The sequence below is a fragment of the Cysteiniphilum sp. 19S12-1 genome, from assembly GCF_052030685.1.
Classification (GTDB): domain Bacteria; phylum Pseudomonadota; class Gammaproteobacteria; order Francisellales; family Francisellaceae; genus Caedibacter.
Window position 1 is genome coordinate 1 of the sequence record NZ_JBQAJM010000022.1, and the last position, 41,153, is coordinate 41,153.

The following is a 41,153-nucleotide window of genomic DNA, read 5'->3' on the forward strand; positions in this document are numbered from 1 at the left end:
ACAGTAGATTCCTTTGCTAACAACTTCAAAGATAAATTTAGCAAAAGTCAACATATTTTAGATGGGACAGCCGTGAACAAATGGTAGACAAATGGTAACACTTTCATCTTAATGTTTAAAATAACTCAGTGCGTTTATTGCAGCTTTTAAATAGCTGGCGCATAATGCCATACAATTAATATTGAGCCATTTAAACACTATGACGATAGAGCAAAGCAAAGCCAAACAGCATATTATTGAAAATGAACTTGAAATGCTTAAGCTTGGCAAACAAATTAGTCAAGGTTTAAACAAGGGCGATGTAATCTATCTTCATGGCGACTTAGGTGCAGGCAAGACGACTTTAACCAAAGGCATTTTACAAGGATTGGGTTTTACTGGAAGTGTCAAGAGCCCGACTTATACACTTGTTGAAACCTACCCCATTAACGGCATCACGCTCCAGCACTTTGACTTATATCGTTTGAGTGACCCTGAGGAGCTTGAGTGGATTGGCATTCGTGATTACTTCACTAATGACACGATATCACTGATCGAATGGCCGCAAAAAGGGGGAGATTTCTTGCCACGCCCAACAAAAGAGATTCACATTCAATATACCAATACTGGACGCGCTATCACCATTTCAGGTTAATATTCTACATTGCAGGGGACGCTATTTTATAACATCCGCTAGCGTATGTTGATTTAACTCATTAAAGAATGCTTGAAGCGCATTACCTAAAACGCCCTTTAACTTACAGTCAGGTAATAAAACACAGTTTTTAAGTGACTGATTAAAACACTCCGCCATATAAAAATTTGGTTCCAATTTAGCGATTAATTCACCAATATTAATCTCTTTAGGTGCCTGAGCTAAGGCAATGCCTCCACCTTTACCTTTTGATGAGTTTATAACACGCAGTTTTGCTAGATTATGTACGATCTTAACCATATGGTTTTGTGAGATCTGGTAAAATTCAGCGACTTCTTTTGCTGTACATAGCCGTTGTTGGTGCATAGCTAAGTAAACCAAAGTGCGTAATGAATAATCCGTAAAGCTCGTTAATTGCATATTATTGATCTTTCTCAACTTTTATTAAACTTTTGCTAATATGCTTTTGACATGCATATTTGTAAATATGTATATTTATCACATATTTAATTTCACACGTCAAAGAAGGAGCATATATGCTATCTCAACAAACTATTAACATCGTTAAATCAACCGCGCCAATCTTAGCTGAGAAAGGTATTGAAATCACTCAAACCATGTATAAAAATCTCTTTGCCAATGAACCTAAGATCAAAATGCTCTTTAATCAATCACATCAACGCTCAGGTGCACAACCTAAAGCTTTAGCTAATGCGGTTTATGCCTATGCACAGAATATCGACAATCTTACTGTCTTGTCACAAGCCGTTGATATAATGGTTACCAAGCATGTTGCCAACCATGTTAAGCCAGAACACTACCCAATCATTGCCAAATACCTTATTGCAGCGATCACTGAAGTTTTAAATCCGAGGGATGAAGTACTAAATGCATGGGCTGAAGCTTATGGCTTTTTAGCTGATTTATTGATACAAAAAGAAAGTGAATTATATGCCAAGCAAGCAAATCAAACAGGTACATGGCAAGGGTTCAAGTCTTTTATTATTGATCAAAAAGTTGCTGAAACTAGTGAGGTAACTTCTTTTTATCTTAAGCCTCAAGATGGCAAGCACCTATCTCCCGCCTTAGCTGGGCAATATATCACAGTAAAAATCAACCATCCGCTGCATGGTCAGATGATGCGTCAATACAGCTTATCTGCTGCCGATGAATACGCTTATCGGATAACTGTTAAAAAAGAACAACGCAACGCCTCACATCCGGGGATTGTATCGAATTTCCTACATCAGCATATCAATGAACAGGATGAAATTGCCATCAGTGCACCAACGGGCAGTTTTCTACTAAAGCCACAAGAAACAGCTAAACCCATTGTGTTAATTTCAGCAGGTGTTGGCATTACGCCTATGCTTAATATGCTTAATTTTCTACATCAATCTGGTACAACACAGCCAGTGTACTTTATCCATGCAACTCAAAACAGTCAGTCGCAGATTTTAGCCCATGAAATTGACGACATTGCCAATAAAATGCCTAACTTAGCTGTTTTTTACTGCTATAGCTTACCGCAAAATGAGGACATACAACATATGCGAGTACATCGCCATGGCTATGTAACACAAGATTGGTTAGATGAGATATTACCAACCAAAGAGTGCGATTATTACTTCTGTGGACCACATGGCTTTATGCAACACACCTATCAGATTCTAAAAAACTGGAAAATAAAACCTGAGCATATTAACTATGAGTTTTTTGGTCCAGAAGAGGTCTTAGAAAACACCTAAAACAAAGCTTTTAATATCTCATCTTGAAAGTGATATGCTTGTTTTTTCTGTGACTCCAATAAATTAGTAATCAATATTGAAAATATATACTGCTGACCATCCTGCGCTTTGATATAACCAGATAACGCTGAAGACGTTGTTCCTGAGCCTGTTTTAGCAAAAACATTGCCTATTAATGTTTTATCACTACGCCATTTTAAAGTGCCTGACTGACCATACACTGGAAGTGACCCTTTGAAAATATTAAAGCTTTTTTGCGACTGCATTTTATAAAGCATATCGACGATAAAATCAGCATTTAATAAATCATTTTCTGACATGCCTGCGCCATCTTCCAATTGAATGTTATCCGTATTGAGTGCAAGCTGTTTATGCAAAATCTCAAGCATTGCATTTTTACCACTGACAATACTGCCTGCTTGAAAAACCTTATACCCCAATGTTCGTAACAGACTTTGCGCATAAAGGTTATCAGAAAGCTCAAGCATATGTTTCAGCAAAGCAGATAAATTAGGCGAGTTATGCAAACTGATCAGTTTAAGTTTAGTAGGCTTACCATTAAGCTCTTTAATGCTACCTTTAAAGCCGATACCTAGTTCTTTAAGTTGCTGTTGCAATACTTCTTTAAAGAACTTTTTAGGGTTAGCAATGGCAAATTTAAAGGTAAAATCCCCTTTTGGTAAACAACCCGCTAACATAAGCTTGTTTTGTTGAGTCATGCTTGCATCAAATTGGCATGTTTTTAGCATACTATCGCTAGCGGCTAACAGCTTATTGTCATAACTAATTCTCTCACCACCTAGTTCGTGCACCTTGAAATGATTATCTTTTGCTTCAAGTTTTAAAACTACTTGATTTTCATTTAACGTATATGCCGAGCTTTGCGCACCAAAGCCAAACACACTGTCACTTTGACTTTGGTTAATTGGATAATTGCGTCCTTGAAATTGTTGATTAATGAGATAAATATTTCCTGCTATGGATTTAATATTATGCTGCACAAGACCCTGAAGCAATATTTTCAATGCTTCAGATGTCAAACTTGGATCACCTGATAAATCAATATACAAATTTTCAATGGCTTTTTTATCTTTTTGACCTTTGCAATCATAATAAAGCTTCGTTTTATATTGATACTCTCGCCCCAACTTAAGCAATGTAGCTGCCGCTGTCAAAAGCTTGATGTTACTGGCAGGCATCATGTTTTTTTGATTATTGAATGCTAACAACGTCTTACCATCTTTTGCATTAACCACTTTCACTGCAACCAGTGCACTTTCTAAATGGTTAGCGTTAATCGCTGCAGTTAGTGCTTTATCAAGTTGTGCATTAGCAAAACTTAAACTTATTACTGCAACTGATAAAATCGTTGTTAATATCACACGCATACGCATGCTCCTTATGCTTTTATAATAATCTATGCCAATGAATCTGACTTCAACCAAACATTTAGGCGCTCGTAAATTGACTCAGCAGAGATTGCCACCTCACATGGCGCGAAAACATCTTTAGTAATAGGGCAAACCTTCTTTAAGCAAGGTGAGCAGGTTAACTTAGATGACACGTGTGTCACTTGTTTGCCAATAGCACCCGTTAACTTGGCTGAGGTTGAACCATACATACCAATCACAGGCGCATCACAAGCCGCTGCCAAATGAGACAATCCGGTGTCAACAGAGACAACGGCATCACTTTGACTAAAAAGCTCAGCTAATTGTGTTAAACTCATTTTATCAAGAACCACTGCATTTTGATGATTCTGCGCTATCTCATGCGCTTGATGTTTTTCATTATCATTGCCCCATGGTAAGAGCACTTTGATACCATCATCTGCTAATAGCTTTACCAGTTGCTGCCAATGCGCAAGCGACCAATGTTTACTAGACCATGTTGTCGCATGTAAGAAGACCACTTGCTTATGTTTTTTTTGCGTATTTTGCTTATGCCATTGATAAGACATACCATAATTGATTTCATCGGAAACAGCATAGTTAAAGACCTTGGCAAACAATGCTTTAACGCGCAAAATCGCGTGCTGTCCCTTGGCTATCGATATCTTATGTTGATAAAAGAAGCTTGCAGCAGGTTCGCGCGCTGAGTGCTTATCTAAGCCATATTTGACACCTTTAGCCCCTTTGGTAATCCATGCACTCTTTAACAAGCCTTGTGCATCGATAACATAGTCATATCGCTTTGATTTTAATTTCTTTTTAAACGCACGAATTTCAGCAAAGTGCTTAAATATATTCTTACGCCATTTACGCACTTCCACTTCTAGCACTTCATTCACAGCTGGATGCCACTTAGGAATCTCAGCAAAAGCCTTTTCAACCACCCAGCCAAACTCAATCTCAGGCATTTGCTTTTTGGCTTCTGTTAACGCTGGTAGCGTATGCAGCACATCACCTAACGATGATGTTTTCACAATTAAACATCTTTTCATTAACTTTTATCAATCATCATCTGTTTTATTATTGACGCCGATATTCTAATGATTTTTAAACGACAATGCTATGGGCACAAGTTAAAACATTTTCCATCGAATTGAATCAAACTAAAAGTTACCAAAATAAAAATTGTATTGCCTAATCCATTATTTTGTCTCGCGGAAAGTCAAATTTAGCTAAGACTTTTTTAACTTCATTAACCGGCAAACCAACAACATTGTCAAAGTCACCTTTTATCTCTTTTACAAAACGCTGCCCAAGGTCTTGAATGGCATAACCGCCAGCTTTATCTTGCGGCTCATTCGTCTGCCAATAAGCTTTTATCTGTGCATCAGTTAATTGCGCAAACAGCACATCGGTTATTCTATACTCATAGTATACTGACTCGCCATCACCTACAGCAAAGCCAGTAATGACCTGATGCCAACGCCCACTCAACTTATGCATATAGTCACAAAAAACATTAAAATTTATCGGTTTTTGCAGTATTTCTTCATCAATGACGACAATGGTATCAGCAACTAAAACAGGTATATCTAATGATTTCACCTTTAACGCGGCTTTAAGCTTGGTCTTAACAATTCGCTCCAAATATACCTGTGGTTTCTCACCGACTAAAGAGGACTCATCAATATCTACAGCAAACTGGCTAAACTCGATGGACTCACGCTGCAGCAATTCTGCCCGCCTTGGTGATTGGGATGCTAAATAAATCATCTAGTTACTCGATTGATCAAGGATATCTAAAACCTCTGCATCACTATCAAAAGCTTGAGTTTTTGCATTGCTTTTTGCTTTAATCTGCAAAGTTTTATCCAAGTTATAATCATAGTTTTGTAAATAAGCATTGCGTGCCGCAACATACGGGTCAATTGAGCTATTCATTAATTTTTCATATAAAGATAAGTATTGAACACCCTCATTGGCCTTATACACACCGTAAGCACTCCAGCTTACAATTGGAGGTGTCACAGCGCTATAACTTAGCGGGTTAAAGACAGTATCAACAAGATCCCCTGCTGAACCACCGAAGGTATTAGGTCCTAAAATTGGCACAACGAAATAAGGTGAGTAACGATAGCCCCATTTCGCCATAGTGAAACCAAAGTTTTGTACTCGACGTGGCAACCCCATATTTTTAGCAACATCAAACAAACCAAACACGCCAAAAATGGTATTAGCAACAAAACGCGCAGTATCGCGCCATACGTAGTCAAAATTCCATTGCAACAAGTCATTTGCAATGCGTCCAGGCTCTAGAATATTATTGTAAGTATTATCAATGCCAAGTTGGACAGGATCAGGAACCACATAGTCATAACCTTTTGCAATGGGAATGAGTGCATAATCATAAGTCACTTGGTTAAATTTAAAAATCGCACGGTTATAACCCTCCCAAGGATCTCGATTCTGCTGAGTAGCACAACCGCTTAAAGCGGCGACTGCCAAAAGAACAATTACTTTATATTTCATTTTTCATATAGTTTTTTCCTGTTGCAGGCAAGTATATACTGATCACAAACTATCTTACAATATTTCTGTCATCGAATTTCCCGCTATACAATAGATTTAAAGCACTTTACAATAAAGTCTGATTTTTGACTTAAGCTAGTACCAATGACGCAAACCACACAACAAACAATCTCCCCTACAGCCAAATGGTTAATTACGATTACCGTAATGCTCGCGGCAATGATTGAGATTATTGACACAACCATTGTCAACGTCGCGCTACCTGATATGGCGGGCTCTCTTGGCGCAAGCACTGAAGAAATTTCCTGGGTGGTTACTTCTTATATCGTATCTTCTGCGATTTGCATGCCACTGACCGGTTTTTTCGTGCGCACCATTGGTCGCAGGCGACTACTTTTAATTAATATCATTGGCTTCTTGATATTCTCTATGCTATGCGGTTTATCAAGTTCTCTTAGCGAGATGGTGTTTTTTAGGATTATGCAAGGAATCTTTGGCGCCTCTTTAGTCCCTTTATCACAATATGTCTTACGTGACACCTTTCCGCCAAAGGAACAAGTCAAAGCCATGGCAGTCTGGGGCGTTGGCATTATGGCAGCGCCTGTATTGGGACCCACGTTAGGTGGCTATATTACGGACTGGATTAACTGGCGTTGGATCTTTTATATCAACGTCCCTGTGTGCCTTATTGCAATTGTCATGGCGTTCATGTTTATTCGTGAGACAAAACGCGAAAAACTTAATATCGACTGGGTTGGACTTGGGCTTATGGCATTAACCATTGCCACCTTACAAATCTTTCTTGATCGCGGCAATAACGATGGTTGGCTGTCATCACACTTCATTCTTGCGATGCTAATATTTTGGGTTGTCAATGGCCTAATTTTTATTATTCGCGGTTGGTTTAACCCTAAGAATATTTTAAATCTTCATTTATTTAAAGATCGTAATTATGCGGCTTCCTGTATTTTATTAGTCCTATACACTGCAGGCATATTTGGACTGATGACCGTCCAACCCCTTATTATGCAAGGCTTTATGCATTACTCAGCTGCTCTGTCTGGAGAGCTTATGATGCCTCGCGGTATTGCCGCCGCCGCGGCGATGATGTTAATCGCTCCCTTAGCAAAACGTATTGATTTACGTATTATCATTTTATTGGGTATTATTTTTACCGCTTATGGAAACTATCTATATGCTCAGATTCCACTAATGAGTGATCAGTGGAATTTAACTTACCCTGGTATTATCCAAGGTATTGGCATGGGTTTTTTCTTCGTACCAGTGTCAACAATGGCGTTACAAACTTTGCGACCTCAAGATCTTGCAGAAGGCAGTGGAATGTTTAGCTTTTTTAGAAATTTAGGCACATCTGTTGGCACATCTGTGATGATTACCGTACTAAGCCAACAAGCACAAGTCGCTTGGCATAGTATGATAAAGCACATCAACCCTGCTAACCCAAATTATCAAACTTGGCTACAAAGCACCGGCTGGCATGCACAAGACCCAACAGCACTAGGTGTAATCGCGCAGACGATCAACACGCAGGCAAACATTATTGCCTTTAACGATGTCGCTTACTTGTCTTATTTATTGCTTGCGATTTCAGTCCCTTTTATTTTACTACTAAGCAAGCCGGCTAATACAGGCCTTAGCATGGATCATTAAAGAATAGTAATCGACACTTGGGCGAAGTCAAAGGGAACTTTAGTGGCAGAAAATGGCTTCGACTAATGCTCAGCCAACGCTCACTCAGTAAAGCTTGAATAAAACACAATCATCGCTTATTTTTTCAAAGGAAACATTACAAATCCGGCCTTAACATTAGTCAATATCAATAAAAGCAAACTTAAACAAAGTGGCAACAGAAGCACAAGAAAAGCACCGCTAAAAACACTTGGGTTATGAATTTCTTTTAAATCACCACCATTTATCCACATACTAACATAATCAACCAAATGCTGAAAAAGAGCCGCTGATAGACCAATGGTCATATTGACCACTGCCAACACAGTACCATGCACTTTATTTGGGAAAATATCATCAACAACAGCAAATGCTAAAAGCATACTTGAGACAAAAAAGCCCAGTAAAAAATAAAGCACATAGAGCATGCTAATCGTAAACACGTTTGGCAATAACACGATAAGACTAAAGACAACAATCGTCATGATGTTAGTCACAATCATCCATGCTTTCTTTGCGTTAGTCAGGCGAGCAACAATACCATGTGTCGGACCGCCTACAGCTATGCCAATAAAAATCATCGCACTAATCGACGCTGCAGTCGTTGCATCAAACTGATAAGTGTACTGTAAGAACACCACATCATAAAGCTCTGAAAAAGCATTAACGACAGTACCGACCATAATGCCAGCATAAATAGCAATCAACCACAGATCTTTAGACTTTAGTACATACAAATGCGCTTTTGAGAGCTTCCTTGAGATTGTCTTGTGTGTCACAAACTCACGTGGCCGCACACAAAGATAAATCACCAATGAAAAGATCACGCCAATATAGCCAATTAACCATAACGCGCCCTCCCAAGTGAGCTTTTCAATCCAATAAGCTAATAATACTTGGCCAAAAATACCGCCTAATACACCAATTGTATTTGTTAATCCTACTGCAATTGGGAAAACATTGTTGGGCAGTACATCGGATGCCACTTTAAGCGCACCTAAGAAAGCAAACGCTGAACCAATCGCAATAAGTATGCGTCCGATCCACATCATGCTGAGGGATTGATCCCAGATAAATACCAAAATTCCAACACTCATCACAAGACAGGATAATGATAATGTCCACTTACAGCCAAATCGATCAAGCATAAGTCCCGCCGGTATTTGAGCAATCGCATAAATCGGAAAATAAATTGCCATCACTGAAACCACTTGATTAATATCCAAATTAAGCGAATGCGCAATTGGTGCCAATAGTACACTCGGCGCCGTATGTTGAAAATAATCCAACGCATAGAATATTGCTGCAACCAACCACACAAGCCACGCAATGGTTAATGTTCTTGCTTTCATTATTGCTCCATTTTAAATGGTTATCTTAACAGGTCTAATACTTTATGCTTTGCCGCACTAAAGTCAGTTTTGCCCGAACCTAATTTTGGAATAGCATCAACCTGAAAATAGTTTTGTGGCTTTAATAAATTATTTATCTTAGCACTATTTACTCGTTGTTTGATATCGCTAGCATCCATTGCCATGGTATATAAAAGCGATATACATTCGCCTTTTTTCTGATCTGGTGTTGCCACAGCTAATATTTCATTCTCTTCGTTATCGGCACCCAAAAGCGTCATGATCTCCTCTTCAACCGCAGATAGACTAACCATCTCACCACCTAGCTTTGCAAAGCGTGAGTAGCGATCCAAAATCGTTAAATAACCGTCTTCATCAAGTCTTCCTTTATCTCCTGTTTGATACCAACGAATGCGATTGCGTTTAAAGATCACTTCAGCTGTTTTCTGCGGATTATGTAAGTAACCTTCCATGACATTGACTCCACCAAAGGTGATCATGCCAGCCTCACCAATCGATAATTCTTCTTTAGATTCAGGATCAATGATCATAAAACGCCCGCCAGGAACCGAACTGCCGACAGTACCAATCTTATTATTAATTTTATCGTCTTCATTTGGTTGATTGACACTTGCCACAGGACTCAATTCAGTTGTGCCATAACCTTCATAAATAATCTTATCAAACTTCTTCTCAAACATGGCTCTGACTTCAGGCAAAAGCTTCTCAGCACCGGCAACAACGAAGTTTAATGATGAGAATTGTTCGGCTGTCAACTGACGTGCCTTTGAGTAAATTCTAAAGAAAGTTGATGTGCCACATAAAATGGTTGGTTTATATTTATCTGCTAACTCACCCAACATCGCCGCATCAGTAGGGTCCGGGTGACAGACCATAAATACACCTTCAAGCAACGGTAAAATGGTTGTTGCTGTCAAACCAAAGGCATGAAAAATTGGCAAGATACTTAAAATAGAATCGTCTGATTTAGCACCCAATATAATCATTGACTGTTTGACATTTCCTAGGATGTTTTTGTGACTTAATACGACACCTTTAGGTTTACCTTCGCTACCACTACTAAATAGAATAGCCGCCGTATGATCGGTGGAAACTCGTGTGACATAATGTCTAATCAAATGTTCAGCTGATGATAACTTCACGTGCAATAAAGTTTTCAATAAAGTAAATTTATCCAACTGCTGACGCAGATCTTCTAGCAGAATAATTTTTGAGTTACTAAATACTTCCTCTAAGAAAAATCCTTTTTTCTTTAACTGCTCAATAAAGCGACCTGAAGTAATAATCGTTTTGATGTCAGATTCAGAAATAGCCGCATCAAGCGCTGATTTCGATGCTGTATAGTTTAAATTAACCAGTGTTTTACCCAACACAAAACCACTCATCATTGCCATTGCACCACCTACACTAGGGGGCAAACAAATACCAATGCGTTCCTGTTCACGTAAGATCGGCTCAAGTAATTTTGATAGTGCAAGCGTTGCAACAAGCAGACGCTCAGAGCTTAGCTCAACACCGGTTGAGTCAGCAATCACTTTTTTGCCCTTACGTGCTTTTGCTTGCTTGATCCATACCTCCGGAATTGATGGCATCAGTGAAATATAACGCTCCCAAGCATAAATATTCTTCTCTGCTAACAGATCTGACAGCGCTTTCTTATCAAGTGCAATGCCAATTGGCTCAAAGAAGCTTAGATGCAACCACTGTGGCACATTACGCCCACGGGTATATTTAATGCATTCAAAGCCACAAACCTGCATAGGGATAATTTCATTATTGAGCTTTACCACATCATCATAAAGCGCTTGAGGCACTAGCAAAACACCCTGTTTATCCCATGACGTCAGAAAAGACTGTGGAATAATCTTAACACCTGTTCTCTTTAGTAAATAATCCACTAGTTTCGACGGCGGACTTTGGCACTCCATGACTACTGTGACTGTTTGACGTGCAATGCGCTGTAACAGTACAGCTAGAAATAAATTAACATTATTACTAATAACCACTGCCGGTTTGAAATTCGGCACATAGTTGACATGATGAAAGTTACACATATAACGTTGGCGCTCTTTCAACTGCATAACGGCAATTAAGGTTTTATTTGGCCAAATATATAATGAACCCAAAACAACTATAACAAACAGGGTAAATACCCCTAACAATATTGACATTAATGCCACCTCATCATCGGCAATTTTATTTATCTGATCAAAGTATATAACGCTTACACACCATTTTACAGTGTTTCTGTTATTGAATCTATCATACGTAAATACTCATTAAAACTCATCGTATTATCATGTACAATGCTCATCATTGATATTTTTAGATAACTACGCCATGTTGATTGAAAGCACACACACCCCAATGATGCAGCAATATTTAACGATCAAATCTCAATACCCTGAGACGCTTTTGTTTTATCGCATGGGTGATTTTTATGAGTTATTTTATGATGATGCACAAAAAGCCGCTAAGCTTCTTGATATCAGCCTTACAACGCGCGGCAAATCCAATGGTGAACCCATTGCCATGGCAGGTGTGCCCTATCATGCCGCTGAGAACTATCTATCGCGCCTGATAAAACAAGGCTTAAGTGTCGCCATTTGTGAACAAGTAGGCGATGTTAATAACAAAGGCCCTGTCGCACGCGAAGTCGTACGTGTTATCACGCCGGCAACTGTTGCTGAAGAGAGCTTTACTGAGAGTAATGATAGCAATATTTTAATGGCAGTTTTTGAGAATAAAACACGTATGGGCATTGCCTATTTAGAGTTTACGCAGGGTGAACTAAAGGTGCTTGAAATCAAGCGTGAGACTAACACACTTCATAATCAGGTGCATCGCTTAAAGGCTAAAGAATTACTGACTTGCGAGACTAACTCCGATGAAGTTCAGTCTCATCTGAGAAATGAACAAATCTCTATTCAAAAGCGTCCTGAATGGGAATTTCAGCTCATGGGTGCTAAAAAATTAATTCAACAGTATTTTGGTCAAAATGTCTTAACTGATGAGCTCAATAAAAAACCTTTAGCGATATCAGCTGCTGGCGCTTTACTCAATTATCTGGAGAATACGCAAAAGACAGCACCAAAACATTTACACAACATCACCATCGAATCTGATGAGAGTTTATTAGATATTGATACTTCAAGTCGACGTAATCTTGAGCTTGAGACAAGTCTTTCTGGCAAAGGTAATCACACACTTTTTGCCATCATCAACAAATGCCAAACAGCGCTTGGCAATCGCCTATTAAAACAATGGTTTAAGTCACCGATAAAAGATCATCATGTTTTAAAGAGCCGCCAAGATGCGATACAAGATCTCATTCAGCAAGCCGCCATCGATGACGTCCAAATTTTGCTTAAGCAAACACAAGATATCGAGCGTATTGCCTCACGTATCGCTTTAAATAGCGCCAAACCCAAAGATTTAATCGCACTGCGACACACTTTGGGTATTTTGCCTAGTCTAAAAACAACGATTGAAAATCGTCAGCATGATCCACTGCTGATCACACATGCCAAGCATTTAACGCTATTACCACAAATTCTAGGTCTTTTAAGCGAATCATTAGTTGATGAACCACCAATTACCATTCGTGACGGAGGGGTTATCAAAGAAGGTTTTGATCAACATCTTGATGAATTGAGAAATATTAGTCAGCATGCAGGTGATTATTTAATTCAACTGGAGCAACAAGAGCGTGAACGCACTGGCATTAATACGTTAAAAGTTAGCTTTAACAAAGTGCATGGTTACTATATTGAAATATCTAAGGCACATAAAGTAGAGCTGCCTGTTGATTACACACGCCGGCAAACGCTTAAAAACGCTGAACGTTATATCACTCCTGAACTAAAATCCTTTGAAGATAAGATTCTAAGCAGTGCAGAGAAAGCACTCACCTATGAGAAAAGTCTATATCAGAATATTTTAGAGCAAATTCTTGTGGTGTACCAAGATTTGCAACAAACGGCAAAAGCAATTGCTGAAATTGACGTTTTAACGAATTTGGCAGAGCGCGCCATCACCTTAAAGTTAAATCGCCCCCAATTATCAAAAGATAAGATTTTGGATATTAGAGATGGTCGACATTTAGTGATTGAAGCTTTATCTAAATCACCCTTTATTGCTAATAGTAATCGTTTAGATGAACAAAAGCACTTACAAATCATTACAGGTCCTAACATGGGTGGTAAATCGACCTATATGCGTCAAATTGCACATATCGTATTTCTTGCGCATATAGGCGCCTTTGTTCCCGCACAAAGTGCGTTAATTGGTGATATTGATGCGATTTATACACGCATTGGCGCATCTGATGATATCAGCTCAGGACGCTCAACTTTTATGGTGGAGATGACAGAATGCGCGCATATTTTGCGTCATGCCACAGATAAAAGCCTCGTATTAATGGATGAAATTGGACGTGGCACTAGTACTTTTGATGGCTTAGCATTGGCAATGGCGTGCGCTGAAAAGCTGTTAAAAATCGAAGCTTATACACTCTTTGCCACACATTATTTTGAACTGACTCACTTGGCTGCACAGTACCCTACTTTAGAGAATATTCATTTTGAAGCGACGGAATACAAAGATACGATTATTTTCTTACACCAAGCTAAGCAGGGAGCCGCACTTAAAAGCTATGGCATTCAAGTGGCGAAGCTTGCGGGTGTGCCTCATGATGTCTTAAAAAATGCCAAAAAAATTTTATCACGCTTGGAAATGCGCGATAGTGATCCTTACGCGCCTATTCAGCAAAGCTTAGATTTTAGTTTCACTAATCATCATGAGCATAATAATAGCAATGATACAAATCATGATCTAATAATCGAAAAACTCAAAGCACTTGATCCTAATAAACTGACACCGATTGAAGCGATGACCACACTTTTTGACCTAAAATCCGCACTTGAGGCTGAAGAAAAACAACTGATTTAAAGTCGTTATTTTGGTCAATAGCTCAGTACATTAAAAACAAGTATTAGGTGATAATTAGCTGATCTAAATTATAGCCATTTTCATCACTCTACTTCCTTATAATACTGCCTTAAACTGTTCACCACTTCTTCCATCTTATTGGCACGTGATCCCTTCACTAAGATGCGTGAGCGTGTATTTTGATTTTTACTAAGGTCATCCTGTAGTGCTTTAATTAAGGGACTCTTTTGCTCAAAATAGTGTGCATGATTTCCTGCCGCTTTGGCAAGCAATGTCATCCACGCTTTATTGCCATACAAATAGACATAGTCAATGCGTGATTGTTTTATCATACACCCAATCTGTTGATGATAATACTCAGCATGCTCACCAAGCTCGCCCATATTGCTCAGCACCAGATACTTATTACCCTTAAATTTCGCTAAATCTTCAATGGCTGCTTTCACAGACTGAACACTGGCGTTATAAGTATCATCAATTATGGTTATATAATCATTTAAAGAGGTTAAAGAGAATCGTCCTTTATAGGGTTGATAATGCGCTAATGCTTTAAGCGCTGTATCAATATCTAATTGCAATGCATAAATAAAAGAAAGTGCTGTTAATGTATTTTGGATATTATGCGCCCCAACGACATTAAGCTGTGCCTCATATTGTTTTTTTGCCACACTCACTGTAAAGCTCAGTGCTGTTGTTGACTCTGTTTGCTCACATAGATAAATATTTGCATTAGTATTATTCATTGAGAATGTGACTTGATTAACCGCTAAATCGTTAGCAAAAGCATTAATTCTTGCGTCATCCAAATTAATCATTGCTTTACCCTGCGCCTTTATCCCTTGCAGTAAGGCACCCTTTTCAATCATCACACCATCAAGTGATTTTAGCTTTTCCAAGTGTGATGCTGAAACATTGGTAATACCGGCATAATCGGGCTTAATTAACTGTGTTAAATGCGGGATCTCACCTGGGGCGTTAGTTCCGGCTTCAATCACCAAGAAATCAGCATTATGCGGGGTTGACAACACCGTCATTGGTACACCAAGATCATTATTGAAATTACCATGACTGTAATGCACCTTACCGAATGTTTTAAGCATACACACTAGCATTTCCTTGGTCGTTGTTTTGCCGCAACTTCCCGTTATTGATAATACTGGCATACTAAGTGTTTGCCGATATAAAAAAGCTAAATCAAACAGTGCTTGACGAGTATCTTTGACGATGATTTGTGGCACATCAAGATTGTCTTGTTTTTGTGTCACCAAAACGGCAACGGCACCATTTTGTATGGCATTATTGATAAAGTCATGCCCATCGCGTGCGCCTTTTAATGCCACAAATAACTGACCTTCATTAATCTCTTTGGAATTAATATGTGCACCAGCAATTGCCACATCTTGTCCAATGTACTGACAGTCATTTAACTGCAAAGCCAATGACTTTAATGACTTAATCATTTTTTCTCCAAAAATCCAATACCACATCTCGCTCATCAAAATATATTTTTTGATGATTTTTATCTAAATAAGTTTCATGCCCTTTGCCAGCGAGCAAAATAACATCGTCAACATCAGCCTTACTTAAGGCATATTCTATCGCCTGTTTGCGATCTTCAATGACAATAAATTCTGCAAATTTATCATCAAATCCCGAAATAATATCTTTAACAATATCTTTAATCTCATCCGTGCGACTATTATCCTCTGTAACGATCACAAAGTCCGCCATATCTTGGGCTGCTTTTGCCATTAATGGACGCTTACTATGCTCGCGCGAACCACCACAACCAAACACGCAATATAGTTTGCCTTTTGTTTGCACACGCACGGCTTGTAAGGCGTTAGCTAAAGCATCCGCAGTATGCGCGTAATCGATAACAACAAGTGCGTTTCCATTGTGTATCAGTTTTTCAAGACGTCCTTTAGGGTTATGTAAAGAAGGTAAAGTTTTCAATACGTCGGCAAAGAGGTAATTGTTTACCAACAATGCACAAACCACTGCGGCAATATTGCTGACATTATACTCACCAATAATCGGTATCGTAATAGCTAATGCCTTGTTATTTTTAAAAAACACATCAACCACAAAGCCGCCTGAAGATATCGATTGTATTGGCATATAACAATCGGCTTGGCTATTAACAAGACTAAAACTAAAAACCTGTTTCTCTTGTTCTTCAATCAACTCATAATACAAGCGTCTGCCATAGTGATTATCAATATTAATGACGCATTTCTTAACACTTGGTAATAAGAATAATTTTCTCTTGGCTTGAAAATATGCTTCCATCGTCTGATGGTAATCCAAATGATCAACATCAAGATTACTAAATATCGCCGTTTGAATATTGACATTGACAATACGCTTTTGATCGATCGCGTGCGAAGATGCCTCCATAGCAACTGTATTAACAACCTGAGAATGGAATGTCCTAAGCATTCTTTGAAGACTTAAATTATCCAATGTTGTTAAATTAGAATCTGTTAATGTCGGAAATATCCCGTTACCAATGGTGCCTAACACACCGACCTTGCAATTAAGTGTCGATAAACTTTGTGCCAAAAAATGACAAATTGAACTCTTACCATTAGTACCTGTCACTGCAAAGATACTTTGTTGCTCAGATGGATAATCATAAAACCAGCTTGCCAAACTTGAAAGAATTGATTTTAAATTCTGAATCTCGATAACAAAGGGGCTATCCGCTGAATCAACTAAGCTAAGATCTTCGACTAATATCAGCTTAACACCTTTAGCCCGTAAGTCTTTGACATAATGATGCCCATCATGCACTTGACCTTTCAACGCAATAAAGCCATCGTTTTTTGTGACTAAGCGGTGATCTTGATAGAGGTTTTCAATTAAACAATATAGATCAGCTACAGTATCGGTTGTTTGATAATCAGTTGCTTTTAATGTATTAATTTCAGTTAGAAAGGTTCTGATTTGAGCAATAGTTTTCACGATTATTGATGATATTATTTAGCTTGACGTTTTTCTTTAACAGCAGCGGCGAGCTTATCAAGCATTTCAATTGTTTCATCCCAACCAACACAAGCATCAGTAATACTCTTGCCATACTCTAAAGGAGTCACAAAAATGGATTGATTACCCTCTTTTAAGTTGCTCTCAATCATAACACCTAAGATATCTTCACTGCCTGCTTTGTATTGCTCACAAATATCATCAATCACCAAAGATTGCTTCTTATAATCTTTGCTACTATTGCCGTGACTGCAATCAATCATCACCTTGTGAGGTAAATGATGCTCTTTTAAACCGTCAGCAGTTTGATCAACATATTCTTTGGCATAATTTGGTCCATCATTGCCGCCACGCAAAATAATATGCGCATCAGCATTACCGGTTGTTTCAAAAATCGCCGTTGTACCTTGTTTGGTAACACCTAAGAAATGGTGCTTTGATTTCGCCGCTCTTACTGCGTCAACGGCAATACCAATGCTACCTTTGGTACCATTTTTAAAGCCTATTGGACAAGATAAGCCTGAAGCTAACTCACGATGCACCTGACTTTCAGTGGTGCGCGCACCAATGGCTCCCCAAGCAATAAGATCGGAGATATACTGTGGACTAATCACATCTAGAAACTCGGTCGCACATGGCAAGCCCATATCTGAGATGTCCAATAATAACTGGCGCGCCATACGCAAGCCTTTGTTGATTTTAAAGCTATTATCTAAATCAGGGTCATTAATTAATCCCTTCCAACCCACCGTTGTTCTTGGTTTTTCAAAATAGACACGCATGATCACAACGAGCTCATCGGCATGTTTTCTCGCTTCACTCAATAAAAGTCCAGCATACTCTTTCGCAGCCTTAATATCATGCACTGAACAAGGTCCAACAACGACAACCAAGCGATCGTCTTTGTTTTGTAGCACATTGGATACTGCTTTACGCGCAGCAATCACGGTTGCCGTAGCTTCTTTGGTCATCGGATGCTCTTCATGGATGACCCCAGATGGCACTAAGGTGCGTTTGTCTTTGATACGTGTATTATCTGTTTTATCGTGTATGTCTATCACCCTCTCTACTCCACTTTATACTGTTTTTTTATTTTATACTTTTTTATTTTTTGAAATTCTATCCACTATAACATGAATTATAAACATGCCAACATGTCCTGCTAAATAATACCAAACAATTTGCGCAAAGAATTCATGTAGCTCCTTGATATCATGTAGCAATGATGCACCAATATAATTGGCAGGAATTACAAGCCAGAGAGTCCCCAAGAAAGCAACCAAAAGCAATAGTAGAAACCCTAAACCTTGAATTAACCCTGCTAGACCACCAAAATCACGATCAGGTAAACGGCAACGACACAGTAGTTTTACATCATCTATGACGAGGCTAAAACCTTTTTTATTGTAAGGAAAAAGATGCCCAAATTTATCTTTTTCTACTAAACTTGCCGCACGCAATAAATACCCTAATAATAAGAAAAAAACGGTGACACCAAAAATCTCATGAAATAGAAATAATTTTAATGTCCACGGCTCAACGCCTGGCTTTATTTTATGATGCATCCATTGTGCTGATAATAGTTGAAAGATAATGGCTAATGCAAATAACCAATGAATGACATGTGCCAATACATCATAATGTGTTTGTTTTTTCATAAATGCCTCACTCTTTAAGATATTTTTTTATAGATATAACGCGGCATAACCTCATCCGCTGTAACCTTATTTTCAAAGTCAATTCTCAACAAAATTCCCAAGGCAAAACACATAATAAGCAAGCTACTTCCACCATAGCTAATCAATGGCAATGTCAAGCCTTTGGTCGGTAGCACACCGATGTTCACACCAATATTAACAATCACCTGAAAAGCCACCCAAAAGCTTATACCATAAGCAACATAGCTTTGAAAATGGCGATTAAGCACATAAGCAAGACTGGCAATCCGCATCCCCTTCCAGATCAAATAAGCATAAACCATTAACAGCGTGATCACACCTACTGCACCCAACTCCTCAGCGACTACTGATACAATAAAGTCGGTATGTGCTTCAGGTAAGAAAAATTGCTTTTGAATACCACTACCCAAGCCATCACCAAACCAGCCGCCTCTTCCATATGAGATCAATGCTTGCACTAGCTGATAACCGGTATTATTGGGGTCTGCCCACGGATCTAAAAAACCATTTAAGCGTGCTAAACGATAGGGTTCAAAAAGCACTAGAAACGTTGCAGCAACTGCTCCTAATACAATCAAAATAATAAACCATCTTAATTTAACACCTGCCATAAACATAATGCCAAAAACACAGGTAAACATCACAACAGAAGCACCAAAGTCAGGCTCTTTAAGTAGCAATCCTGCCATTGCTGCAAGGATAATCAATGGCTTGACGACACCTTTGAATGTTTCTCTGGCAACATCACCAAAACGCACTAAGTAGGATGAGAAATACATAATCGCACATAGTTTCACGACTTCTGAAACTTGAACATTAATCACAAGCAAAGGTATCCAACGTCTTGAACCATTAACCTCGCGCCCAATATGTGGAATCAATACAGCAATAAGTAAAACAAAGGCAATGATAAGCCACAGTTTATAGACTTTCTGATAGTTATCCGTTGGCACTAATAGCGCACATATCATCGCTCCTATACCAAGTACGGCAAAGAAGCCTTGACGCATGCAATAAAAATAAGGATTACCATAGTCATAGTTTGCATCAACCATTGACGCCGAGGTTACCATGATCCAACCAAACGCTAATAGTCCCAGCACTAAAAAAACAAACGCCATATCAAGCTCAATGGTCGCTCGAACGCGCACCTTTTTGCTATTGCGCTGACTCAATAAATTACGAATAAAAAAAAGCACTCTGTTACCTTAGCTTATTAACCAATTCTTCAAAATATTCACCACGATGAGCATAGCTTAAAAAACCATCGAAGCTTGCACATGCCGGTGATAATAACACAATATCATTTTGACAAGCGAGGGTTCTGGCAGCATTAAATGCCTCATCAAAGCACTCACACAGCAGACAATCCACCTCATTGGCAATGGCTTGATAAATTAGCTTACCATCCTGCCCGTAAACTACTGCTTTTCTAACATATGCCTTAAGCACTGGGACTAATTCTCTAAAATCAGCACCTTTTGCTAAACCACCTAACATAATAATAATGTTTTGAGTCTCTTTACTTCCTAAACCGATAAGTGCGGCTTCAGTTGATGCAATATTGGTTGCTTTGGAGTCATTAATATATTGGGTGCCTTTAAATTTTCTAACCAAACGACAGCGATGCGCAAGCGGGTTAAATGTTGCAATTGCTGATTTAATCTTGGCTTTATCACCATCTGATAAAATCATTAGCCCACCTAAGATAGTTAGCACTGCTAATATATTCTCAAGATTATGCTTGCCTTGTAATATCAGCTCAGACTGCCGACAAAATAGCTCATTATGAAATATTGCTTTATCATCATCGACATAAGTCGCGTCATTATTAAAGTATGAAAAAGTAGCATCCGTTCTATGATTTAATACGTCTTTTTGTTTGGCATTCATCACACGATAGTTGCCACGCGCGAGCAATGCCAACTTTGCATCACAGTACGCCTGATAGTCAACATAGCGATCCAAGTGATCAGGGGATAGATTAAGCACTGCTACAACATCAAACTGCGCATGCTTTAGTAAATCAATCTGAAAGCTTGAGACCTCAAGCACATAAACATCCACTTCATCATCAATCAAATTCAAAGCAGGAATGCCAATATTCCCGCCTAGAGCAGCATTCATCCCAAGACTTTTCAGTACATGGAAAAGTAAAGAAACAACGGTACTCTTGCCATTTGAACCAGTAACTGCAATCATTTTCTGCTTATTATTTTGATTGCGATTATACGATATAATATGTAATGCAAATAACTCAATATCACCAATCACTTTATGCCAATGAATGTGCAATTGATCAAATGGTGCTTTATTCACTGGAATGCCAGGCGCTACAACAATTAAATCATAACATTCAAGATTGATATCATTAAAGTTTTGATAATCAACCTCCACACGGGTGTTTTTAGAATTCTGATCAAAGATATCTATCTCTAGCGCATAAGCGCTTAAGTAATCAACAACCGCAACACCTGAAACACCAAGACCTGCGACTAATACACGTTTGATTTGTTGTGTTTGATAATAAAAGAAAGGCTTTAACTCAATCATTGCATCGTCACATTAGCGCACTTTAAGTGCCGCAAGCCCGATTAATACAAAAATAACCGTCAAAATCCAAAAACGCACCACCACTTTGGTTTCAGGCCACCCTTTTAACTCAAAATGATGATGAAGTGGTGCCATTTTAAAAATTCGTTTCTTTCTTAATTTATATGAGCCAACTTGCAGAATAACCGAAACCGTTTCCATGACAAACAAAAAGCCCATAATAAAAAGCACTAATTCTTGACGAATAATCACCGCAATGGTGCCAAGTGTCGCCCCTAATGCGAGCGAACCAACATCACCCATAAACACATCAGCCGGGTAAGCATTAAACCACAAAAAGCCAAAACCAGCGCCAGCAATTGCAGCACAAAAGACAACAAGCTCATCAATACCAACGTTGGGCATATAATCAAAAAGCAAGTGCCCTGCAAAGGCACTATTGGTAATCACATAAGCATAAATGGCAAGCCCCATTGCCACCAACACAATCGGTAAAATTGCCAATCCATCTAAGCCATCGGTTAAATTCACCGCATTGCTACTGCCCGTTATCACAAAATACCCCAACAGAATAACCCAAGCACCTAGTGGAATACCCCAGTCTTTGCTAAATGGAATCGATAAACTAAAATCCATATAGTTATGCAATAACGCATAAATCCATAGCATTGCCATTATCGCGAAAATCGATTGCATCAAATACTTATATTTCGCGCGCAAACCTTTAGGGTGCTTTAATACTAACTTTAGGAAGTCATCTAAAAAACCAATTAGACCAAAACTGACAAGTACAAAAAGCAGTACCCATATAAAGGGACTATTTAATTTTGCCCATAATAAAATAGATACAACAATGGAAAAAATAATTAAGCACCCTCCCATTGTTGGCGTATTTTTCTTAACCAGATGCGTTTGCGGACCATCATCCCGCACCACCTGCCCTATCTGCATTTTACTCAACCAACTGATCATCGGTTTACCAATAAATAAACTAATCAACAACGCTGTTAATGCTGCCATTAGCGAGCGCACCGTCACATAACTGCTGAAAATATGCATAAACGTAAAATACTGTGACAACCAACTGGTGAACCATAATAACATCTAAAAAAACCTTGCCTTAAAACTTAAATTACACTGTTGAAAGCCAGTGCACTACAAATGCAAAGTATTCTAGTAAGCCTAATTGCAGAATACAACCAGTGCTGCGTTTAAAAGATAATAAAAAAGGGGCGTAACGCCCCTTCTTATTGTTTATAGTTGTGGGTAGCTGATGATTACATCATGCCAGGCATGCCCCCCATTCCGCCCATGCCACCCATAGCAGCAGCTGGATCAGCTTTATCTTCTTTGATCTCACCAACCATTGCTTCGGTTGTGATCATAAGACCCGCAACAGATGCCGCGTGTTGTAGCGCTGAGCGAGTTACTTTCGTTGGGTCTAAGATACCCATCTCGATCATATCACCATAAGTATCATTTGCAGCGTTGTAACCGTGGCTGCCATCTTTAGCGCGAACATTATTAACAACAACAGAGGCTTCACCACCGGCATTTTTAACGATCTGACGCAAAGGGGCTTCCATCGCACGACGCATTAATGAAATACCATGATCTTGGTCTTCATTGTCACCTTTTAGGTTTTCAAGAGCTGCCTGTGCGCGAAGTAAAGCCACACCACCACCGGCAACAACACCTTCCTCAACCGCAGCGCGCGTTGCATGAAGCGCATCGTCAACACGGTCTTTTTTCTCTTTCATTTCAACTTCAGTCACAGCGCCAACACGGATTACCGCAACACCACCTGCTAATTTAGCTAAACGCTCTTGAAGCTTCTCGCGATCATAGTCAGAAGTTGACTCTTCGATTTGCTTTTTGATTTGAGCAACACGTGCTTCGATATTCGCTTTTTGACCTGCGCCATCGATAACTGTCGTATCATCTTTGGTGATTTGCACGCGTGAAGCCGTACCTAAATGCTCAATTGTTGCTTTCTCTAACGTTAAACCAACTTCTTCAGCAATAACCGTAGCACCTGTTAAGATGGCAATATCTTCCAACATTGCTTTACGACGATCACCAAAACCTGGGGCTTTAACCGCTGCAACTTTAACAATACCGCGGATATTGTTAACAACTAATGTTGCTAATGCTTCACCTTCGACATCTTCAGCAATGATTAATAATGGTTTACCAGACTTAGCAACACCTTCTAATGTCGGCAATAAATCACGAATATTAGATACTTTCTTATCGACGATTAAAATGTATGGATTTTCAAGCTCAGCCGTCATATTCTCTTGATTCGTTGCAAAATATGGTGATAAGTAACCACGGTCAAATTGCATACCTTCAACAACGTCTAACTCATCTTCAAAGCCTTTACCTTCTTCAACCGTGATAACACCTTCAGAGCCAACTTTAGCCATTGCTTTAGCAATCAACTCACCGACGGTTGCATCAGAGTTTGCAGAAATTGTACCGACTTGCTCAATCGCCTTGTTATCAGCACATGGCTTAGAAAGTGCTTTTAATGCATCAACTGCTTTAATCGTTGCTTTATCAATGCCACGCTTAAGATCCATAGGGTTCATGCCAGCTGCAACTGCTTTTAAACCATCTGTTAACAAAGCTTGTGCTAAAACAGTTGCTGTTGTTGTACCATCACCTGCAATATCAGCAGTTTTTGATGCAACTTCTTTAACCATTTGCGCACCCATATTGGCAAACTTGTCTTTTAATTCAATTTCCTTGGCAACAGATACACCATCTTTAGTGATTGCAGGGGCTCCAAATGATTTCTCAAGTACAACATTGCGTCCTTTTGGACCTAGTGTGACTTTTACTGCATTGGCTAATGTATTAACACCATCTAGCATACGTGCACGAGCGTCATCTGAAAACATTACTTCTTTAGCGGCCATGTTTCTTTCCTCTTAAATTTCGTTTTGTTTACTTTTAACTAAAAATTTTGCTTTTAAAGTCGATCATCTGATGATGGTATTACCCTCAGTATTGGGCGTATGCAATACGCCCCTACCGAAAATCAACAGACATATCACGTTTTTATTCAACAATACCCATGATATCTTCTTCACGCATCATCAATAGTTCTTCACCATCAACTTTAACTTCATTGCCAGCGTACTTCCCGAATAACACTTTATCACCCACTTTAACATCAAGCGCACGAACGCCACCGTCTGTTAAAATCTTACCGTGACCTGCTGCAATAATAGTACCTTGCATTGGTTTTTCCTTAGCGCTATCCGTTAAGATAATCCCGCCTGCTGATTTTTCTTCTTCCTCAGCGCGACGAACCAACACTCTATCATGTAAAGGGCGAATTGCCATATTTAGACTCCTTTTTTAAGCTATTGTTAAACATTAGTTGTTTATTGCAGGCAGAAATATGGTGATAGCAATTTGCATTTCAAGAATTTTTTCAAAAGTTTTTTGCTTTATTTTTCAAGGCTCAAATCATTGATTATTTTACACACAAAAATCATCTTTAGTTCTAATAGCACTATCTTTAAGAGGATCACTAACCATCCATGGCAGCTTCGCACTGGATCCTCACGCCATCCTGGCTCAGGATGACAAATCAGAGGATGTCATTGCGAGCATGGATGTGTGGCAATCCATTTTATCAGGGATGGTTTGTTTAAATTCGTTGCAGAGCCTATATTTACAAGCTATTTCTTAAGGTAGTGCCATTAATCTTTAGTTTAACTTCAAGCATATTTCACCCATGTGAGTGACATTCAACATTGTTGTAAACATCACCAACCAATCGGCAATCTGTTTTTTAATTCATCCTTTAATCGATCTTTTACCGCACTGGTGCCTGATTCAATTAAAATATTCTGTAACTGGGCATTATTCATCTCAATGACAGGATTGCTCAGACTACCTTTCACATTAAATTTTAGAGGCAACTTAGCTAATGACTGATTGACACCACCAGCATTAACCTTAGCATTATAAAACGTAATATTTGCAGGCGCATTCAGCTGAATATCACCAGATTGCCATGCCCAAGCCCCATGCATACTAATATCATATGTCTTAGCAGTGAGATTAAAATTATTGCCAAACTTAATATCACTTAATAGTTTATCCGCAGACATATTTTTGAGCATTAAAGCAAAGCTTGGTGCAATCCGACTATTATTGGCACTGACAAAATCAATGTTTACACGCTTATCAACACTGACAATATTAATTTTTGTCGGTGCAATGGTAAGCCACGGTTGTGTTGAAAGATTACTTGCAGTGACATTTAATTGTAAATCATCATTATAATGAATGTTATTGATCATAAGATTTGATATCACTAAGGTCGGTGATTGTTCAATTAGGTGCAGTGCCTGCCTTTGCGCATATTGATAGACCGGTACAGCATCGTTACTTTCTTTACTGGTGGCTTTATTTTCCTGAGCTACGGACTCAGGTGCTAGCCATTTAATCACGCGCACAAGTTTAGTCAGATAATCATAATACGTGTTTGCATTTTTAATGTAATGGCGTACATCAAATTGTTGTATTTTATCTTCTTTACTCATATCCTCCGCTGAGTTTACTATTTTTGCTTTATCATCAACTTGAGTCGCAACATCACTATCTGCACTGGTATTAGCATATAATGATGCTTTGCTTTGACGTTTGCTATTCGTTAATACACTATCAACAACCACATCACTTAGCTCAAGGCGTTTTGCCAACAATGAACCAATATTGACTTCAGCCTTTAGCTCTTTTGCAAAGAAGCTATTTTGATATAAGTTCTCAGGGTTAGCAAAAGCCACATCCTTGATAACTATTTTTCCATCTAAAGCATCAACATCAAGTTGACCTATATCCACTGTCGCACCATTCACCTTAGTTAATTGAGTTACTAAAATGTTTTTGACAACTTGCGACTGCAAAAAGCTACTCATAATAAATAACAGAATAATGATAATAACCGTTACAATCACACCCCACCAACGAAAGGGGTGCTTGAGTTTTTTATCACGCAACTGAACCCAATCAACTTTATGTGCTGATTTTCCAAAAACTGCCCATGATATGACTTTGATAAATCGCTTATTAATGATTCTATTGTACGCTTCTTTTTCAGTCTGTAGCACTGCCATTTTAACTTTGATATTTTTGGCAGATCGAGCAAGCATAAATCCCAAAATCACACCAAGGATGATTGCCAAGATAAAGCTACCAGCCACCAGATAATAATCAAATCCGGCATATGCTAATATTGGCGCATTGATCATCCATTTAAATAAAGGTTGCAAGAAACCATCGAGTAGCCAAGTACCAAGATGGTAAGAAATTCCCTCTAAAATAAAGGATAAAATTTCAGCAATCGCAAAAATAATTGCTGCCACCACTAAATTGACATTTAATAGTAATAAAAGCAAAACGACAATAAGATAAATAAGTGGCGCATGTTGAAACCCTGGCATAAATCCTAAAACAAAACCAAATAATGCTGCTAAGAAAAGCTGCATCGGATTAGATTGCCCTGTAATAATTGCTATAAGTTTTTTGATAAATTTCATCGTGATATCCTTTCTAAATCGACTCTCAAACAAACTTTAGTCTAAAAAATTGATTCACTCAAGCTTGATACGCTTAACAGTTAATTGTAAACACAGGTTTTCATAGCCCCTCTAGCAATCTCTCGTTATAATGCAGCCAACTTAATTTTGCTAATTCGCTATTTTATGGATTTAATACACTATCTTATTGACTTTGTGCTCAACCTAAATGTTCATATGAACACATTGGTTAATACCTTTGGTCTTTGGACTTATGCATTGTTATTTTTAATCATTTTTTGTGAAACCGGATTAGTCATTATGCCTTTCTTACCCGGTGACTCTTTGTTATTTGCCGTTGGCATTATTACTGCCACCACTAATTTAAACGTTCACTTAATGGTATTTGTACTGGCATTTGCTGCCATCTTGGGTGATAACGTCAACTATTGGATAGGTCATTTGTTTGGCGAGAAACTTTTTAAACCAGATGCCAAAATTCTTAAAACATCTCACCTTGAAAAAACGCATCAATTTTTTGAAAAATATGGTGCCAAAGCCATTATTATCGCGCGCTTTGTACCCATTATTCGCACATTCACCCCATTTGCTGCAGGTATGGGTGAGATGCCCTATCGCCGCTTTGTCACCTTAAGCGTTCTTGCTGCGTTTATATGGGTCGGGTCAATTACCTATCTTGGTTATTTCTTTAGTAATATTCCATTTATGCAGGAAAATTTCAGCTATCTTGTTATTGCTATTATACTTGTCTCAATCACCCCTGCCATTATTGAAATAATTAAAAAGCGCCGCTCACTTAAAAAACAAAAAAACAGCTAATTGTCATCTTTTTAATCATGATACATTTCGTATGATTCAGTATGTTTATTTATCAACAAATCATTGATAATCTACCTTCATCTTGGCAAGTTCAAAAGAAAGCTAATACACTGTTGCAATACTCTGGGGGGAGGATAGGGTGTTTAGCAAAGTTAAGACAAAAAACAAGATCTTAATTTTGTTAAACTTGCCCTTAGATTTATAAAACAACTTATCAAACCCTTTTCTAAATAACAATAAATCCAGTGCGTCACCTTAAAAATTTAAAATACCTTTATTTAAGAAATGATGCAGCATCCTCAATTTGCCTTACGATATGCAAATCTCACAAAAAAACATTGCGTATTTTAAATGTGACCGTACAATCACTAATCAATTTACGATAACTCTTAAAGAATATAATTTTATGATCGAAAATTTACGTAATATCGCGATTATTGCCCACGTTGACCATGGCAAAACAACACTGGTCGATAAACTATTACAGCAATCAGGAACTTTACAAACACGTGGTGCTGAGGTTGAGCGCGTAATGGACTCAAACGACCTGGAAAAAGAACGTGGCATCACGATTCTTGCCAAGAATACTGCCATTAAATGGAATGATTATCGCATCAACATCGTCGACACACCAGGGCATGCTGACTTCGGTGGTGAGGTAGAACGTGTCATGTCAATGGTTGATTCGGTGCTTCTTTTGGTTGATGCTGTTGATGGTCCGATGCCACAAACGCGCTTTGTAACTGAAAAAGCCTTCGCGCGCGGTTTAAAACCCATTGTTGTTATTAATAAGATTGACCGCCCAGGGGCGCGCCCTGATTGGGTGATGGATCAAGTGTTTGACCTATTTGATCGCTTAGGTGCCACTGATGAGCAACTTGACTTTCCTGTTGTCTACACATCGGCATTAAACGGCTTTGCGACAATGGATGAAAATGAAATCACTGACAATATGAACGCCCTATTTGAAACGATTGTTGAATGTGTATCGCCACCTGAAGTTGATGAAAATGGTGCATTTCAAATGCAGATTTCATCATTGGATTATTCAAGTTTTGTTGGCACTATTGGCATTGGTCGCATCAAACGTGGCAAGATCAAAACCAATACACCCGTGAGCATTATTGATAAAAATGGCAACACAAAACAAGGTCGTGTATTACAAGTATTAGGTCATATGGGACTTGAGCGCGTTGAAGTGCCTGAAGCATCCGCAGGTGATATTGTCTGCATTACCGGTATTGAGGGTATTAATATCTCTGATACCATTTGCGCATTAGATTGTGTTGAAGCGCTGCCGCCACTATCGGTTGATGAACCAACGATTTCGATGACTTTCCAAGTAAACAACTCGCCATTTGCCGGTCGCGAAGGTAAGTTTGTCACTTCTCGTCAAATTAAAGATCGTTTGGAAAAAGAGCTTTTACACAATGTAGCCCTTCGTGTTGAGCAACTTGATGATCCTGATAAATTCAAAGTCTCTGGTCGTGGTGAACTGCATTTATCTATCCTACTTGAAAACATGCGTCGCGAAGGTTTTGAAATCGCTGTATCTCGCCCCCATGTGATCTTTAAAGAAATTGATGGCGAAATGTGTGAGCCCTATGAGCAGGCGATTATCGATGTTGATGAGCAATATCAAGGTTCTGTGATGGAGAAAATGGGCTTACGCCAAGGTGAGCTTAGAAACATGGAGCCCGACGGCAAAGGCCGTGTGCGCTTAGAATTTGTCATTCCGTCGCGTGGTTTAATTGGTTTTTATACTGAATTTTTGACCATTACCTCAGGGACTGGCATTATCAACAAAATATTTGATCATTATGGTCCAATGAAAAAAGGTATTATTGAATCACGTTTAAATGGTACCTTAATTTCAAACTGCGCAGGTAAAGCATTGGCCTTTGCTTTATTTAATCTTCAAGAACGCGGCAAGCTATTTATTGGGCATGGTATTGAAGTTTATGAAGGCATGATTATCGGCATTAATTCACGTGATAATGACTTAACCGTTAATCCATGCAAAGGTAAGCAGCTAACGAATGTACGTGCTTCTGGCAAAGATGAGAGTATTGTGTTAACTACGCCAATTAAAGTCACACTTGAGTATGCATTAGAGTTTATTGAAGATGATGAACTCGTTGAGATCACACCAAAATCGATTCGTCTACGTAAGAAAATGTTGACTGAATCAGATCGTAAACGTCACTCACGGTCAAAAGAGTAATCTGCTATAAACATAAAGTTGGCTGAGCGTTAGTCGAAGCTATTTATCTTTGCATACTCTTCGACTTTGCTCAGAGCACGCTTAAACGAATATTTGATCGTAACCCAATACATTCACCATCATTTATGACAACATCTTAATCGCTTTATGCAGTCCTTGAACCAACATATCAACATCTTCTTTGGTATTATAAACACCAAACGATGCACGCACCGTCGATGGCACGTTATAACGCTGCAATAACGGTTGCGCACAATGATGCCCTGTGCGTACACAAACCCCTGATAGATCAAGCAGTGTGCCCAAATCATTAGCATGAAATCCATCAATAACAAAGGTAATGACTGCGGCTTTATGCGCACTTTCACCTAATATTCTAAGCCTTGGAATGCTTTGTAATTTCTCTGTAGCATAGTGAAGCAACATTTCTTCATGCGCTTTAATCTTACAAATCCCAATGCTTTGCACATATTCAATCGCTTTAGATAAACCAATCACACCAATAATATCAGGAGTACCTGCCTCAAACTTATACGGTGGTTCAGCAAATGTCGTCTCATTCATCGTTACAAGCTTGATCATGTCACCCCCACCTTGGTAGGGAGACATTAAATGGTGCCATTTCTCTTTGGCATATAACACGCCAACACCCGTAGTGCCATAAAGTTTATGTGAGGAAAAAGCAAAGAAGTCACAGTCTAAGTCAACCACATCAATTTTCTGATGAACGACAGATTGCGCACCATCAACAACAATCGCAACGTCAGGATGTGTTTTGCGAATATTTTGAATAATTTCTTTAATGGGATTAATCGTCCCTAATACATTTGAGCAATGTGTTAACGAGACAAGCTTTGTTTTTTCTGTCAATAAGGATGGCAAAACGGATAAGTCTAGTTCACCTTTATCGGTTACCGGAATATATTTAATCGTCAAGGGTTTATGTTTGCTCATTAATTGCCATGGTACAATATTGGCATGATGCTCCATCTCGGTAATGATAATCTCATCACCGGCATTAAAGTACTGATCTAACAACGAGCTTGCCACCAGATTAATCGATTCAGTTGTCCCTTTGGTAAAGATAATTTCTTCCATCTTTTGTGCACCAATAAAGTGCTGAACGATTTTGCGCGTGCCCTCGTATTTTTCAGTGGCTTGATCACTTAGATAGTAAACACCTCGATGGACATTAGCATAGTCATTGGTGTAGCTATCTTTGACCGCATCAATCACGATATTTGGCTTTTGTGCTGAGGCACCAGTGTCTAAAAACACCACCGGTTTACCATGAATGGTTTGCTTTAAAAAAGGGAAATCCTGACGAATTTTTTGTATATCTAACACTTTAAATGCTCTGCTGCTGTATTTAATCAACCTCATCATTCTATGACAAAATGATATCAATGGCATAGCCTAAATAATTAAAAAGTATTTATATTTTCCTTAAACCCTATTAATAGATCCAATTTACTAAAAATTTCATACCTCTCTTTGTCGGTAATACTGGTAATTAATGTTGGTTCTAATCTTAGCATTGAAATTGATCGACACTGCTCAGGCAAAGCAAAGCTATCCTGCTGTAAATGATCCCTTGCCGTTATCTTGACGTGCAAAATTCGGCTTTTATCATATGACTGTGTACTCAGTGGACAAATAAATAAAGGGGAAATACCACTATCAAGAAAAGTCTGATGTGTTAATACAATGACCGGCCTTTTTTTGCCAATCTCACTGCCTTTATTTGGGTTTAAATTCGCCAAGTAAACACCCGAATTTTTAAGGTGTTTAATCATCATCTAAGCCTCTTTCAATTTCATGTAACTCTCTTTGATAGTCTGAATTACCACTCATTTGCACTAAAAATTGCGCTATTTCCTTGCGTTCATTTTTGCGCTTTATGCGAGCAATTTCATGCTCGATAGCATGAGTAATAAACTTAGTTCTGGATAAGCCTAACGACTTTGCGATTAACATACTCTCTTTCTCAAGTGCATCATTCAACTTTAATGAAATCGTTGACATAGTAACCTCCATATTTTTAAATATATTTTAGTATATCATAAAATATATTTAATGCACTCCAAACGGTACACTTTGCTCAAAGGTTAAATCAGCAAATCGACAAAAACGTCCTTCAAAATGTACTTTAATATTACCTATCGGACCATTACGCTGTTTACCAATAATAATCTCGCCTAAGCCTTTATTATCTTCCTTATCCTTATGATAGACTTCATCTCGATAGACAAACATAATCACATCAGCATCCTGCTCAATCGCACCAGATTCACGTAAATCTGACATCATTGGACGTTTATCCGCACGATCATCAACGCCACGATTAAGCTGTGATAAAGCAATAACAGGCACATGTAACTCTTTGGCAAGAGATTTTAATGCACGTGATATTTCTGAGACCTCTTGTGTACGGTTATTTTCATAACCTGGTACTTTCATTAACTGCAGATAATCGACAACAATCATACTCAAGCCGCCTTGCTCTTTATAAAGCTTACGCGCACGCGAGCGCATATCAGCAGGTGATAAACCCGCACTATCATCAATATGCATATTGAAATCTTTGGATAACACTTCCATTGCTGTTGTGATCTTCGCCCAATGCTCATCTTCTAGGCGACCATTCCTTAGCGCATTTTGCTCAACGCGACCAAGAGATGAAATCATTCTAAGCACAATATCTTCTGATGGCATCTCCAAACTAAACACAAGTACCGGCTTTTCAGCACCTCTGGCAACATTCTCTGCTAAATTCATGGCAAAGGTTGTTTTTCCCATGGATGGGCGCCCGGCAACAATCACTAGATTCGCAGGATGCAAGCCTGAGGTTAATTCATCCAAGTCTGTAAAGCCACTGGAAATACCGGTAATACCATCACTTGCTTCCATCATCGCATCAATGCGATCAATCACACTTGGGATAATGTCACGCACCGACTTAGGACCATCACTGCGCCCAGTATCGCTCTCAGCAATTGATAAAATCTTCTGCTCAGCGACATCCAATATATCTACAGCTTTACGCCCTTCTGGCACGTAAACCATATTGGCAATATCAGTGGCTGTATTTAAAAGCACACGTAATTTTGAGCGCTCTTTAACAATTTCAGCATAGGCGACAACGTTAGCAGCTGTTGGCGTATTCTTGGCAATCTCAGCTAAATAGTGAAGCCCCCCTGCTTGCTCTAACAATTTCTCATTTGACAATGAATCGCTTAAAGTGATGATATCAAAAGGTGATTCATCTTTAATCAGCTTTTGCATTTGGCGAAAAACAATACGATGTTGTGTACTATAAAAGTCATCAGGTCGCAAAATTTCTTCAATCTTAAACCATGCCTCATTATCCAATATCAACCCACCAATGACTGAACGCTCAGCATCGATTGAGGATGGTGGTCGCTTGATATTCTCAAGTTGGCTATTTAAAGACATTACTTCATTTGGATGCATAAAATATTATATCACTGGTTTTGATGATCAACTGAGGTATCAAGTGTATCATCTGTTGCTTCACTCTCTTCCCATGGGGCGCTATCTTTGTCATTTGGTTGACTTGCTTCTTCGCTATTTTCAACAGAGCCTACATCACCACTTACTGCATTAGCTATATCAGAAACCTCAATCTCTTGCGACTCTTTAGCAAAAATCTGCATAATAAAATCAATAAATTCACGCAAGGTCTCGGCCATGATGATAAAGTCAGCATCAAAGCGTTCTTGTTTAGTCTCAGAAACAATATCATTGGCTTTGTCTTGTACTACTTCTAAAAACTTCAATGACTTCAACATAAACTCATCGTTAATCACAAAACTCAACTGATCCTGCCATGAAAGCCCAAGTTGAATGACCTCGCGTCCTGAATCAATCAATGACAAAATATCATCGGTAAATAGGTTCTGGCGTTGACAGCGGATAATGCCTGATGCATCTTTATTGTCCTGCAATACACATTGATCTTCAATGGTTAGATCTTGTGGATATTCATTGGTTTTAAGCCATTGCGTTAAAAGCATCGATACAGGCACCACCTCAGGAATACGAATCTTCAAACTACCCAACGCTTTACGCAAATTAACGGTTAACGTTTCAGCTTTTTTAGCGGATGAGGCATTAACGATAAGCCAGCCGGCTTGTGTATCTATATAAGCATTAATGACTGTATTGCGCGTAAAAGCGCGAGGTAACAAGCTTTGATAGATCTCTTCTTTCAACGTATCTTTTTCTTTCTTTTTGACTTTACGTGACTCTCTTAACTCAATCTCTTCGATCTTTTCATCCAAGAGCTCTTTGATAACTCCTGCTGGCACCATCTTTTCTTGGATCTTAAACGACACCATCATAAAACCAGAGGCTGCGTGCACTAATGGCATATCTTGCGCCATTGGTGACACCCAACCCATTGATATTGGCGCACTTGTTGAGCACGGACTAAATGCATGCTCAGCTAATTGTTTCTCAAGCGCATCAGCACTGACTGTAAAGTTTTCTGTAAATTGAAATAATGCTAAATTTTTAAACCACATAATTATTACCTTTATTCATTAAAAAAGCGCCTTTGTCATTAAGCGCTTCACGAGTTCTATCCATATCAACTAATTTTACACAATTAATTGAGGTTTACTTAAACACCACTGTTGGACGTTTTGCAGCATCTTCTAAAGACTTTAGATAAGTGTTATTAGGATAATTTGCTTTTAATACTTCCATTGATTTCTCTGCCAACTCAGGCATTTTCAAAATATCATAACTTCTAATCAACAGAACCAAAGCATTTTCAATCGAGTTACTTTGTGGATATTTTTCAACAACGATCTTAGCGCGATTAATGGCAGCAACATACGCCTCATGCTCAAAGTAGAAATTAGCAATGTTATATTCATACTCAGCAACGACATTATTAATATGCACCATACGGCGTCTTGCATCTTCGGCGTAAGATGCTTTAGGACTTAATATCACCGAGCGTTTTAGCTCATTAAAAGCCTGCAAGTATGCTGCCGGATCATGTTGCGCCATATCGTATGGTAAGCGCCGCTGTAGGAACCCACGACCATTATCATAGTTAATCACACCCATCATATAATAAACATAGCCCAAATGCTTTGATGTCGGATAAGCACGTAGAAACTGGCGAGCCAGCCCTAAAGCCATCTCAGGTTGCCCATCTTCATAGTAAGAATAAATCAGCTCTAAATTACCCATTTCAGTATAACTTTGGAATGGATATTGTGAGTTTAACGATCTAAAGGTATCAATCGCTTTATAATAATCGCCATCTTTAACCTGCTCATGCCCTTTGGCATAAATATATTCAGCGCTCTCGCCTTGATATGGCAATACCTTAGTCGTTGTGGTTGAGCATCCTGCCATTAACAAAAGCGCGCCCAAGCCGCTTAATGCCAAACTGATCTTTTTCATCGATTACCCTTTAATTTATTACCGCCTTTGTCATTTATTGTTTACAATGATGCACAATTTAACCGGCGTCTTGATAGGATTTTATTTGTGCCACATCATACCGTATCTAAAAACATTCAGCAAAATGTTATTGCACCTGAAAGCTGTGCTGGTCAACGTTTGGATCAATGTTTATCCAGCGTCTTTAGTGACTACTCACGCTCACAATTACAAAAATGGTTAAAAGAAGGCGCCATTCTCGTTAATGGCGAAGTCAAAAAAGCCAAGGATAAAATCATTGGTGGCGAGGAAATTGCACTTAATGCTGCACTAGAGGATAAAAACCATTGGCAACCTGAGGATATCCCACTTGATATTATTTACGAAGATGATGATGTCATTGTGATCAACAAACCTGAGGGACTAATTGTTCATCCAGGGGCAGGTAACTTATCGGGCACATTATCCAACGCGCTATTAGCACATGATCCTGCATTTGCCAAAGTGCCTCGAGCAGGCATTGTTCACCGATTGGATAAAGATACTTCTGGATTAATGGTTGCAGCTAAGAGTCTCAAAGCGCACGCATCACTTGTCGCGCAATTATCAAAGCGCCAAGTCAAGCGTGAATATGAAGCAATTGCCACAGGTTATATTACGGTGGGCAGTACCATCAAAACCAAAATAGGCAGAAGTCCACATAATCGCTTAAAAATGGCGGTGACCCCCACGGGCAAAGATGCAATTACGCATTTTGTTGTGTTAGAGCGTTATCGCGCACACACGCGCATTCGTTGCAAATTAGAAACTGGGCGCACCCATCAAATTCGTGTACATATGGCGCATATCAAGGCACCCTTAGTTGGAGACCCTGTTTATAATCCGAGATTAAAATTAGCGCGCGGTTTATCTGATGAAGCACAAACGCTACTAAAAGACTTTGGTCGCCAAGCATTGCATGCTTATAAGCTAGCTTTTATTCATCCGGTGAGTAATGAATTAGTGGAGTTTAGTGCCAAGCCACCTAAAGACATGCAAGACCTCATTCAAACCTTGCGTCAAGATGCTGAGAGTTTATACAGCTATGCAGACGATGATTTTGATGACGATTATTTTGAGTTTGCTGATGATTATGATGAGTTTGATGATTTTGAGGATCATGAAGATTACGATGATTATGACAGTAAAGAATAAGCAATATTACAATCTAGAAAATACGGCTTCATCTTAAGTAATGAAATCAAGTAAAGGTATTACAAATATGGCACAAATAAAACTCATCGTTGGTCTTGGCAATATTGGCAGTCAATATAAAGGCACGCGCCACAATGCTGGGCAATGGCTTTTAGACGCCGTTGCAGATAAGTTAAACTTAACACTAACAAGTGATGGTAAATTTCATGGTGCTACAGCACAAACACAAATTGGCGTCAACAAACTTTGGCTTTTATACCCGCATACCTTTATGAATAAAAGCGGTTTAGCGGTGTCTAAATTAGCGCAATTTTATAAAATAGCGCCAGATGAAATCTTAGTTGCACACGATGAGCTGGATTTAGCTTGTGGACAAATTCGTCTTAAAAAAGGCGGCGGACACGGCGGACACAATGGTTTACGAGATATTGATGTATCTCTTGGTACACGTGATTATCATCGCTTACGTATTGGCATTAATCATCCAGGAGATCGCAATAAAGTCGTGGGCTACGTACTAGGCAAACCCTCTTTGGATGATAAAATTGCCATTGATCACGGCATTACACGTGCGATTTCTTATCTAGACGATATAATACAGGGCAATCATCAACGCGTGATGAATGAGCTTCACCAGAAATAGAAATAAAATAACAATTAATAAGGGTTTTATATGGGTTTTAAATGCGGCATTGTCGGACTGCCTAACGTCGGCAAATCAACTCTATTTAATGCATTAACAAAAGCGGGCATTCAAGCAGAAAACTACCCCTTTTGCACGATTGAGCCAAATGTTGGCATGGTTTCAGTGCCTGATCCACGTCTAGATCAATTGTCGAATATTGTTAATCCACAAAAAGTTATCGCGGCAACGATGGAGTTCGTTGATATTGCAGGACTTGTTGCAGGTGCTTCCAAAGGCGAAGGTTTGGGCAACAAATTCTTAGCCAATATTCGTGAAACCGATGCGATAGCGCATGTTGTCCGTTGTTTTAATAATGATGATGTCGTACATGTTGCCGGACAGGTTAATCCGATTGATGATATTCAAACCATTAACACAGAGTTATTACTTGCTGATATTGAAAGCGTTGACAAGATCATTCAACGCCTGCAGAAGCTTGCTAAAAGTGCCAACAAAGAAGCCAAGCTACAACTTGAGTTCTATCAAAACTTAAAAGAACATTTGGAATCTGAAAAACCCGCACGCAGCTTTGCATTTAATGATGAGCAAGGCGTTTGGGTCAAACAAACACCGTTATTAACAAACAAGCCAACACTTTATATTGCTAATGTTGATGAATCTGGCTTTGATAACAACCCTTTACTAGATAAAGTCATTGAGTTTGCCAAAGCGGATAATGCCGATGTTGTAGCAGTATGCGCTGCCATTGAATCTGAAATTGCTGAGCTAGATGATGATGAAAAAATGGAGTTTCTAACCGATCTAGGATTAGATGAGCCTGGACTTAATCGTGTTATTCGCGCAGGTTACAAACTGCTACAATTACAAACTTACTTTACTGCAGGGGTGAAAGAAGTGCGCGCTTGGACTATTCCTATCGGTGCTACAGCACCACAAGCCGCTGGCAAGATTCACACTGATTTTGAACGTGGCTTTATTCGTGCTGAGGTTATTGGCTTTAATGATTATATTGAATACAGTGGCGAAAAAGGTGCCAAAGACGCCGGCAAAGCGCGCTTAGAAGGCAAAGAGTATATTGTTCACGATGGCGATGTTGTTCATTTTAGGTTTAATGTGTAGAGAGCTAGAACTCTATTTTTTCCCTATGTGTTATGCGGCGTAACCGGACTAGCATTAAGGCACGTGCACTGAGGGGGCATATTTCAAAAAAATCTTACTGATAAAGGTTTTCTCCCCCATTAGGTCTGGTTTTAAATCGCCTATGTTGCCATAAATATTGATCTGGATACCTTAAAATTATATTTTCTAAAAATTGATTATATCGCTCAGCATCATCATAGCCATTTCCTGATGGAAAATTTTGCCATTTTGACATCATATGGATTTCATAACCTGATAAATCTTTTTTCCTTATGTAATAGCATGGTATTATGTCGCTCTTACCGTTTTTTGCTAACCAGCTTGTAGCCGTTAGCGTTGCACAAGGGATTTTGAAAAAGGGAACAAACAAAGTTCTCTCGTTGCCAAAGTCTTGATCAGGCGCATACCAAATAGTCTCCCCCCTTAAAAGATTTTTAATGATGGAGAACACATTTTTACGTTGAATACAGAGCTTGGCATAACGACTGCGGGAGGAAGTCATGATGTACTCAAAAAAATCAGATTTATGCTTTTGATAAATAAAGCTTACATTGAAATTTTTAAGGTTGCTTGCCATTAACCTGCCCATTATTTCCATGCAGCTAAAATGCCCACCAAGCAATATCATCGCATGGTTAGGATCATGATTAATAAAGTCTTTGGAAAACTGCTTATCCAAATAAATCTTCCTAAATTTTTTATCTGGCATAAACCATGCAATAACAGTTTCAATGCCAGACATGCAAAGGGCTTCAAATGATTGCTGGCATAATTTTTCAAGCTCTATTGTCGATTTATCTGGGAAGCATAATTGAAGATTGCGATAAGTTATTTTATAACGACGCTTTGCCAGTTTATAAAACTTTCTGCCGATGAATCTTCCTGTCTTCATTTGCCATTTGTAGGGTAATCGAACAAATAATTTCAAACAGAAAACAAGTATCCAGCTCGTATAATATCGAGGATGAATAAAACGGTTATTCATTTAGCGAAATGCTCTAGAAGAAAATGCATTTCTTGATTCTTTTTTAGCGCGTTTAATTGCCGCTCTTTTGGCTATTTTTCTTTGTTCCGTAGGTTTTGTATAATGTTGTCGCTCTCGCATTTCCTTAACAATACCAGCCTTTTCACATGCGCGTTTAAATTGTCTTAGCGCTATGTCAAAAGGTTTACGATCATCGACTCTAATGCGAGGCATTATGCCAACTCAACATTGATGGCTTCGGGTCCTTTTTTACCTTGCTGTGTTTCAAACATAACGCTTTGACCATCCTGTAAATACCCACCAGTGGCATCTAGATTTGTTATATGCACAAAAACATCGTTACTTCCATTATCAGGTTGAATAAATCCAAATCCTTTTGCACTATTAAAAAACTTTACGGTACCTTGTACTTTATTACTCATATTTTTTATATCTCTTTATTGATTTACGTACATAGCGATATTGCTATGTAGCCGCCACACCATAACACGAAAGAAATGGCAAAGATATAAGTTCCCAAAAAATATTTATTTGCACTTTTTGTTGTTGTCGCCAGTTCTTTTACATAGAACTTCGATGATATTGTAGAATCTTGCTTATATCTGCTACCGACATCATTAATTATAGGAACTTATTTGAAGAAACGAGATAATCTTTTGTCTGATGACGATAGGAAAAATTGAGTTACTTAAAAAATCACATACCTAAAAAGTTATGTGCAAACAATTATCGTAAACTGTAGTTGAAGGATCATGATCGTATTATGGCGATGTCTCCAAACAACATAATACAGATGACCAAGAATTATCAATAATTTCCAATTTAGTAATAATTCAAAAATAAGTTGAGCTTTAATTACCCCCTCACCCGTGCAGCTTAAGCTGCACGAGCAATCCCGCAAGGGGAGAGGTATTAGCTGACGCAACTTATTCTTGATCCATTACTTAGCTGTAGCTCCACCAAGTCCAGACTTACTGGTATGATTGGGTGCAAATGGAATGGTATGATTGTAGTGCTAGCTAACACTAAAGGCTGAAAATATGCTGATAGTAATTTGCCATGCTGTGTGTTACCCAGCTTTCTTTAACACTCATGAAAAAGGATGAAATACCAAAATGGTGATAGCCAAATGCCTGTGTGATATACACAACTGGATCAACAATATTTGCAACCCAAATGTAATTGACCAATTTATCTTTAAAGTACTCGGCAAAATCATACTGGCCAGCAGCAGGTGCAGCAAAAGTAATCACTGATAAATGATCCGCTTTTAGCGTGTCATCCATAAGCATTTTAGCTGAAAAAAGTGTGGCTACTGCCCCACCTAAACTGTGTCCGGAAATAATAACTTGAGTATTACTATCTACATTACTATCAATCCAATTTAGAAATTTTTTGTTCAACAATATCTCTATCAAATACAGTTGAAATCCAGTGTGTGCTCGTGTATTAGTGCCATTGAAGAAAGATGGTTTAACAAAAGCATCCAGTAGCCAATTCGTTATATTATCACTTCCTCTAAAACTAATGATTACCGTATTTTTATCACTATTGTTACGTCCAACTTTATATGGCTCTTAACTGCTGTTTTTGTCTCGCACTGAATGCGTAGTTTCAGCGCTCCTTATG

At 38.7% G+C, this 41,153-nt stretch carries 36 protein-coding genes; 9 read left to right on the plus strand and 27 right to left on the minus strand.

The features are described from left to right. Nucleotides 1–199 precede the first annotated feature (199 nt). The gene (gene tsaE, locus ACTS4L_RS08155) at nt 200–634 is read left to right on the plus strand and encodes a tRNA (adenosine(37)-N6)-threonylcarbamoyltransferase complex ATPase subunit type 1 TsaE (protein ID WP_440617901.1); all 435 of its coding nucleotides are present in this window, start codon (nt 200–202) and stop codon (nt 632–634) included. A 21-nt stretch (nt 635–655) separates the two neighbouring features. Here tsaE and ACTS4L_RS08160 read toward each other — a convergent pair whose 3' ends face one another. Further along, complete coding sequence (locus ACTS4L_RS08160) at nt 656–1,072, minus strand: RrF2 family transcriptional regulator (protein ID WP_440651923.1); 417 nt, start codon at nt 1,070–1,072, stop codon at nt 656–658. A 98-nt stretch (nt 1,073–1,170) separates the two neighbouring features. Between ACTS4L_RS08160 and hmpA the strand changes: the two genes are divergently transcribed. Beyond that, on the plus strand, nt 1,171–2,382 hold the full coding sequence (gene hmpA / locus ACTS4L_RS08165; protein WP_440651924.1) for an NO-inducible flavohemoprotein: 1,212 nt from the start codon (nt 1,171–1,173) through the stop codon (nt 2,380–2,382). On the opposite strand, the gene dacB is transcribed toward hmpA, so the two are convergent. From dacB to ACTS4L_RS08185, 4 genes are all read right to left on the minus strand, one after another. Next, nucleotides 2,379–3,770 carry a D-alanyl-D-alanine carboxypeptidase/D-alanyl-D-alanine endopeptidase gene (dacB, locus tag ACTS4L_RS08170; protein ID WP_440617898.1) on the minus strand — a complete coding sequence of 464 codons (1,392 nt, stop codon included), beginning with the start codon at nt 3,768–3,770 and terminating at the stop codon, nt 2,379–2,381. The two genes, hmpA and dacB, sit on opposite strands and share 4 nt — an antisense overlap. Before the next feature lie 29 nt (nt 3,771–3,799). Continuing rightward, nucleotides 3,800–4,825 carry a lipopolysaccharide heptosyltransferase I gene (waaC, locus tag ACTS4L_RS08175; RefSeq protein WP_440617897.1) on the minus strand — a complete coding sequence of 342 codons (1,026 nt, stop codon included), beginning with the start codon at nt 4,823–4,825 and terminating at the stop codon, nt 3,800–3,802. 142 nt (nt 4,826–4,967) lie between these two features. After that, on the minus strand, nt 4,968–5,546 hold the full coding sequence (locus tag ACTS4L_RS08180; RefSeq protein WP_440651925.1) for a Maf family protein: 579 nt from the start codon (nt 5,544–5,546) through the stop codon (nt 4,968–4,970). After that, a complete protein-coding gene (locus ACTS4L_RS08185) occupies nt 5,547–6,302 on the minus strand; it encodes an MlaA family lipoprotein (RefSeq protein ID WP_440617227.1) in 756 nt (251 codons plus the stop codon). A 144-nt stretch (nt 6,303–6,446) separates the two neighbouring features. Here ACTS4L_RS08185 and ACTS4L_RS08190 point away from each other — a divergent pair, with 144 nt between their 5' ends. After that, a complete protein-coding gene (locus tag ACTS4L_RS08190; protein WP_440617228.1) occupies nt 6,447–7,973 on the plus strand; it encodes a DHA2 family efflux MFS transporter permease subunit in 1,527 nt (508 codons plus the stop codon). 116 nt (nt 7,974–8,089) lie between these two features. Here ACTS4L_RS08190 and ACTS4L_RS08195 read toward each other — a convergent pair whose 3' ends face one another. Together ACTS4L_RS08195 and ACTS4L_RS08200 are read right to left on the minus strand one after the other, a co-directional pair. Then, the gene (locus ACTS4L_RS08195; protein WP_440617229.1) at nt 8,090–9,343 is read right to left on the minus strand and encodes an MFS transporter; all 1,254 of its coding nucleotides are present in this window, start codon (nt 9,341–9,343) and stop codon (nt 8,090–8,092) included. Between the two features lie 20 nt (nt 9,344–9,363). Next, entirely contained in the window at nt 9,364–11,535 is a 2,172-nt protein-coding gene (locus ACTS4L_RS08200; protein ID WP_440617230.1) for an AMP-binding protein, read from the minus strand. A gap of 169 nt (nt 11,536–11,704) precedes the next feature. Here ACTS4L_RS08200 and mutS point away from each other — a divergent pair, with 169 nt between their 5' ends. Beyond that, nucleotides 11,705–14,314, plus strand: a complete 2,610-nt coding sequence (gene mutS / locus ACTS4L_RS08205; RefSeq protein ID WP_440617231.1) for a DNA mismatch repair protein MutS — start codon at nt 11,705–11,707, stop codon at nt 14,312–14,314. Between the two features lie 83 nt (nt 14,315–14,397). Here the strand turns inward: mutS and ACTS4L_RS08210 are convergent, their stop codons facing one another. The 10 genes from ACTS4L_RS08210 to ACTS4L_RS08255 form a co-directional block, all read right to left on the minus strand. Continuing rightward, entirely contained in the window at nt 14,398–15,774 is a 1,377-nt protein-coding gene (locus ACTS4L_RS08210) for a UDP-N-acetylmuramoyl-tripeptide--D-alanyl-D-alanine ligase (protein WP_440617232.1), read from the minus strand. After that, complete coding sequence (locus tag ACTS4L_RS08215; protein WP_440651926.1) at nt 15,767–17,281, minus strand: UDP-N-acetylmuramoyl-L-alanyl-D-glutamate--2,6-diaminopimelate ligase; 1,515 nt, start codon at nt 17,279–17,281, stop codon at nt 15,767–15,769. Before ACTS4L_RS08215 ends, ACTS4L_RS08210 begins: the two co-directional genes overlap by 8 nt. Nucleotides 17,282–17,295: 14 nt before the next feature. Continuing rightward, nucleotides 17,296–18,363 (minus strand): 3-deoxy-7-phosphoheptulonate synthase, encoded by a 1,068-nt coding sequence (locus tag ACTS4L_RS08220; protein ID WP_440617235.1) that lies wholly within the window; start codon nt 18,361–18,363, stop codon nt 17,296–17,298. A 33-nt stretch (nt 18,364–18,396) separates the two neighbouring features. Continuing rightward, complete coding sequence (locus ACTS4L_RS08225; protein ID WP_440617237.1) at nt 18,397–18,960, minus strand: cytochrome b/b6 domain-containing protein; 564 nt, start codon at nt 18,958–18,960, stop codon at nt 18,397–18,399. Nucleotides 18,961–18,974: 14 nt separating this feature from the next. Beyond that, a complete protein-coding gene (gene ftsW / locus ACTS4L_RS08230) occupies nt 18,975–20,180 on the minus strand; it encodes a putative lipid II flippase FtsW (RefSeq protein ID WP_440617238.1) in 1,206 nt (401 codons plus the stop codon). Nucleotides 20,181–20,184: 4 nt separating this feature from the next. After that, complete coding sequence (gene murD, locus ACTS4L_RS08235; protein WP_440617239.1) at nt 20,185–21,534, minus strand: UDP-N-acetylmuramoyl-L-alanine--D-glutamate ligase; 1,350 nt, start codon at nt 21,532–21,534, stop codon at nt 20,185–20,187. Between the two features lie 12 nt (nt 21,535–21,546). Further along, nucleotides 21,547–22,638 (minus strand): phospho-N-acetylmuramoyl-pentapeptide-transferase, encoded by a 1,092-nt coding sequence (gene mraY, locus ACTS4L_RS08240; RefSeq protein ID WP_440617240.1) that lies wholly within the window; start codon nt 22,636–22,638, stop codon nt 21,547–21,549. A gap of 173 nt (nt 22,639–22,811) precedes the next feature. Next, nucleotides 22,812–24,458, minus strand: coding sequence for a chaperonin GroEL (groL, locus tag ACTS4L_RS08245; protein WP_440617241.1), 1,647 nt, complete (start codon nt 24,456–24,458; stop codon nt 22,812–22,814). A 142-nt stretch (nt 24,459–24,600) separates the two neighbouring features. Continuing rightward, the gene (locus tag ACTS4L_RS08250) at nt 24,601–24,888 is read right to left on the minus strand and encodes a co-chaperone GroES (protein ID WP_440617242.1); all 288 of its coding nucleotides are present in this window, start codon (nt 24,886–24,888) and stop codon (nt 24,601–24,603) included. Nucleotides 24,889–25,316: 428 nt separating this feature from the next. Next, nucleotides 25,317–27,095 (minus strand): TIGR03546 family protein, encoded by a 1,779-nt coding sequence (locus ACTS4L_RS08255; RefSeq protein WP_440617243.1) that lies wholly within the window; start codon nt 27,093–27,095, stop codon nt 25,317–25,319. A gap of 165 nt (nt 27,096–27,260) precedes the next feature. On the opposite strand from ACTS4L_RS08255, the gene ACTS4L_RS08260 reads away from it, so the two are divergent. Together ACTS4L_RS08260 and typA are read left to right on the plus strand one after the other, a co-directional pair. After that, nucleotides 27,261–27,914, plus strand: a complete 654-nt coding sequence (locus ACTS4L_RS08260) for a DedA family protein (protein WP_440617244.1) — start codon at nt 27,261–27,263, stop codon at nt 27,912–27,914. Nucleotides 27,915–28,320: 406 nt separating this feature from the next. Continuing rightward, a complete protein-coding gene (typA, locus tag ACTS4L_RS08265) occupies nt 28,321–30,138 on the plus strand; it encodes a translational GTPase TypA (RefSeq protein ID WP_440617245.1) in 1,818 nt (605 codons plus the stop codon). Nucleotides 30,139–30,261: 123 nt separating this feature from the next. Here the strand turns inward: typA and ACTS4L_RS08270 are convergent, their stop codons facing one another. The 6 genes from ACTS4L_RS08270 to ACTS4L_RS08295 all read right to left on the minus strand — a co-directional run bounded on the left by ACTS4L_RS08270 (nt 30,262) and on the right by ACTS4L_RS08295 (nt 35,580). After that, a complete protein-coding gene (locus tag ACTS4L_RS08270) occupies nt 30,262–31,485 on the minus strand; it encodes an aminotransferase class V-fold PLP-dependent enzyme (RefSeq protein WP_440617246.1) in 1,224 nt (407 codons plus the stop codon). A 77-nt stretch (nt 31,486–31,562) separates the two neighbouring features. Beyond that, the gene (locus ACTS4L_RS08275; protein WP_440617248.1) at nt 31,563–31,937 is read right to left on the minus strand and encodes a type II toxin-antitoxin system PemK/MazF family toxin; all 375 of its coding nucleotides are present in this window, start codon (nt 31,935–31,937) and stop codon (nt 31,563–31,565) included. Beyond that, entirely contained in the window at nt 31,927–32,163 is a 237-nt protein-coding gene (locus ACTS4L_RS08280; RefSeq protein WP_440617250.1) for a hypothetical protein, read from the minus strand. Before ACTS4L_RS08280 ends, ACTS4L_RS08275 begins: the two co-directional genes overlap by 11 nt. 48 nt (nt 32,164–32,211) lie before the next feature. Beyond that, complete coding sequence (dnaB, locus tag ACTS4L_RS08285; RefSeq protein ID WP_440617259.1) at nt 32,212–33,594, minus strand: replicative DNA helicase; 1,383 nt, start codon at nt 33,592–33,594, stop codon at nt 32,212–32,214. A 29-nt stretch (nt 33,595–33,623) separates the two neighbouring features. Then, nucleotides 33,624–34,685, minus strand: coding sequence for a recombination-associated protein RdgC (locus ACTS4L_RS08290; protein WP_440617251.1), 1,062 nt, complete (start codon nt 34,683–34,685; stop codon nt 33,624–33,626). 94 nt (nt 34,686–34,779) lie between these two features. Then, nucleotides 34,780–35,580, minus strand: a complete 801-nt coding sequence (locus ACTS4L_RS08295; protein WP_440651927.1) for an outer membrane protein assembly factor BamD — start codon at nt 35,578–35,580, stop codon at nt 34,780–34,782. Between the two features lie 87 nt (nt 35,581–35,667). Here ACTS4L_RS08295 and rluD point away from each other — a divergent pair, with 87 nt between their 5' ends. The 3 genes from rluD (at nt 35,668) to ychF (ending at nt 38,518) form a co-directional block, all read left to right on the plus strand. Then, nucleotides 35,668–36,753, plus strand: coding sequence for a 23S rRNA pseudouridine(1911/1915/1917) synthase RluD (gene rluD, locus ACTS4L_RS08300; RefSeq protein ID WP_440617253.1), 1,086 nt, complete (start codon nt 35,668–35,670; stop codon nt 36,751–36,753). Between the two features lie 67 nt (nt 36,754–36,820). Then, entirely contained in the window at nt 36,821–37,396 is a 576-nt protein-coding gene (pth, locus tag ACTS4L_RS08305) for an aminoacyl-tRNA hydrolase (RefSeq protein WP_440617254.1), read from the plus strand. Between the two features lie 30 nt (nt 37,397–37,426). Next, nucleotides 37,427–38,518: a redox-regulated ATPase YchF gene (gene ychF / locus ACTS4L_RS08310; RefSeq protein ID WP_440617255.1), complete on the plus strand. Its 1,092-nt coding sequence runs from the start codon at nt 37,427–37,429 to the stop codon at nt 38,516–38,518. A 94-nt stretch (nt 38,519–38,612) separates the two neighbouring features. Here the strand turns inward: ychF and ACTS4L_RS08315 are convergent, their stop codons facing one another. From ACTS4L_RS08315 to ACTS4L_RS08330, 4 genes are all read right to left on the minus strand, one after another. Next, on the minus strand, nt 38,613–39,524 hold the full coding sequence (locus ACTS4L_RS08315; protein ID WP_440617257.1) for an LpxL/LpxP family acyltransferase: 912 nt from the start codon (nt 39,522–39,524) through the stop codon (nt 38,613–38,615). Then, nucleotides 39,525–39,737, minus strand: a complete 213-nt coding sequence (gene rpsU, locus ACTS4L_RS08320; RefSeq protein ID WP_151193542.1) for a 30S ribosomal protein S21 — start codon at nt 39,735–39,737, stop codon at nt 39,525–39,527. It abuts the gene before it with no gap. Continuing rightward, nucleotides 39,737–39,946, minus strand: a complete 210-nt coding sequence (locus tag ACTS4L_RS08325; RefSeq protein ID WP_440617258.1) for a cold-shock protein — start codon at nt 39,944–39,946, stop codon at nt 39,737–39,739. Before ACTS4L_RS08325 ends, rpsU begins: the two co-directional genes overlap by 1 nt. Before the next feature lie 603 nt (nt 39,947–40,549). Continuing rightward, a complete protein-coding gene (locus tag ACTS4L_RS08330; RefSeq protein WP_440617260.1) occupies nt 40,550–41,056 on the minus strand; it encodes a lipase family protein in 507 nt (168 codons plus the stop codon). Nucleotides 41,057–41,153 lie beyond the last annotated feature (97 nt).

Coding starts and splice junctions, on each gene's coding strand:
- dnaB (WP_440617259.1), bottom strand. CDS start 33,594: ATGTCTTTAAATAGCCAACTTGAGAATATCAAGCGACCACCATCCTCA.
- ACTS4L_RS08190 (WP_440617228.1), top strand. CDS start 6,447: ATGACGCAAACCACACAACAAACAATCTCCCCTACAGCCAAATGGTTA.
- tsaE (WP_440617901.1), top strand. CDS start 200: ATGACGATAGAGCAAAGCAAAGCCAAACAGCATATTATTGAAAATGAA.
- ychF (WP_440617255.1), top strand. CDS start 37,427: ATGGGTTTTAAATGCGGCATTGTCGGACTGCCTAACGTCGGCAAATCA.
- ACTS4L_RS08225 (WP_440617237.1), bottom strand. CDS start 18,960: ATGAAAAAACAAACACATTATGATGTATTGGCACATGTCATTCATTGG.
- ACTS4L_RS08180 (WP_440651925.1), bottom strand. CDS start 5,546: ATGATTTATTTAGCATCCCAATCACCAAGGCGGGCAGAATTGCTGCAG.
- ACTS4L_RS08315 (WP_440617257.1), bottom strand. CDS start 39,524: ATGAATAACCGTTTTATTCATCCTCGATATTATACGAGCTGGATACTT.
- mutS (WP_440617231.1), top strand. CDS start 11,705: ATGTTGATTGAAAGCACACACACCCCAATGATGCAGCAATATTTAACG.
- ACTS4L_RS08255 (WP_440617243.1), bottom strand. CDS start 27,095: ATGAAATTTATCAAAAAACTTATAGCAATTATTACAGGGCAATCTAAT.
- ACTS4L_RS08260 (WP_440617244.1), top strand. CDS start 27,261: ATGGATTTAATACACTATCTTATTGACTTTGTGCTCAACCTAAATGTT.
- pth (WP_440617254.1), top strand. CDS start 36,821: ATGGCACAAATAAAACTCATCGTTGGTCTTGGCAATATTGGCAGTCAA.
- ACTS4L_RS08185 (WP_440617227.1), bottom strand. CDS start 6,302: ATGAAATATAAAGTAATTGTTCTTTTGGCAGTCGCCGCTTTAAGCGGT.
- dacB (WP_440617898.1), bottom strand. CDS start 3,770: ATGCGTGTGATATTAACAACGATTTTATCAGTTGCAGTAATAAGTTTA.
- ACTS4L_RS08325 (WP_440617258.1), bottom strand. CDS start 39,946: ATGAGTAATAAAGTACAAGGTACCGTAAAGTTTTTTAATAGTGCAAAA.
- ACTS4L_RS08200 (WP_440617230.1), bottom strand. CDS start 11,535: ATGTCAATATTGTTAGGGGTATTTACCCTGTTTGTTATAGTTGTTTTG.
- ACTS4L_RS08280 (WP_440617250.1), bottom strand. CDS start 32,163: ATGTCAACGATTTCATTAAAGTTGAATGATGCACTTGAGAAAGAGAGT.
- hmpA (WP_440651924.1), top strand. CDS start 1,171: ATGCTATCTCAACAAACTATTAACATCGTTAAATCAACCGCGCCAATC.
- ACTS4L_RS08290 (WP_440617251.1), bottom strand. CDS start 34,685: ATGTGGTTTAAAAATTTAGCATTATTTCAATTTACAGAAAACTTTACA.
- rpsU (WP_151193542.1), bottom strand. CDS start 39,737: ATGCCTCGCATTAGAGTCGATGATCGTAAACCTTTTGACATAGCGCTA.
- ACTS4L_RS08250 (WP_440617242.1), bottom strand. CDS start 24,888: ATGGCAATTCGCCCTTTACATGATAGAGTGTTGGTTCGTCGCGCTGAG.
- ACTS4L_RS08295 (WP_440651927.1), bottom strand. CDS start 35,580: ATGAAAAAGATCAGTTTGGCATTAAGCGGCTTGGGCGCGCTTTTGTTA.
- typA (WP_440617245.1), top strand. CDS start 28,321: ATGATCGAAAATTTACGTAATATCGCGATTATTGCCCACGTTGACCAT.
- ACTS4L_RS08210 (WP_440617232.1), bottom strand. CDS start 15,774: ATGATTAAGTCATTAAAGTCATTGGCTTTGCAGTTAAATGACTGTCAG.
- murD (WP_440617239.1), bottom strand. CDS start 21,534: ATGATTGAGTTAAAGCCTTTCTTTTATTATCAAACACAACAAATCAAA.
- ACTS4L_RS08275 (WP_440617248.1), bottom strand. CDS start 31,937: ATGATGATTAAACACCTTAAAAATTCGGGTGTTTACTTGGCGAATTTA.
- groL (WP_440617241.1), bottom strand. CDS start 24,458: ATGGCCGCTAAAGAAGTAATGTTTTCAGATGACGCTCGTGCACGTATG.
- mraY (WP_440617240.1), bottom strand. CDS start 22,638: ATGTTATTATGGTTCACCAGTTGGTTGTCACAGTATTTTACGTTTATG.
- ACTS4L_RS08195 (WP_440617229.1), bottom strand. CDS start 9,343: ATGAAAGCAAGAACATTAACCATTGCGTGGCTTGTGTGGTTGGTTGCA.
- waaC (WP_440617897.1), bottom strand. CDS start 4,825: ATGAAAAGATGTTTAATTGTGAAAACATCATCGTTAGGTGATGTGCTG.